Origin of the sequence: Shewanella sp. CG12_big_fil_rev_8_21_14_0_65_47_15, assembly GCF_002783505.1 — a bacterium.
GTDB lineage: Bacteria > Pseudomonadota > Gammaproteobacteria > Enterobacterales > Shewanellaceae > Shewanella.
Window position 1 is genome coordinate 43,051 of sequence record NZ_PFGL01000071.1, and the last position, 49,498, is coordinate 92,548.

General features: G+C 47.2%; 44 protein-coding genes. 34 read left to right on the forward strand and 10 right to left on the reverse strand.

Annotated elements, in window-relative coordinates:
* Nucleotides 1-182: 182 nt before the first annotated feature.
* Nucleotides 183-1,265 carry an outer membrane-stress sensor serine endopeptidase DegS gene (gene degS / locus COW15_RS20325; protein ID WP_293635510.1) on the reverse strand — a complete coding sequence of 361 codons (1,083 nt, stop codon included), beginning with the start codon at nt 1,263-1,265 and terminating at the stop codon, nt 183-185.
* A gap of 126 nt (nt 1,266-1,391) precedes the next feature.
* The gene (gene degQ / locus COW15_RS20330) at nt 1,392-2,744 is read right to left on the reverse strand and encodes a Do family serine endopeptidase DegQ (protein ID WP_293635512.1); all 1,353 of its coding nucleotides are present in this window, start codon (nt 2,742-2,744) and stop codon (nt 1,392-1,394) included.
* Between the two features lie 409 nt (nt 2,745-3,153).
* On the opposite strand from degQ, the gene zapE reads away from it, so the two are divergent.
* The 8 genes from zapE to rlmB all read left to right on the forward strand — a co-directional run bounded on the left by zapE (nt 3,154) and on the right by rlmB (nt 11,007).
* Nucleotides 3,154-4,266 (forward strand): cell division protein ZapE, encoded by a 1,113-nt coding sequence (gene zapE, locus COW15_RS20335; RefSeq protein WP_293635514.1) that lies wholly within the window; start codon nt 3,154-3,156, stop codon nt 4,264-4,266.
* Between the two features lie 289 nt (nt 4,267-4,555).
* Complete coding sequence (gene rplM, locus COW15_RS20340) at nt 4,556-4,984, forward strand: 50S ribosomal protein L13 (RefSeq protein ID WP_007650458.1); 429 nt, start codon at nt 4,556-4,558, stop codon at nt 4,982-4,984.
* Nucleotides 4,985-4,998: 14 nt separating this feature from the next.
* A complete protein-coding gene (rpsI, locus tag COW15_RS20345) occupies nt 4,999-5,391 on the forward strand; it encodes a 30S ribosomal protein S9 (RefSeq protein WP_006083052.1) in 393 nt (130 codons plus the stop codon).
* A 98-nt stretch (nt 5,392-5,489) separates the two neighbouring features.
* Nucleotides 5,490-5,678: a DUF2065 domain-containing protein gene (locus tag COW15_RS20350; protein WP_293635539.1), complete on the forward strand. Its 189-nt coding sequence runs from the start codon at nt 5,490-5,492 to the stop codon at nt 5,676-5,678.
* A gap of 66 nt (nt 5,679-5,744) precedes the next feature.
* Nucleotides 5,745-7,040: an adenylosuccinate synthase gene (locus COW15_RS20355; RefSeq protein ID WP_293635541.1), complete on the forward strand. Its 1,296-nt coding sequence runs from the start codon at nt 5,745-5,747 to the stop codon at nt 7,038-7,040.
* Nucleotides 7,041-7,164: 124 nt separating this feature from the next.
* Nucleotides 7,165-7,821 (forward strand): flagellar protein MotX, encoded by a 657-nt coding sequence (motX, locus tag COW15_RS20360; RefSeq protein WP_293635543.1) that lies wholly within the window; start codon nt 7,165-7,167, stop codon nt 7,819-7,821.
* A gap of 39 nt (nt 7,822-7,860) precedes the next feature.
* On the forward strand, nt 7,861-10,266 hold the full coding sequence (gene rnr, locus COW15_RS20365) for a ribonuclease R (protein WP_293635545.1): 2,406 nt from the start codon (nt 7,861-7,863) through the stop codon (nt 10,264-10,266).
* On the forward strand, nt 10,267-11,007 hold the full coding sequence (rlmB, locus tag COW15_RS20370) for a 23S rRNA (guanosine(2251)-2'-O)-methyltransferase RlmB (protein ID WP_293635547.1): 741 nt from the start codon (nt 10,267-10,269) through the stop codon (nt 11,005-11,007).
* 99 nt (nt 11,008-11,106) lie between these two features.
* Here the strand turns inward: rlmB and COW15_RS20375 are convergent, their stop codons facing one another.
* Both COW15_RS20375 and COW15_RS20380 read right to left on the reverse strand, forming a co-directional pair.
* Complete coding sequence (locus tag COW15_RS20375; RefSeq protein WP_293635549.1) at nt 11,107-12,564, reverse strand: MFS transporter; 1,458 nt, start codon at nt 12,562-12,564, stop codon at nt 11,107-11,109.
* A 180-nt stretch (nt 12,565-12,744) separates the two neighbouring features.
* Nucleotides 12,745-13,488, reverse strand: a complete 744-nt coding sequence (locus tag COW15_RS20380) for a DUF481 domain-containing protein (RefSeq protein WP_293635551.1) — start codon at nt 13,486-13,488, stop codon at nt 12,745-12,747.
* 213 nt (nt 13,489-13,701) lie between these two features.
* Here COW15_RS20380 and rpsF point away from each other — a divergent pair, with 213 nt between their 5' ends.
* The 4 genes from rpsF to rplI are packed head-to-tail and all read left to right on the forward strand — an operon-like array spanning nt 13,702 to nt 15,139.
* A complete protein-coding gene (gene rpsF, locus COW15_RS20385; protein WP_011790676.1) occupies nt 13,702-14,097 on the forward strand; it encodes a 30S ribosomal protein S6 in 396 nt (131 codons plus the stop codon).
* 8 nt (nt 14,098-14,105) lie between these two features.
* The gene (gene priB / locus COW15_RS20390) at nt 14,106-14,411 is read left to right on the forward strand and encodes a primosomal replication protein N (RefSeq protein WP_198781113.1); all 306 of its coding nucleotides are present in this window, start codon (nt 14,106-14,108) and stop codon (nt 14,409-14,411) included.
* A gap of 11 nt (nt 14,412-14,422) precedes the next feature.
* Entirely contained in the window at nt 14,423-14,650 is a 228-nt protein-coding gene (gene rpsR / locus COW15_RS20395) for a 30S ribosomal protein S18 (RefSeq protein WP_006083042.1), read from the forward strand.
* Nucleotides 14,651-14,686: 36 nt separating this feature from the next.
* Nucleotides 14,687-15,139: a 50S ribosomal protein L9 gene (rplI, locus tag COW15_RS20400; RefSeq protein WP_253988957.1), complete on the forward strand. Its 453-nt coding sequence runs from the start codon at nt 14,687-14,689 to the stop codon at nt 15,137-15,139.
* A gap of 221 nt (nt 15,140-15,360) precedes the next feature.
* Here rplI and COW15_RS20405 read toward each other — a convergent pair whose 3' ends face one another.
* The gene (locus COW15_RS20405; protein WP_293635566.1) at nt 15,361-17,559 is read right to left on the reverse strand and encodes a S46 family peptidase; all 2,199 of its coding nucleotides are present in this window, start codon (nt 17,557-17,559) and stop codon (nt 15,361-15,363) included.
* Between the two features lie 125 nt (nt 17,560-17,684).
* Here COW15_RS20405 and dnaB point away from each other — a divergent pair, with 125 nt between their 5' ends.
* Together dnaB and alr are read left to right on the forward strand one after the other, a co-directional pair.
* On the forward strand, nt 17,685-19,091 hold the full coding sequence (gene dnaB, locus COW15_RS20410) for a replicative DNA helicase (protein WP_007650417.1): 1,407 nt from the start codon (nt 17,685-17,687) through the stop codon (nt 19,089-19,091).
* Nucleotides 19,092-19,190: 99 nt separating this feature from the next.
* Nucleotides 19,191-20,267: an alanine racemase gene (alr, locus tag COW15_RS20415; RefSeq protein ID WP_293635568.1), complete on the forward strand. Its 1,077-nt coding sequence runs from the start codon at nt 19,191-19,193 to the stop codon at nt 20,265-20,267.
* Nucleotides 20,268-20,526: 259 nt separating this feature from the next.
* On the opposite strand, the gene COW15_RS20420 is transcribed toward alr, so the two are convergent.
* A complete protein-coding gene (locus tag COW15_RS20420) occupies nt 20,527-20,991 on the reverse strand; it encodes a chemotaxis protein CheX (protein WP_293635570.1) in 465 nt (154 codons plus the stop codon).
* A 635-nt stretch (nt 20,992-21,626) separates the two neighbouring features.
* Here COW15_RS20420 and dusA point away from each other — a divergent pair.
* The 3 genes from dusA to COW15_RS20435 all read left to right on the forward strand — a co-directional run bounded on the left by dusA (nt 21,627) and on the right by COW15_RS20435 (nt 23,485).
* Nucleotides 21,627-22,634, forward strand: a complete 1,008-nt coding sequence (gene dusA, locus COW15_RS20425; RefSeq protein WP_293635572.1) for a tRNA dihydrouridine(20/20a) synthase DusA — start codon at nt 21,627-21,629, stop codon at nt 22,632-22,634.
* 207 nt (nt 22,635-22,841) lie between these two features.
* Nucleotides 22,842-23,132, forward strand: coding sequence for a hypothetical protein (locus tag COW15_RS20430; protein ID WP_293635574.1), 291 nt, complete (start codon nt 22,842-22,844; stop codon nt 23,130-23,132).
* 152 nt (nt 23,133-23,284) lie between these two features.
* Entirely contained in the window at nt 23,285-23,485 is a 201-nt protein-coding gene (locus tag COW15_RS20435; RefSeq protein WP_293635576.1) for a PspC domain-containing protein, read from the forward strand.
* A gap of 117 nt (nt 23,486-23,602) precedes the next feature.
* Here the strand turns inward: COW15_RS20435 and COW15_RS20440 are convergent, their stop codons facing one another.
* Nucleotides 23,603-24,340, reverse strand: coding sequence for an enoyl-CoA hydratase (locus COW15_RS20440; RefSeq protein WP_007650366.1), 738 nt, complete (start codon nt 24,338-24,340; stop codon nt 23,603-23,605).
* A 34-nt stretch (nt 24,341-24,374) separates the two neighbouring features.
* On the opposite strand from COW15_RS20440, the gene COW15_RS20445 reads away from it, so the two are divergent.
* The 3 genes from COW15_RS20445 to COW15_RS20455 are packed head-to-tail and all read left to right on the forward strand — an operon-like array spanning nt 24,375 to nt 26,577.
* A complete protein-coding gene (locus tag COW15_RS20445) occupies nt 24,375-24,857 on the forward strand; it encodes a copper chaperone PCu(A)C (RefSeq protein ID WP_293635579.1) in 483 nt (160 codons plus the stop codon).
* A gap of 11 nt (nt 24,858-24,868) precedes the next feature.
* On the forward strand, nt 24,869-25,837 hold the full coding sequence (locus COW15_RS20450; RefSeq protein ID WP_293635581.1) for a DUF2333 family protein: 969 nt from the start codon (nt 24,869-24,871) through the stop codon (nt 25,835-25,837).
* Nucleotides 25,838-25,839: 2 nt separating this feature from the next.
* On the forward strand, nt 25,840-26,577 hold the full coding sequence (locus COW15_RS20455) for a TIGR04219 family outer membrane beta-barrel protein (protein ID WP_293635583.1): 738 nt from the start codon (nt 25,840-25,842) through the stop codon (nt 26,575-26,577).
* A 68-nt stretch (nt 26,578-26,645) separates the two neighbouring features.
* On the opposite strand, the gene tolC is transcribed toward COW15_RS20455, so the two are convergent.
* Entirely contained in the window at nt 26,646-27,953 is a 1,308-nt protein-coding gene (tolC, locus tag COW15_RS20460; protein ID WP_293635585.1) for an outer membrane channel protein TolC, read from the reverse strand.
* 243 nt (nt 27,954-28,196) lie between these two features.
* Between tolC and nudF the strand changes: the two genes are divergently transcribed.
* From nudF to COW15_RS20525, 13 genes are all read left to right on the forward strand, one after another.
* Nucleotides 28,197-28,799: an ADP-ribose diphosphatase gene (gene nudF, locus COW15_RS20465; protein ID WP_293635587.1), complete on the forward strand. Its 603-nt coding sequence runs from the start codon at nt 28,197-28,199 to the stop codon at nt 28,797-28,799.
* 13 nt (nt 28,800-28,812) lie between these two features.
* Complete coding sequence (locus COW15_RS20470) at nt 28,813-29,253, forward strand: DUF1249 domain-containing protein (RefSeq protein WP_293635589.1); 441 nt, start codon at nt 28,813-28,815, stop codon at nt 29,251-29,253.
* Nucleotides 29,254-29,268: 15 nt separating this feature from the next.
* Nucleotides 29,269-30,108 (forward strand): 3',5'-cyclic-AMP phosphodiesterase, encoded by an 840-nt coding sequence (gene cpdA, locus COW15_RS20475; RefSeq protein ID WP_293635591.1) that lies wholly within the window; start codon nt 29,269-29,271, stop codon nt 30,106-30,108.
* Between the two features lie 26 nt (nt 30,109-30,134).
* The gene (locus tag COW15_RS20480; protein WP_293635593.1) at nt 30,135-30,710 is read left to right on the forward strand and encodes a YqiA/YcfP family alpha/beta fold hydrolase; all 576 of its coding nucleotides are present in this window, start codon (nt 30,135-30,137) and stop codon (nt 30,708-30,710) included.
* A 56-nt stretch (nt 30,711-30,766) separates the two neighbouring features.
* Complete coding sequence (gene parE, locus COW15_RS20485; RefSeq protein WP_293635595.1) at nt 30,767-32,653, forward strand: DNA topoisomerase IV subunit B; 1,887 nt, start codon at nt 30,767-30,769, stop codon at nt 32,651-32,653.
* Nucleotides 32,654-32,705: 52 nt separating this feature from the next.
* Nucleotides 32,706-33,881 carry a PQQ-dependent sugar dehydrogenase gene (locus tag COW15_RS20490; RefSeq protein ID WP_293635597.1) on the forward strand — a complete coding sequence of 392 codons (1,176 nt, stop codon included), beginning with the start codon at nt 32,706-32,708 and terminating at the stop codon, nt 33,879-33,881.
* Complete coding sequence (gene parC / locus COW15_RS20495; RefSeq protein WP_293635599.1) at nt 33,874-36,150, forward strand: DNA topoisomerase IV subunit A; 2,277 nt, start codon at nt 33,874-33,876, stop codon at nt 36,148-36,150. Before COW15_RS20490 ends, parC begins: the two co-directional genes overlap by 8 nt.
* A gap of 433 nt (nt 36,151-36,583) precedes the next feature.
* Entirely contained in the window at nt 36,584-40,273 is a 3,690-nt protein-coding gene (locus COW15_RS20500; protein WP_293635601.1) for an ATP-binding protein, read from the forward strand.
* Between the two features lie 8 nt (nt 40,274-40,281).
* The gene (locus COW15_RS20505; RefSeq protein ID WP_293635623.1) at nt 40,282-40,935 is read left to right on the forward strand and encodes a hypothetical protein; all 654 of its coding nucleotides are present in this window, start codon (nt 40,282-40,284) and stop codon (nt 40,933-40,935) included.
* Nucleotides 40,936-40,983: 48 nt separating this feature from the next.
* Nucleotides 40,984-42,204 (forward strand): phosphoenolpyruvate carboxylase, encoded by a 1,221-nt coding sequence (locus COW15_RS20510; protein WP_293635603.1) that lies wholly within the window; start codon nt 40,984-40,986, stop codon nt 42,202-42,204.
* Nucleotides 42,192-43,064, forward strand: coding sequence for a Wadjet anti-phage system protein JetD domain-containing protein (locus COW15_RS20515; RefSeq protein WP_293635605.1), 873 nt, complete (start codon nt 42,192-42,194; stop codon nt 43,062-43,064). Before COW15_RS20510 ends, COW15_RS20515 begins: the two co-directional genes overlap by 13 nt.
* Nucleotides 43,065-43,466: 402 nt before the next feature.
* Nucleotides 43,467-44,711 (forward strand): dicarboxylate/amino acid:cation symporter, encoded by a 1,245-nt coding sequence (locus tag COW15_RS20520; RefSeq protein ID WP_293635607.1) that lies wholly within the window; start codon nt 43,467-43,469, stop codon nt 44,709-44,711.
* 306 nt (nt 44,712-45,017) lie between these two features.
* Nucleotides 45,018-46,724 carry a methyl-accepting chemotaxis protein gene (locus COW15_RS20525; RefSeq protein ID WP_293635609.1) on the forward strand — a complete coding sequence of 569 codons (1,707 nt, stop codon included), beginning with the start codon at nt 45,018-45,020 and terminating at the stop codon, nt 46,722-46,724.
* Between the two features lie 121 nt (nt 46,725-46,845).
* Here COW15_RS20525 and COW15_RS20530 read toward each other — a convergent pair whose 3' ends face one another.
* Nucleotides 46,846-47,313, reverse strand: a complete 468-nt coding sequence (locus COW15_RS20530; RefSeq protein WP_293635611.1) for a hypothetical protein — start codon at nt 47,311-47,313, stop codon at nt 46,846-46,848.
* Nucleotides 47,314-47,711: 398 nt separating this feature from the next.
* Nucleotides 47,712-48,200 (reverse strand): TIGR00645 family protein, encoded by a 489-nt coding sequence (locus COW15_RS20535; RefSeq protein WP_293635613.1) that lies wholly within the window; start codon nt 48,198-48,200, stop codon nt 47,712-47,714.
* Nucleotides 48,201-48,596: 396 nt separating this feature from the next.
* On the opposite strand from COW15_RS20535, the gene COW15_RS20540 reads away from it, so the two are divergent.
* Entirely contained in the window at nt 48,597-49,166 is a 570-nt protein-coding gene (locus tag COW15_RS20540) for a hypothetical protein (protein WP_293635615.1), read from the forward strand.
* Nucleotides 49,167-49,498: the final 332 nt, after the last annotated feature.

Here is a 49,498-nt window from a genome sequence, read left to right on the forward strand (position 1 = left end):
TGACAATTCATGCTGCAAACTGACAACAAAGTTATCTTGCTTTGGGGCAAAAGTAAGCTAGAAATTACAGTGCTATTTTAGCTCTGCCATTTGAGGGATGAGGTAATAGGTGATTTTAGGATGACTCAGAATGAGGTTTTATACATGCCTCATTCTGAGGTTAACAAGGTCAGTTACTGAGCTTAATTATCAACCACAACCTTTTCATCAATAATGACCGGTAACTCTTGCGGTTTACCTTGGCGGATGACCGTCATCATCACCTTTTTACCTGGGGTGGTTTCTGCGATGCGGTCCATCAGCATCTCTACGCCGGGAACATCTTCGCCATCATATTTAATAATCACATCCCTTGGCATTAACTGGGCCCGTGCCGCAGGGCCGTTAGGGTCGACTCCTGTGACTAATACCCCCCGCAAATCGGGCAGATTTAGAATTTGTGCTACTACAGGGTTAATCGGCTCGCCGGAAATCCCTAATGCTCCGCGGATCACGCGGCCGTTCTTAATCAACTTGCCCATAATGCTGTGGGCTAATTTAATCGGGATAGCGAAGTTTATGCCGTGGCCACCGCCTTCTTCACCTATTTGGAATGCCGCGGTGTTAATCCCAATCAGACTACCGTTGGTGTCGATTAAGGCGCCACCGGAATTGCCCGCGTTAATCGCGGCATCGGTTTGCAGGAAGTCTAAATAACCCGAACTTAAACCGTTACGGCCGGTGGCGCTAATAATGCCTTGGGTAATGGTTTGGCCTAAATTGTAGGGGTTGCCAATGGCGAGCACCACGTCACCGACTTGGGGGGGGCTATCTAGATTAACGGGGACAATCGGTAAGTTATCGCCTTCGATTTTAAGGACAGAGAGATCGGTTTCAGGATCGAAACCCACCACTTCCGAGGTAAATTTACGGCCATCCTGCAGGGCGACCACAATTTCATCGGCTTTTTTAATTACATGATAATTCGTGAGAATATAGCCCTCTTTACTCATTATCACCCCAGAGCCTAGGCCTTGGAGTGAGCCTGAATTGAGTGGGCGACTCTGATCTATGCTGAGGCTGTAAATATTGACTACGGCAGGGGCTGCGCGGCGCACGGCCTTGGCAAAGGATAGCTCGACTGTGTTATTCGCTCGGGGCTGAAGCAGACTATTACCGAGGTGTTGGTCATCGAAATAACGGGTGACCAATAAGAACATTGCCGCCATGATAAGACCGAAAAGGGTGGCTTTACCTAGATATAACAGAGTGTCTTTTATTGTCATGGCAGGATAAATATTGAAAAAGGTGAGTTAGATTAACATGGTTAACCGCGCGAAGCATAGGGAACCTAGGTTCCCTATGCAGATCAGTGTCTGAAAAATTGCTGAAATTTCAGACGCGAGCGTCGATTAGCGTAACACTAAGTACAGCATGCTCTTATCGCGGAGGATCTTCAGTGCTACTGCACCTTCTTGATCTTTAAGTTGTGCTTTGAGCGACTTGAGATCCTTCACCGCAGAACGGTTAATTCCCACAATCACATCGCCTTTTTGCAAGCCACTCATGGCTGCGGGTGAACCTTGCGCCACTTCGGTAATTTCAATGCCCTTAGCTGAGTTTTCTAGGGAAGCTCCCTGCAGCATGGGGTGAACTGCGCCAGCGGCAGCCTCTGTGGTTTGACTGGCTTCGCCTAAGGTCACTTTAACCGTTTTAGAGTCGCCATCGCGGATCAGTCCTAGCTCAACTTTAGCACCAGCGCCCATAGTGGCGACTTTAGCGCGTAGCTCTTGGAATGACTTAATCGCACGGCCATCGACACTGACAATAATATCGCCCGCCTTAATGCCGGCTTTTTCCGCGGCGCTGCCAGCGGTGACTTCATTGACAAAGCCACCGTGCTGGGTATCTAAACCAAAACCTTGTGCGAGTTGGCTATCCAGATCGCGTCCCGAAATCCCCAGTACACCGCGGCGTACTTCACCGTGTTCGGCAATCTGTGCAACCAAGTTTTTCACCATATTGGCGGGGATCGCAAAGCCAATACCGACGTTACCGCCGCCCGGTGCGACGATTGCGGTGTTAATCCCAATCAATTCACCGTTTAAGTTAACCAGCGCGCCACCGGAATTACCGCTGTTTATCGCGGCATCGGTTTGAATAAAGTTTTCCAGCATTTCTATGCCTAAGCCACTTCGACCTAAGGCACTGACGATACCGGATGTGACTGTTTGCCCTAAACCGAAGGGATTACCAATGGCAACGGCAAAGTCGCCGACACGCAAGTCATCGGAGTTAGAAGATTTAATGGCAACAAGATTTTTGGCCTCAATTTGCAGTAATGCGATATCAGACTCTGAATCCGTACCAATGAGTTTGGCTTTGACTTCACGGCCATCGTGCAGTCCGACTTGAATATCATCGGCACCATCAATCACGTGATTGTTGGTGACTATATAGCCTTTATCCGCATCAATGATGACCCCTGAGCCTAAGCCTCTAAAAGGGCGTTCCTGCACTTGCTCCTGCGGTGCATTGGGGCCAAAGAAGTAACGGAAAACATCAGGTACTCTTTGCTTAGAAACATGAGTTCCCGTCACTGCTACTGATACTACTGCGGGTGTCGTACGCTCAAGCATAGGCGCAAGACTTGGAATGGATTGTCCCTCAACCGTCTGTGGAATGGCGGCCTGTGAGATGGCAGGCATCATAGTCAAGGTAGCGGCTAACATTGCGGCTGAAAGTACAGATAGTTTTGTTTTCATCTATTCATAACTCCAAATAAGGGATCAAGGATCTGGATGTAATGCGTCGTTATAGTGTGCGCACCAGATCAAATCTGTATCGGTACCGGCTATTTGCCTAGGTAACCATTCGGACACGCACCTATTTGAAAAAGTTCATCAATATTAACAAAGGTTAATTTCTTTGTGGCGATTTTATCGGCTCTTCCTTGAATGTAACAGAAGTGAAAACTATGGGCGCTGAGCGTATTTTTCAACACTAGGAAGTCAATATAGCGCCATTGAATATAGGCCATTGTAATTTAGGGGGCAGATTTAAAGGGAGGATTAATTTACCTTGTTTGCCCAATGCGGCATTAATATATCCTGTGCCACATTTGCCGTGCTAATATCGTCACAGTTTTAATAAAGGTTATAAGAGAATTAAACAGTGCCTCAGTTAAGCCCTTGGCTGCATTATCAAAGAGATCTTACCCGAGATGGTTTTTCCCATGATCCGGCCCAAGAAATTGCCGTTAAGGCGTTGCAACGAGTCTATGAGGATTTAACCGCCGCAGAGGAACCCAGTTCGCTCATCACTAAGTTGTTTACGGCAATAGGATTAACATCGGCGCCTGCTGCGACTAAAGGCCTGTATCTCTGGGGCGGAGTGGGGCGCGGTAAAACCTATCTGATGGATACCTTCTATGATGCACTGCCTGGCGATAAAAAACTGCGGGCCCACTTTCATCGCTTTATGCACCAGTTACACTTAGATTTAGATGGCCTCAAAGGCACAAGGGATCCCTTATTCGTCATCGCTAAACAGATGGCGGCCAAGTACAGAGTGATTTGTTTCGATGAGTTTTTTGTCTCCGATATTACCGATGCGATGTTACTTGGCACTCTTTTCCAAGCGCTATTTAAAGAGGGAGTCGTGTTAGTCGCCACATCGAATATCATTCCCGATGAACTATATAAAAACGGCTTACAGCGCGTCCGTTTCTTACCGGCAATCGCTTTAATCAATCAGCATTGTGAAGTGTTAAATGTGGACTCAGGCATTGACTATCGACTGCGAACGTTAGAGCAGGCGGAGATTTATCATTATCCCTTGGATGCGCAGGCCGATACTAACCTGTTGCATTACTTCCAACAATTGGCGCCTGAGGCTGAAGTGTCGGTCGAAGCCATTGAAATTGAAGGGCGTGAAATCCAAATTCGCCAACAAGCACAGGGCGTGTTACTCGCAGATTTTAGAGCCCTGTGCGATGGGCCGCGTAGCCAACGGGATTATATGGAGTTAGCACGGATTTATCATACTGTGCTCGTAAGCGGTATAGAGCAAATGGGCGCTTTTCTCACTGGCGATGATATTGCTAGGCGTTTTCTTGCTATGGTGGATGAGTTTTACGAGCGCAATGTCAAACTGATTGTATCGGCCCAAGTGCCGCTAGAAGATATTTACGCCGATGGATTGCTGAGTTTTGAATTTAGACGTTGCCGTTCACGTCTTATTGAAATGCAATCCCACGATTATTTAAAAACAGAGCACCTACCTTAACCTTGTGTGGTATGTGTTTTCTACAATTTCCTCCTCGAATTGCCAGTGGCTTGTTAATCCGTTGGATGACGGGCCAGATTGAGCGAAATTTTATAATTTTTGGCAAAAAATCAGGTGATTTTTAACTCAGCTTTGTCTATACTCCGCCACCTGCCCACGTTACTCCGCCAATTGGGCGGAAGTTGTAAGCCGGATTAAGTGCTCGAAGGGGTACCGAAAGGCAATTTTGTGTTGTTTGCAAATGCAAACAACATGTGAGACAGAAAATTAACTTTGGGTTTTTGTAATAATGAAGACTTTTACTGCTACACCAGAAACTGTAACTCGTGACTGGTTCGTCGTTGATGCAGACGGCAAAACTTTAGGTCGTATCGCTACTGAAATTGCTACCCGTTTACGCGGAAAGCACAAGCCAGAATACACTCCTCATGTTGACACTGGTGATTACATCATCGTTATCAACGCTGAGAAAGTTACTGTTACTGGTAACAAAGCGAAAGGCAAAACGTACTACTCGCATTCAGGCTTCCCTGGTGGCATTAAGCAAATCAGCTTTGAAAAGCTGCAAGCGCATAAGCCAGAAATGATCATCGAGAAGGCAGTTAAGGGTATGTTACCAAAAGGTCCTCTGGGCCGTGCCATGTTCCGTAAACTGAAAGTTTACGCTGGCGCAGAACATAACCACGCTGCACAACAACCTCAAGTTCTTGATATCTAAACGGGATTAAGCAAATGGCTGCAACTCAGTACTACGGCACTGGCCGTCGCAAAACCTCTACAGCTCGCGTATTCGCTAAAGCTGGTAGTGGCAACATCGTTGTAAATCAACGTCCTTTGGATCAGTATTTTGGTCGTGAAACTGCTCGTATGGTTGTTCGTCAGCCATTAGAGTTAGTTGAAATGACTGACAAGCTGGACATCTATGTAACTGTTAAAGGCGGTGGTATCACTGGCCAAGCAGGCGCAATCCGTCACGGTATTACCCGTGCTCTGATGCAATTAGATGAAGCTCTGCGTCCATCGTTACGTTCTGCTGGTTTCGTTACCCGTGACGCTCGTAAAGTTGAGCGTAAGAAAGTGGGTCTACGTAAAGCACGTCGTAAGCCACAATTCTCTAAGCGTTAATACGTTTGTGGAATATCAAAAAACCCAGCTTATGCTGGGTTTTTTATTGGCTAAAATTGGCTATCATCTGGGAATAAGCTTGAACTTGAGAGGGGAAGATGACATTTCAATTATTTATGCTGGCGATTGCATTAGTGTTGATCCTAGAAGGCGTAGGCCCACTGTTATTTCCTAATAAATGGCGTCGTTATCTGAATGAACTTTCTAACCAAGATCAGCAAGTTTTACGCAGAATAGGCGGCGCTTTAGTCACGGCGGGAGCTGTCATTTTGATCATTTTTTCATAAATGCCTTACCACTTGCCGTTTAAAATCTGTTAGAATTCTTTTTTAACCACAACCTTGCAGCAAACAATGGGCAAAAACGTAGTTGTTCTCGGCACCCAATGGGGTGACGAAGGCAAAGGTAAGATTGTCGACCTTCTAACAGAACAGGCAAAATATGTAGTTCGCTATCAAGGTGGCCACAATGCGGGTCACACTTTAGTTATCAATGGCGATAAAACCGTACTCCATCTGATCCCATCGGGTATTCTACGCAATAATGTGAAATGCATTATTGGTAACGGTGTGGTGCTTGCCCCCGATGCCCTGATGAAAGAAATCAACATGCTTAAAGATCGTGGCATTCCCGTTGAGGAACGTCTGCTGATTTCTGAAGCATGTCCGCTGATCCTACCTTTCCACTGCGCCCTAGATATCGCCCGTGAAAAAGCCCGCGGTAATAAAGCGATTGGTACTACTGGCCGTGGTATCGGACCTGCGTATGAAGATAAGATCTCCCGCCGCGGTCTACGTGTAGGCGATCTATTCAATGCAGAACTGTTTGCTGAAAAGCTGAAAGAAGTGATGAAATATCATAACTTTATGCTGACAGAGTATTATCAGGTTGAAGCCGTAGATTATGAGCAAACGCTAGCAGATGCATTGGCTATGGCCGATTATCTGAAGAGCATGTGTGTTGACGTGACTGAACTCTTGGATACCGCCCGTAAAGCCGGTGAGCCAATACTGTTCGAAGGCGCGCAAGGTACATTACTCGACATCGACCACGGAACATACCCATTTGTAACCTCTTCAAATACTACTGCCGGTGGTGTTGCGACGGGCAGCGGTTTTGGTCCACGTCACTTAGACTATGTCCTAGGTATTATGAAGGCTTACACCACTCGTGTGGGCGCCGGTCCTTTCCCGACTGAACTCTTATGTGAAGTGGGTGATCATTTAGGCACTAAAGGCCATGAGTTTGGTGCGACGACGGGTCGTAAGCGCCGTCCAGGTTGGTTGGATGCCGTGGCAATGCGTCGCGCGGTGCAAATCAACAGTGTGAGTGGCTTCTGCTTGACTAAGTTAGATGTACTCGATGGTCTGAAAGAAGTGAAGATTTGTGTAGGTTATCAACACTCTGATGGCACTATTGCAAAAGTCACTCCACTTGCTGCAGAAGGTTATGAGCAGGTTACGCCTGTTTATGAAACTATGCCGGGTTGGAGCGAGTCGACTTTTGGTGCGACGTCGATTGATCAGTTGCCACAGGCTGCGATCAATTACATCAAGCGTATTGAAGAGTTGTTAGAAACGCCTATCGACATTATCTCTACGGGTCCTGATCGTAACGAGACGATGATTTTAGTGAGTCCGTTCAATTAAGACTTAAAAGGCCGTGTTTCACGGCCTTTTTCTCCGCTGCTTTATGCCTTTCTCTGTTCGTTCCTGTGGTTAGATGTTTAGCTCAAGAAATCAGCTCAAGCTCAAGAAATAGGTTATACTGCCGATGCAAGTATTCACCCTATTGTCATTGAGAGTCGTTATGCTACGTACAACATTAGTTGCACTACTGCCCTTAGTATCTTCCATGTGTTTTGCAGAAACACAGGCTGTGGATATTTACAGTCAAGCTCAGTTGCTTGAGTTGATCAATAGCAATCAATACTTAGCTAAAGTGAAGCGTGATGACTGCCAGCTAGTCCAAGACATAGAAGCGCGTGCCGAAGTCTTGAAACAGCCGCTATATCAGTTCCTATGGGGCGAAATGCTCAATCATGGGGCCTGCGTGAAGGCTAATCCCGAGAAGGGCATGAACTTGCTACGGGACTCGGCCGAGCAAGGTAGCCCTGAGGCTATGGTAAAACTTGCCGAGTATTACCAGAGTGGTAAATTTGTTATTCGTAATAAAGACCGTGCAGTTAACTATTTACTGCCGGCTGCAGCGGGTGGCAGCTTACCCGCTCGTATGATGTTAGTGCGTTTATTCGGTGAAGGTTATGGTAGTCCCCGGGATTATGAGATGGCCTACCACTGGTTATATAACGATGTTTTTGCGGATGAGGCGACTAAGAATAAAGCCTTGTCTTTACTGCAGGTGTTAGCAGCTAAAATGCCCCCTAGTGCAGTGGCGCGGGCCCAGCAAGCTCAGTTGCGAACCCATTAGGATGTCTCTGAAAGCAGGGACACATTATTTGGATATTGAATGATTAAAGACCCTCATTTTGAGCGTGAACAGGATAAGTACGAAAACCCTATCCCAAGCCGTGAGTATATTATCGATTACTTACGTTCTCAGAAATCACCTGTCACCCGTGACAGCATCGCCGCGGCGTTAAACATCCACGAGGAAGATCAGCTTGAAGCCCTGCGTCGCCGCTTACGGGCGATGGAGCGCGATGGCGAACTCGTGTTCACCCGTGGGCAGAGCTATGGCTTACCCGAGAAGATGGATCTTATTTCCGGCACAGTCCTTGGGCATAGAGAAGGTTTCGGCTTTTTCAAACCCGACGAAGGAGGTGATGATTTATTTATCTCTAACCGCGATATGCTGATGTATTTCCACGGCGATAAAGTGCTGGCGCAAAAGGCGGGCATGGACCGCAAGGGCCGCCGTGAAGCTCGTATCGTGCGACTTATTCAGCCACGCAGCGCCGCAATTGTCGGCCGTTACCATGTTGATAGCGGCATGGCCTTTGTGATTGCCGATGATAAGCGCATTACCCAAGAGATTTTAGTCGCCAATGAAGACCGCAATGGCGCCCGCCAAGGCGATGTGGTGGTGCTGGAGTTAACCCGCCGCCCTGGGCGTTTTGTTAAAGCCGCGGGTAAAATCACCGAAGTGCTCGGTAAGCAAATGGCGCCGGGGATGGAAATTGAAATCGCCCTGCGCAACTATGATTTACCCCATACTTGGTCCGCCGCGATCGAGAAGAAACTGCGCCGTATCCCCGATGAAGTCACTGAAGCCGATAAAGTCGGTCGTGTGGATTTACGCCATCTGCCATTAGTGACTATCGACGGAGAAGATGCCCGCGATTTTGACGATGCCGTGTATGCGGAGAAAAAAGCCGGTGGTGGCTGGCGTTTATGGGTCGCGATTGCGGATGTGAGCTACTATGTGCGTACCGATTCGGCCTTAGATACCGAAGCGCGTGCCCGTGGCAACTCAGTGTATTTCCCATCGCAAGTGATCCCTATGCTGCCGGAGAAAATCTCCAACGGCCTATGTTCGCTTAATCCTCAGGTCGACCGTTTATGTATGGTCGCCGAGATGACAGTGTCTGCTAAAGGCAAATTGTCGGGTTATAAGTTTTATCCGGCGGTGATGTACTCCCATGCCCGTTTCACTTATACCCAAGTGGCAGCCATGTTAGAAGGTGGGCCGATTGCGCCTGAACATGAAGCCCTGTTCCCGCACTTGCAGTGTTTACAATCATTGTATCTCACGCTCGATGAGCAAAGGGCCGAGCGTGGTGCGATTGCCTTTGAGACCATGGAAACGCAGTTCATTTTCAATGAGCAGCGCAAGATTGATAAAATCGTGCCGCGTGGTCGTAATCAAGCCCATAAAATCATTGAAGAATGTATGATTTTAGCTAACGTTTCAGCGGCCAAGTTTGTTAAGAAACACAAAGGCGAAGTGCTGTACCGAGTGCACGACGCACCATCCGAACAAAAATTAGCGAACTTCAAAGAGTTCCTTGCTGAACGCGGTTTGACAATGACAGGGGGTCTCGAACCTACTCCGTCGGATTACCAGAACGTGATGTTGCAAATTGCCGATCGCCCCGATGCTGAACTTATCCAAGTGATGTTGTTGCGTTCTATGCGTCAGGCGATTTACACGCCGGATAACGAAGGTCACTTCGGTCTGGCTTTAGAAGAATATGCGCATTTTACCTCGCCTATTCGCCGCTACCCGGATTTAGTCTTACATCGTGTGATCCGTTATTTGCTGGCGAAGGAAAGGGGTGAAGCCACTGAGAAGTGGACGCAGGATGGTGGTTATCATTATCAGCTCGATGAACTCGATCAATTAGGTGAAGAGTGTTCGACTACAGAACGCCGTGCCGATGAAGCGACTCGCGATGTGAGCGATTGGCTCAAGTGTGAGTTTATGCAAGATCACGTCGGCGATACCTTCGAAGCGGTGATCGCCTCTGTGACCAATTTTGGCCTATTTGTGCGCTTAAATGAGTTATTTATCGATGGCTTAGTGCACATTTCCAGCCTAGGTAACGATTACTATCAGTTTGACCCTATGCGTCAGCGCCTTATCGGTGAGAATACGGGGCAGATCTATCAGGTTGGCGACCCTGTAACAGTCAAAGTCGCCGCGGTAAATCTGGATGATAGGCAAATCGATCTGATGATGATCGGTGATAACGCTAAGGGCGGCAAACGTAAAGCCACACCAAGCCGCGATAAGCCGTTGACGGCCCGTGAGCGGGTCAATCGTGAAGGCGCTAAGCTGGCTAAAGCTGGGACGGCTAAATCGAAAACCAGTTCGGCTAGAGCTAAGCCCAAGGCGAGTGTCAAAGCAAAGAAAGATGTAAAAAGTCCGGCGAAAAAGCCTAAGGCCGCCAAGCGGAGCACGAGAAAGAAATAAATGAAAAAACAAGATATTATTTTTGGGATCCACGCAGTTGAAGCCCTGTTAAAGCATAGCCCTGAGCGGATTATTGAGCTTTGGTTATTGCAGGGCCGTGAAGATGATCGTTTGACCCTGTTGGCTAATCAGGCAAAGGCCTTTGGCACGACGATCCAAGTGGCTTCCCGTAAAGCGTTAGACGATAAGTCTGAAAGCAGTCAACACCAAGGCATAGTGGCACGTGTAAAAGCGGCTAAGATACTGAGTGAGCATGATTTAGACGATTTATTGGCTAAAACAGAATTGCCCTTTTTACTGATTTTAGACGGTGTTACCGATCCCCATAATTTAGGTGCTTGCCTACGTAATGCGGACGCGGCGGGTGTACAAGGGATTATCGTCCCTAAGGATAACTCCGTTGGTTTAACCGCTACCGTGAGTAAAGTGGCCTGCGGTGCGGCCGAAACAGTGCCCTTATTCCAAGTGACTAATCTTGCGCGTACTATGCGTCATTTGCAGGAAAAAGGTATTTGGATAGTTGGCACGGCGGGCGAGGCGGATTGTGAGTTATATCAAGCCGATCTTAAGGGGCCGCTGGCGATTGCGATGGGCGCGGAAGATAAAGGGCTGCGCCGTTTAAGCCGCGAATCCTGTGATTCACTGATTTCCATCCCGATGGCGGGCAGTGTGTCTAGCTTGAACGTCTCAGTTGCGACGGGTATTTGCTTGTTTGAAGCCGTGCGTCAACGTCGCAGCTAATACATCGGCACTCGACATTTCCTCAGCGTGTAGTGATAACAGGCTGGCATAAAAAACGGGTTAACTTGATATCAAGTTAGCCCGTTTTTTATTGTCATTTTAAGCCAATGTTTTTTCTTGGATAGTTTGGCCGTTATCGGCATCATCCGTTTGTACTGACTCTGGCACTGACTCTGGCACTGACTCTGCTTGCTCAATATCGAAACAGAAGGCGAGCTGCTCTTCATCGTTGTCGTTTTCGATCATCTCGTCCTCCACGCCATCGGCACCTAAGTCAAATTCCGTTTCGTCTTCGTTGATTGTGGGGGTCATATGTTCTTGGATCGATTCAACATCTACCCTAGGATCGAGTGCCGCCGCCAGCGGTGAGGAGACTAAGTCTCCCGTTGCCATCATGTAGTCTTGAGTGACATTGGTTTCGGTTTTTTGCTGTGAATGGACGTAACGTAGCCGTAAGAACAGGACCAAGGTACAGGCAGACATAAAGCCATAGAGCATGCTGTTGCCAAGCCACTGCATCAGTGTCGAGGCGATAAGTGGACCGATACTGGCTCCTAGGCCGAAGGTGAGCAAAATGGTCGCCGATAATCCCACTCTATCGCCCTGTTCAACCCGAGAGTTGGCCAGTGCTGTGGCGAGCGGATAGAAGGTAAATCCTAAAATACCGAATAGAAATGTCATCACCAGTGAAATTACCGGGTGATAGGGAGTGAGGGCGATACTTAAGGCTAAGATCCCAAGGAGTACGCAGTTAATACGGATAAGGCGGCTGCGGGACATAATATCGGACAATTTTCCCATCGGCCATTGTGCCAATAGACCCGCGAGAATTGTTGCCGTCATATAGGTGGCGACTTTCTCCGGCGGTAAACCTAAGTTGCTCGCATAGGCTGGGGCGAGACCATAAAAGGAGCCCACGATCATGCTGCCTATGGCAATAGTTGTCAGTGCTTGTGGGGCCTTTTTCCAATAATGGGCAATTTTCAGCGGTGCAGGGACTAAGGGTGCAGGGTGAATGCGGCGTGTTAATGAAATGGGGACGATACACAGGGCAAAACAGATGGCGATAAGCAGTAATGGCTCTAAGCCAAGCTCGGGATAAATACTGATGGCACCTTGACCCAATATCAAACCGAAGTAGGAGACTATCATGTAGCTGGCAAACACTGTGCCGCGTTGGCTGCTTTCAGCCTGTTCATTGAGCCAGCTTTCGAGCACCATATATTGGCACATCATGCCCATACCGACGATAAGCCTTAATAGGAGCCAAACGGCTAACTCATCTACGAGTGCGTGGCCAAGCGCGGAGGCGGCGACAATCCCAGCACTGGCGACGAAGGCGCGGATATGACCCACTTGGGCAATAAGTCTATGACCGATCTTGGAACCTGCGACAAGACCGACATAGTAGGCCGACATCATGCTACCAATCCACAACTGCGGAACATGCATCACCGAGAGCCTAAGGCCTAAATAAGTGGTGAGCAAACCGCCTGCCAGTACAGTTAATAGGGTCGTGCTATAGAGAGAGGCGAAAGTGCGTAGCGGGTTTGCCATAAACGACTCCTTGTAAGATTACTCGGGGTGAGTATATCAGGAGTTAGTATTTATTCAGTGTTGCAAATTGTTGGTATTTATCGATTAAGTTATCGTTTTTATGTGTCGATCACTAAATTGTGTTGCAACGGGATTTGGCTGAGGGGGGGATTATTTCAGCCAAGCCGCTTTCTATAGGATTTATCTAAAGGTATAGAGCAAGTTGAATGTGGTGATAGTGTCGGTCTGTTGGCTACCTTCTGGTACGATTTCGGTATACTTGATGTTCATACCTATCTTAAATGCCCAGTCTTGAAACACCAGATTCTTATAGTTCATATCTAACGTGAGGGTGTTGTTATTCTCGCCCACCTCGGCGGTAAGATCGGCATTGAGACTGCTATATTCTTGCAGTTTTTGAGAAAACTTTGCTGCGGTACGTAGAATGACATCTTTTTCGGCATCAGGATTTGGGATAGTGACCGACTCGGCTGGCATGTTATATCGGTAACCTGGACCGATCTCGAGACTGAGTTTGGTCTTGTAGCTGTTGATGGCATTAAAACCGTAACCACTAGAAATAGTTGAGATTTGCGTGTAACTACCGAATTGATCCCAGGTAAAATCACCGCGTCCGAAGATATAACCCTTGGTGAGCTTATAGTTGCTCTGCAACTGCAGTTCATATTTTTCTGAGGTGGTCTGGCTTTTTTCGGACGCAAAATAAGCCTTGAGTGTGGCTTCTTGTTTGGTTTGCTTAGTATCGTAAATCAGTTGGGTTCGACCATTAAAACTGCTGGACTCGGTATTGCCCGTATTCAGTTGCAAGCCTGCTTCAACTTCCGCAGTAAAATCACTCGGCGGTTCCTGGTAATCGGGTGGAACGAGCGCAACTGCCGAAAAAGATAGGCAAAATAAACTAATTAGAGCGATAACTTTTAGCATTGTATTTTATTCTTGGTTGGCTGATTTTAGAGGTCCATATATAGGTGAGGCGCCATCATACCCGTATTGGCATTCGAGGCAAAGTTATTGCTTGAGTTTCGCGTCTGCTTTCTGTACTATCTCGCGCTCAAATCAGTCACTATTTTTCGTTCCTTGCCTCTATTTGGTTTGACTGAGCCAATAACGAGGCTACATAACCGTAAGGAGCAATAAATGCGTCATTACGAAATCGTATTTATGGTTCACCCAGATCAAAGTGAACAAGTACCAGGTATGATTGAGCGTTACACAGGTGTTATCACCGAAGCTAACGGCACAATCCACCGTTTAGAAGATTGGGGTCGTCGTCAACTGGCTTACCCAATCCAAGATCTGCATAAAGCTCACTACGTTCTGATGAACGTTGAAGCACCTGCAGAGACGATCGAAGAGCTAGAAACAGCTTTCCGTTTCAACGACGCAGTTCTGCGTAACATGGTAATGCGTACTAAAGTTGCCGTTACTGAAGCATCTCCAATGGCTAGAGCTAGAGATGAGCGCGATTCACGTCGTGGCCCAGCTGGCGAACGCTCATACGATGAAGCTCACGCTGAAGAAATCGGTGAGTAAGTTTATCTGTGACCACCAATAGCTTGGTGTTGTCCGGAACCATAACCCGTTCCAGACGCTTTAAAAGCCCAGCGGGGATTGCACATAGTGTGATTATGCTGGAACACAAGTCGCAGCGTTATGAAGCCGAAATGCTCCGCAACGTCTACGTACAAATACAAGTGATATTGAGTGGCCCGCGCTTTGAAAGCGTCGCAGACAATCTGAAAGCTGGTGTGGAAGTACAAGTGCAAGGCTTTATGACCCTTCAACAGGGGCGAAATGGTCAAAACCGCTTAGTCATCCATGCCGAAAATGTCGAATTGAAAACTTAGGAGACTGTCACATGGCACGTTATTTCCGTCGTCGCAAGTTCTGCCGTTTCACCGCTGAAGGTGTTGCAGAAATTGATTACAAAGATATCGTTACTTTAAAGAACTACATCACTGAAAGCGGCAAAATCGTTCCAAGCCGTATCACTGGTACTAGTGCTAAATATCAGCGCCAACTAGCTCGCGCTATCAAGCGTGCTCGTTATCTTTCTCTACTGCCATACACTGATTTACATCAGTAATTGCAGTATTCCTAATCGAATATAGAGGATTTGATAATGAACGTTATTTTACTAGATAAAGTTGCAAACTTAGGTGGCTTAGGCGATCAAGTTTCTGTTAAAGCGGGTTATGCTCGTAACTTCCTTTTACCTTACGGTAAAGCGGTAGTAGCAAACGCAGCAAATACTCAAGTATTTGAAGCTCGTCGCGCTGAATTAGAAGCTAAATTAGCTGCTGACTTAGCTGCTGCTAACCAACGTGCTGAGAAAATCGCTGCACTAGAAGCGGTTGTTATCGCTTCTAAAGCCGGTGATGAAGGCAAACTGTTTGGTTCAGTTGGCAACCGTGACATCGCTGATGCAGTGACTGCTGCTGGTGTTGAGCTGGCTAAATCAGAAGTTCGTTTACCATTAGGCGCTCTGCGTACTACTGGCGACTTCGAAGTTGAAGTTCAGTTACACACTGAAGTTAAAGCTGTTGTTAAAGTTTCTATCGTTGCAGAAGCTTAATTACAACTCGCTTTAAGCATAAAAAAACACCGCCTCGGCGGTGTTTTTTTATGGCTGAAATTCAGTTTGGGCCATGATATTGGCTTGATAGGGAATAAGTAATATCGACACTCATTTAATCTTCAAGCGCATTTGATTCTAAAATATGAGCCCAAATAAAAACCGCTCACTGCGCAACAGTGAGCGGTTTTTGTCTAGGGTTACTGATTTAGCTCAGAGGATTAATTCCTCACTAAATCCAACTCTTGGATAAGGTTATCCGCATGGTCGACTTCGTCCATCATCCACAAAATGTAGCGGATATCCACGTGTACGGCGCGGGTGATGGTCGGATTGAAGAACCAATCCTTAGTAATGGCTTCATAGGTGGAGTCGAAATTAAGGCCGACTAACTCCCCTTTACCGTTAAAGACGGGGGAGCCCGAGTTACCGCCTGTGGTATCGACGCTGGATAAAAAGTTAACTGGCACTGAGTTAAATTCTTCAGGCTTATCTAAGCAAGAGAACAGACGGCAGATCCAGCTGCGGGGATCTTGATAGACAGATTTCACTAGATGATCGCCAACCCGCTGTTCACTAATCGCATCGAGGAGTTTTTTCGGGGCATTGTAGGGCTCAACGCCCGTGTGCTTGGCTACTATGCCATCGAGGCGAGTAAAGGGTTGTTTATAGAGCGCATCGCGGGATTGATAACCATCGACCATACCGTAGCTGATCCGCAGCGTACCGTTGGCGTCAGGGTAGACTGGCCAGTTGTTGGCTTTATAGTATTCGATCACGGCCGCCATATAGTCTGGACGAGCAGTTGATAACTTGCCGTCTAAGATTTTTTCCGCTTTTTCCTCAGCCATATTAGTGTCATACAACGCGACAGCGAGACAAATAAAAGGGTCGCTGCTGGTTTCGAATGCGTTGGCATCGGCGTCCATCCAGGCCAGACGTTGCGCTTGGTCGGTTAGCGTCGTCAGCGAATATAAGCCATCGAGTTTCGCCTCTAAACTCACGTTCATATCGTCGAGTTTAAGCATATTATCTAAGGCGGCGACGCGATTTGGTTGCGATAAATAGGCATTTAAGTCTTGTTGCCAAAGAGTTTTATCCACTTTGACATCGAAACTCGAATCGATGCGTTTAAGCCGCGAGCTAAACATGGCCAAATCGCGATCTTGGTAACCGATTTCACGTTCCGAATCGCTCTTTTGCTTTTCTTTAGCTAAGCGATAGAGGTTGTTTGCCGCGGTGAGCAAAGTGCTCGATTGGGCGTTGGTAAAGTAGTAATTGGTTTGGGTTTGCTGTTGCTGCTCGGCCAGTAAGACTTCGAGTTCGCTAATCAAATTTTGGTTAAGGGTAGGATTTTTCTTTAACCAGGCCAGAAAATCATCTTCACGGTGTTGTTTAATGCCGACGATATCCGTGGCTTTAAAACCGGCGAGCAGGCCGTTGAGTTTTTTCATCCGATTGGCCATCGATGCCATATTACCGGCGTATTTTATGGCGATATCCGCATCTTCCTGTCCCATGGCTTCGATAGTATCAATCTGTAATTGATAGCGTTTTGCCTGGGTTGGATAGAGCCAGTCGCTGGCAAATTTAAGTTCGCTGGTGAGATTGTAACGACTGGTAGTGCCAGGATAGCCCGCCACAAACACGCCATCACCGGCCTTTACGCCGTCGGCGTTCACTCTAAGGTAGCTCTTTGGCTGGTAAGGAATGTTATCGTCGCTATAGGCAGCGGGTTGACCATCTTTACCCACGTAAGCTCGTAAGAAGGCAAAATCACCCGAGTGGCGTGGATATTCATAGTTATCGATATCACCGCCGTAGGCGCCAACACTTTCTGGTGGCGCATACACTAAACGCACATCGCGGATCATTAATTGCTTGATTAAGTAGTATTCTAGGCCGTTATGGAAACTGCGGACATTACAACGGTAGTTGGCATCGACCTCACAGCTTTTGATCAAGGCTTTACTGTGGTTTTCAATATCTTCGTAGCGTTTTAGGGGATCTTGACTTAAGTCTTGAGTCACTTCGCTAGTCACATTGGTGACGGCTTCGGTGATGTATAAACGCTCATTGGGACCGGCTGTGGGTTCCTTGTCCATGGATGTCGCTAAAAAGCCTTGTTCTAGATAGTTATGCTCTTTCTTAGTGTTATATTGTATCGCCTTGTAGGCACAATGATGGTTTGTTACAACTAGCCCTTGGGGGGAGACAAAACTGGCGGTACAATAGCCCAGCCCTACAACGGCGTTCATGGGATAGCTTGTGAGATCGGCTAGTTTTTCAGCAGAAATATCGATTCCGCGTTCACTGAGTTTGTCTGCAATTGAAGGCATTTGATAAGGTTGCCATTGTCCTTCATCGGCATTCGCTATACCGGATGTCAAAACTAAGGCCGCAACCAATGCAATACGCATGTTCTTTCCTTATTGATTGTTAGAGTGTCCGTTGAAACAGGATAACAGGCGAGTGTAAACCACCTGTTTGCTTGACGCGGGTTTTATATCATATTTTGTTAAGTTGTTGGAAATCGGGAGCGTTAATGTCACAGCAAGGTGCTTTTAAGCCTAAAAGTAAGCCAAGAGATTTGCAGCTCGATGGACTCAAGCTGCCACCGCATTCTATTGAGGCTGAACAATCGGTATTAGGCGGCTTAATGTTAGACGCCGACGCTTGGGATAAAGTGGCTGAAACCGTTGTAAAAGAAGACTTTTACTCGCGCTCGCATCGAATGATCTTCGCGGCGATGCACCGTCTAGTGGAAACCAGTCAGCCCATCGATTTAATTACCGTATCCGAACAACTTGAGCTTGAAAATCAGCTTGAAGAGGCGGGCGGTTTTGCCTACTTAGGTGAAATTGCTAAGAATACTCCCAGTGCCGGCAATATTGTCTCCTACGCTGAAATTGTCCGCGAGCGGGCCGTTGTGCGGGAGATGATCCGCGTGGCCCATGAAATTGCCGATGCGGGCTACAATCCCGAAGGTCGAGACTCGAGTGCCTTGCTCGATCTGGCTGAAAGTAAAGTGTTTAAAATTGCCGAGCAGCGCACCAATGCCAATGAAGGTCCCGAGGGCATTAAAACCATCCTTGAAAAAACCGTCGATAAGATTGAGCAACTCTATAATAACCCACATAATGGGGTGACTGGGGTGTCGAGTGGTTTTAGCGATCTGGATAAAATGACCGCAGGCTTCCAATCCGGCGACTTGATTATCGTGGCGGCCCGTCCCTCTATGGGTAAAACGACCTTTGCGATGAACCTCTGCGAACAGGCGGCGATGAATGAAGACAAGCCAGTGCTTATTTTCAGTCTTGAGATGCCCTCGGAACAGATTATGATGCGTATGCTCGCCTCCTTGGGGCGCGTCGATCAGACTAAAATCCGTACTGGTCAGCTCGATGATGAGGATTGGGCGCGGGTGTCATCGACCATGGGCATCATGCTCGAGCAGGGCAAAATGTATATTGATGATGGCTCGGGACTCACCCCGACCGAAGTGCGAAGCCGTGCACGCCGCATCGCCCGTGAATACGGTGGCCTATCGATGATCATGGTCGACTACCTGCAATTGATGCAAGTGCCCGCCTTATCCGATAACCGTACCCTTGAAATTGCCGAAATTTCTCGCTCGCTTAAGGCCTTAGCCAAAGAGCTTGAAATCCCCGTTATCGCCCTGTCACAGCTTAACCGATCCCTCGAACAGCGAGCCGATAAACGCCCGGTGAACTCGGACTTGCGTGAATCGGGATCTATCGAGCAGGATGCGGATCTCATCATGTTTATTTACCGCGATGAAGTGTATAACAACGATTCTCCAGACAAGGGCACGGCCGAAATCATTATCGGTAAGCAGCGTAACGGCCCCATTGGGCGGGTGCGCTTAACTTTCCAAGGTCAGTATTCTCGCTTCGATAATTATGCTGGTCCGCAGTTTGAAGAAGATTAAGTGTGTGGCGATAGAAGATAAGCGAAGCTTATGTATTCTTGTTATTTCTCTGGCTTTTTATTTTCTGACTTTTCTCTTGATAAATAGACAAGGTAAATTTTGAAACCTTTTCCCCGTGCAGAAATTAGCAGTAGTGCACTGCAAAATAACTTGGCCGTGTTGCGACAACAGGCAAGTACAAGCCAAGTGATGGCTGTTGTTAAGGCCAATGGTTATGGCCATGGATTGTTGAATGTCGCTAACTGTTTAGTCAGTGCCGATGGTTTTGGTTTGGCCCGTTTAGAAGAAGCCTTGGAATTGCGTGCAGGTGGCGTAAAGGCGCGCCTGCTGTTGCTCGAGGGTTTTTTTCGTAGCACAGATTTACCCTTACTGGTTGCCCACGATATAGATACTGTGGTTCACCATGAGTCGCAAATTGAAATGTTAGAGCGGGCCAAGCTTAGCAAACCCGTCACAGTCTGGCTTAAAGTCGATTCTGGCATGCATAGATTAGGGGTGACGCCTGAGCAATTCTCGGCAGTTTATGCTCGCTTGGTCGCATGCGCTAATGTGGCTAAACCCATTCACCTGATGACTCATTTTGCCTGTGCCGATGAACCTGAAAACCTGTACACAGAGGTACAAATGGCGGCCTTTAACGCCTTAATCACAGGTTTACCGGGTTTTAGGACCCTTGCTAATTCGGCGGGAGCACTTTATTGGCCTAAAAGCCAAGGTGATTGGATTAGACCCGGTATTGCACTCTATGGTGTGTCACCCGTTGCGGGCGATTGTGGTGCAAATCATGGGCTTATCCCCGCGATGAATTTAGTTTCTCGTCTTATTGCCGTGCGTGATCATAAAGCGGATCAACCCGTAGGCTATGGCTGTTATTGGACGGCCAAGCAAGATACCCGTTTAGGGGTTGTCGCTATTGGTTATGGCGATGGCTATCCCCGTAATGCGCCCGAAGGGACACCCGTGTGGATCAATGGTCGTCGAGTACCTATTGTTGGCCGAGTGTCTATGGATATGTTGACCGTCGATTTAGGTCAGGATGCCCAGGATAGAGTCGGCGACGATGTTTTACTCTGGGGGCAAGCACTTCCTGTAGAGGAAGTTGCCGAACATATTGGCACTATTGCCTACGAATTAGTGACTAAGCTCACCCCAAGGGTGGCGGTGTGTTTAGCCTAGTTATTTCTTCCGAATAGTATTGCTATAGAAAGCGCTAAGTATTGCTGAGGGGCGCTAAGTATTAGGCGAGCATAGCTGGGTACGCTGCGGGTTATGTGCTTATGCTCGAGGAGCAGGGATGCTGACAGGCTTTTGTATTAATGCATTTGGCGAGCTGGTGCCTGTGTGCAATACCCTGTGATAAAGCAGATTGGGTAACGATTGAGATAAAGGTGCAGAATGGCCTAAGTAAAGCGGCGATAAAATCTCATGTTGAAAATTAGCTTTCAAAACAAATTTCGATAAAGGCTGTGCCGTACGGACTCGTGAATGGCATGATAATTTTAGTGCCGTTAGCCTTATGGGAAATAGTATGTCCCTTTCCCGATACCACCATAGGGGTTGCCATCTCAAACTCGTAGCCTTTTTGCCCTAAAAGGTTTTTAGCACCACCTGTAACCATATTGGTTATTTCTCCAACAAGATCTGTCACTTCCTCATTTATCTTACCTGGGTTTTCTCCCAACATATTTTGCATAATTTGCAGAACGAGTTTTTGCTCAAACGTAATCGACAGCGAACCCTTAGTTTGTGGCCCCACCATACCGATTAAACCGGAAACATCACCTTTGGCTAAGTTATCGGTTTTCACTTGGGGTTTACCTGGCGTCAAATCCATACTCGCCATAGTTGAAATGACATTGAGTAGAGATTGCAGGAAAGGATTAATAAAATTGACGTTCATGCCTAAGTTTATCCTCTTTTGAGCCTAAGCCACCTACTAATGGTACGTTTAAGGCTAGTAGAAAAATTGCTTAACCACAGCAATCTTGATCACACTCTATCAGCTTAGATGAGACAAATAGAAATGTGAGCCTAATTTAACGATTTTCTTATCATTTATCAGATGTTTTAGGCCCCTAGAAATGTAAAAACAGTCTACAGATTGGTATAGCTAGCTTCATTCATAGTGACGCATGTGTGTCTATGCTGCAAAGTTTTTTGGCTTTTTGTGTGTTTTCAATCAGCAATAAACCTCGCTGTGGACTGATATGGCTTAGTTTTCTGCTCTTTGCTCACCTTAATTTGCTGTCAATCTGAGAGTCGCCCAAGCGGTGAATAAGCGTTCCGAGCCATCTAAGTAGCACATGATTTGCAACTAGGGTTAACCTCCCCAACACGGCTAATTTAGGGTATACTGCCAGCGAGCCTTGTGGGGCATTTAAAACAGCAAACGTTAGCTCGTTTGCTGTTTTTCCGTTTTTAAGTTCGGAGTTAGCCCTTAAGTTAAGACGAATTTAGTGTCTTAAGTTTGGGGGGCCTCACCCGTAGATACGGGGTCATTGTTGATGGATTTCCATAACCAGAGTTGATAGTAACGTGTTGAAAAATAGTAATATTGATAGTAATAGGCTCGAACGCACCTTTTCCATAGCGCCCATGCTCGATTGGACTGACCGCCATTACCGTTATTTCGCCCGTTTAATGTCGGCCAATACCTTGTTATATACCGAGATGGTGACGACGGGGGCTATATTGCATGGTCGTGGTGATTACTTAGCCTATAACCAAGAAGAACATCCTCTGGCATTGCAATTAGGGGGCTCGAATCCTTCGGAACTAGCTCGCTGCGCTAAACTTGCGGCCGAGCGGGGTTATGATGAAGTTAACCTCAATGTGGGATGTCCTTCGGATCGAGTACAGAATGGCCGCTTTGGTGCCTGTTTGATGGCCGAACCCGAATTAGTGGCACAATGCGTGGATGCCATGAAGCAAGTGGTTGATATTCCTGTCACAGTAAAAACCCGTATCGGGATTGATGCACAAGATAGCTATGAATTTCTGACTCACTTTATCGATAAGGTACAGGCAAAGGGATGCAGCGATTTTATCATTCACGCGCGCAAGGCTTGGCTTTCGGGGTTAAGTCCGAAGGAAAACCGTGAGATCCCGCCGCTCGACTATGGGCGTGTCTATCAACTCAAGCGCGATTACCCCTTATTGAACATCAGCATCAATGGCGGCGTGACAACACTTGTGCAGGCAAAAGAACACTTAACACATCTCGATGGGGTGATGATGGGGCGCGAGGCGTATCAGAATCCTTATATTCTCGCCGAGGTGGATCAGGTGCTCTGCGGTAGTCAAAGTGAGGTGATCAGCCGTGAAGCCATTATTGAGGCCATGTTGCCTTATATTGAAGCCCATCTTCAATCCGGTGGACGGCTCAATCACATTACTCGCCATATGATAGGGTTATTCCAGGGGTTACCCGGTGCACGCGCTTGGCGCCGTTATTTGAGCGAAAATGCCCATAAAAACGGTGCGGGTGTTGAAGTGATTAGACAGGCTTATCAGAGCATCCAAACCGAAATGATTGCTCAATAATTATGCGATTTAAAAAGTGGTGAGATTCACTAATGCTTGTAGTATTTTTCACCACTTCACTATTCTCTAAAACCTTGCCTAAATAGATTTATCCCATAAAAATACGATAATTTGTTTAAAATCATGTTGTTGAATGATTTTGAATAAGTTGGCATGCCCTTTGTATTAGTCTCTTTGTCAAGTTAATCAATCGAAAGGGATGACATCATGTTTACTTTAAATCTTAAAAAATCAGTTCAAGTGAGTATGTTAATCGGTGCGTTAGCGGGTAGCGTTGCAGTACATGCCGAAGCCGCGCCAGTAGCGGATGTGATGGGGGCAATCGAGCAAACGCTGAGCACCCAGGCACAAGAACTGCTTGTCAGCACTAAACGTGAGTTAGTGTTATCGCTACAAACTCAGCTTGCTGAAAGTATCTATGACTTCAATAGTCAGCTTAGCCTCAGTGCCGACAATAAAGATGAATCGGCCACAAGCGACGAATATAGCGCTAAGTAATAGGAGCTGCCTATGTGGTTTGTAGCCCCATTAATGACTTTGCTACTGCTACCAGTGATTAGCCTTGCGTTGTTCTCAGGAATTATCTGCTGGTTTCAGTGGCATTGTTTCAGCGACAAATGAGTGAGTATCTTGCTATGTGGGAAACTAAAATGAAACGAGCTAAAGTGCGGATGGAAAACCCAGAACGGTTAGTCTGTGGCGTTGCAGCTGGAATGGCATGGAAATTTGGTTGGTCCTGTTTTTGGACTCGCGCAGTATGGGCCGGAGCCATTGTATTTATGCCTGGTGTGAGTTTATTGATTTACTTTGTATTGGCACTATTAGTGGACCAATGGAAGAGACCGATATAAATCCAAGCGGATCAATGCCGGCTAAAGATTATTGTGCCCGAACAATTCGGGATGCTATCAACAGAGGGCACTCTGGCCCCCATGCCAATAGCAAGTGCTTGACGATTTAAGTGAAGATTATTTTTTAAGAAAAGCCTTAAATCTAGCTTTCGCTTCATCACTCTTCAACCTAACACTAAATTGCTCTAACTCTTGATGCATCTGATGCTGAACTCGGTTTTTATGTGGTCGCATCAATTGACGGGTAGTTTGCAGGGCTTGTGGTGGTTGGTTCGCCAGTTTTTTAGCTTGGGCAAGGGCATGACTCAATAATTCTTCTTGGGCGATGATATCGTTAATCATATTGAGTCTGTGGGCCGTATTGGCATCGAAGCTTTCGCCGAGCAGCAGTAGTTCAGCCGCCTTTTGATAACCAACGAGTTCAGGTAGAAGCAAACTTGCCCCCGCCTCAGGTACCAGTGCTAAGTTGACAAAGGGGAGTTGAAACTTTGCCGTGTTATCGGCATACACTAAATCGCAGTGCAGCAGTACCGTAGTACCAATACCAACCGCAGCCCCTGAAACGGCGGCAACCAGCGGTTTTTTGAGTTCTAATAGACAAAATAAAAAACGTACCGCGGGATGATTCGGACCTAAGTCACTATTTTTTAAAAATTCTGCAATATCATTGCCAGAGGTAAAGCAATTATCTTGACCGTGGAGCATAAAGGCACGAATGTCGTTGTCTGCCTCACCTTCGATCAGGTATTCTGTCAGTTGTTTATACATATCAAGATCAAGTGCATTGCGTTTATCGGGGCGATTAAAGCTGATAATTCGCACGCCCTGATCATCCCGAACCTGTATATGACTCATGGGTTGTTTTCCTTTACGACGACATTGGGTAGACATGGAGTTTAAGACATTGAAACCAATATTCAAACAGATGTTTAATTGTCTCGCATTATCCTGTGCATCATTTTCTGTGTTGGCGAGTGTGGTTATGACCGAAGGTCATGTCCGAGCGATGCCAGATACTGTACCAAATACTGCAGCCTACTTTACGCTCGAAAACCACACCGAGAAAGCCGTCCGCCTGACAGCTGTGTCGACGAATGTGGCAAAGGAAGCGCAACTGCACACCATTATTGAAGAACAAGGTATGGTCAAAATGCGCCATGTCGAAGGTTTTGATATCCCATCCCATGGCAAGCTGACACTCTCACCATCGGGCGAGCACGTTATGCTATTGGGGTTAAAGGCCCCCCTCGTTTTGGATCAAAAAGTGGAACTGCAATTACAGTTTAACGATGGCGAACAAATGTCGATCACATTACCCGTGAGCAAACAAGCTGAAAATACTGCAGAGCAAGAGCATCATCACCATCATTAAGGAGTCGCTTGATGCAAATTACATGGAAAAAAGTTATCGGTGTCGGTTTATTTTTAGTCTTAATCGGTTATGGCGTGAGTGTGTGGTGGAGTATCGAACCCGATCCTATCAATCCTCAACAGCTTACGGCCACAGAGAAAAATGTAGTCGGTTATGCTACAACAACCTCATTGATTTTGACGGTTGAAACCCTGCTGGATAAGCAAGGTGGTTGGCTATCCAATGATGTGATGCCCCCTTCTATTTTTATGGATAACATGCCCGCCTTTGAATACGGTGCACTCGAGCAAGCGCGCGATCTGGCGCTGATCATGCGCAAAGAGTTTAGTCGCTCCCAATCCCAATCGGCGGCCGATAAAGATTTAGGTGAAGCGCAAGCTAAGCTCAATATCGACCATACAAGTTGGCTAGTGCCGAGCGCCGAAAGCGAATACCGCGATGCAATAAAGTTACTCAAGCTGTACCGTGCCCGCATGATGGACCCTAATAACCAAGACGCACAGTTTTATGCCCGTGCCGACAATCTCAATGAATGGTTAAAAGAGGTGCAAAAGCGTTTAGGCAGTATGTCTCAGCGTTTATCGGCTAGCGTTGGTCAAGAACGTCTTAATACCGATTTGGCCGGTGATAACGCTGCCCGCCAATCGACCCCCAATTTAGCGAGCCATCAGGTCAAGACTAGCTGGTGGAAGATCGATGATGTTTTCTATGAAAGCCGAGGCGCTTCTTGGGCATTGCTGAATTTTATGCGTGCCGTGGAAGTCGATTTTGCCGACGTTTTGAAAAAGAAAAATGCTGAAGTGAGCCTAAGACAAATCATTCGTGAGTTAGAGGCGACTCAGCAAACTGTCTGGAGCCCTGTTGTGTTAAATGGCAGTGGTTTTGGTCTAGTCGCTAATCATTCATTGGTTATGGCTAACTATGTATCCCGTGCAAATGCCGCGGTGATTGACTTAACGAACTTGCTATCTCAAGGTTAATGATGAAAAAAACATTCCTCGCCAGTGCGGTATTAGGATTTTTTATGGCCACCTCGGCTCAAGCGGCCACTGTGGTTGGGTTTAAAATTGGTGGTGACTATTGGGATGCCGATACTAGCGGTACTTTTGCCGATGATGGCCAACCGCAGCAAACTTTTGACTACAGTTCATCGGCCCAAGGCAGTTATTGGCTCGCGGTTGAACATCCGTTACCTTTTATTCCGAATGTTAAAATTCGTGAAAACAGCCTAGATCAGAAAGGCAGTCTGAGTAATGCAGACTTCAGCTTCAATGGCCATGATTTTAAAGGTAATGTGACGAGTTATACCGATCTCAGCAATACCGATTTTGTGCTTTATTATGAGCTGCTGGACAACGACATAGTGTCATTCGATCTCGGCGCAGCCTATAAGCTGATGCATAGTTCACTGCGCGTACAAGACGCGGGCCATCCAGAAGAGATAGATGTCGATAGCGGTATTGTGATGGGTTATGCCAGTACGCATGTGGGTATGCCAGGCTTAGGCCTATTTGGCTTTGCGGATTTAATGCTCGGTGTTAATGAGTCGAACGTACACGATTACTCTGTTGGCCTAGGCTGGGAGTTTGATGGTGTTGCGGTCGATACTCGTATACGTGTGGGTTACCGCGAATTTTTATTCGATGTGAATAACTTCTCAGGGATCAGTGCCGACACTAAGTTTGATGGTTACTTTGCGGGCGTAGAAATTGATTTCTAAGCGCTAACACGAATGAGTCAGCCATAAAAAAACCGCCTGTTGGCGGTTTTTTTATGTTGCGATTACGCTTACTCGGCTCTTAGGCCATTGTTGATGGCGATAACGTCATCTTCATTCAATGTACCCGCCGCCTGTTTCAGGGCGACAATCGAGTAGATATAGCTATAACGGGCATCGGATAATTTACGCTTTGAGTCGTACAAATCACGGGTACGGTTCAATACGTCAACGATAGTACGAGTACCGACTTCGAAGCCCGCTTGAGTCGCTTTTAACGCACTTTCAGATGAAATCACAGACTGCTCATAGGCTCGAATTGAGCTGATAGATGCACCTACGTTGTTGTAGTTATTGCGAATATTTTTCACAACACCACGGTAGGTCTGCTCTAGTTTTTCACTGGCTTCAACGAATTGATATTGCGCTTCATTGACTTGTGAAGTCACTTTAAAGCCTTCAAAGATAGGAATGCTTAAGTTAACGCCAACGTTGACATTGTCAAAATCTGGCTCGTTAATGCTACCTGTTTTTTGCTCAAGGCCCTTGTTGTAACCCGCATTTAAGCTCAGCGATGGCATATGGCCCGCTTTATAGAGACTGATAGTCTCTTGAGCTATATCTTTGCCAATACGTTGAGTCATAAGATCGACACTGTTTGTTTCAGCAATCTTTAACCATTCGCTTGAAGACGTTGGTGCGGGTGTCACGGCAGAGAAACGGTTGGTATCGAGTACGTTCAATGTCTTGTGATCGATACCCGTGATTTCACGCAGGGCTTCATAGCTATTGGCCAGTGTATTTTCAGCTAAAATCTCAGTGGCTGAGGCTAAGTCATACTGAGCCTGGGCCTCATGTACGTCGGTAATTGCGGTTAAACCAACGGCGAAACGTTGTTTGGTTTGCTCGAGTTGACGTTCAATTGCTCGTTTTTCCGCGCCCTGGAACTCGTAGTTATCCTTAGCAGTTAATACATCGAAGTACGCTCGAGTGACTCTAGAGATAAGCGTTTGTAAAGCAGATGCATAGCTTGAATCGGCTTGAGAGGCGGCTTTTTCAGCAAGGCTTAAACCCACCCAAGCACTGTGATCATAGATCACTTGGTTAAGTTTAATGCTACCCATTAAACCGCTAGTGTCATTCTTAGGGTCATTCCACGCCTTGTCATAGCCGACATTGGCGCTAATGGTTGGCAACAGCGGTGCACGGTTTTGTTCAATTTTCTCGAACAGAGCATCACGCTGAGCTTGGGCTTGCAACACGAGCGGATCGTTAGTCAGTGCCTGTTGATAAATTTGCAGTAAATCATCTGCTTGTACCGCTTGAGTCGAAGCGGCGAGAGTCAATGCTGCGCATAAAGAACGGATCTTAAATTTCATTTGCTGTCCTTATTAGACAAAATCTCCCAAAGGAGAAATATTTTAACTTCGTTTAGACTAAGTAATGCCTTTACCAAGGCGGTTTGCGCTTCCCGACGCTTCCCGATACAGCTAAAACTTAATGACGTAGAGTCTAAAAACTCCGACACTTTCAAGTCAAATGCGAAGTGTAACAGATTTTATTTTAAAAATGTGTCAAATTGCCTTGATAATAGACGCAAATTCAACTTTTAAGGATAGAGTATGACCCCCCCTGTTTTTTCGCAAATGGATATTGAAGTTCTCGAAAAAAAATCATTGTATCAAGGCTTTTTTGCGTTAGAACAGTTCACGTTTAAGCATAAACTCTTTGCTGGCGGTTGGAGCCAGCCCATTATCCGTGAAGTGTTCGAACGGGGCCATGCTGTGGTAGTGTTACCCTATGACATTAAGCGCGATCAGATAGTATTGATTGAGCAAGTGCGCTTTCCTGCATTAGCAACCTCTAAATCTCCTTGGCTTATGGAGTTAGTCGCAGGTATGATTGCGCCCGAAGAATCACCGCTCGATGTCGCTCACCGTGAATTGTTAGAAGAAACTGGCCTAGTTGCTAGCAATATGCACTTTATTAACAGTTACTTGGCGAGTCCTGGTGGCAGTACCGAGCGTTTTTATTTCTATTGGGCCGAGGTGGATTCCAGCAACGCCCGTGGATTGCATGGACTGGCTGAAGAACATGAAGATATTCGATTGCATGTTTTAGACCGTGAGCACGCCTATAATAGTGTGATTGCGGGGGAAATAGACAATGCATCGACCGTCATTGGATTGCAGTGGTTGCAATTAAACTATCAGCAACTGGTTTAAGTTGGAAAAACATTTGGCTACTTCGACTTCGCATCAAAAACCACGTTACCAACCGAACGTCAGTGACTTTCTAGCACTGTGCGGTCGTAATTATGGTTATATGCTGAAGTGGTTACCACTCGATATTGCCGTTAATCAATCATGGCAGCTTGAAGGTGAGTTCGGTATATTAGTGGTGCGTATTTTAGAAAATACCAAATATACTCAATTGGTTGAGATATCTCGCCCCCTCGAAATTCTAGAGTTTGTTAATACTCCCAAGGTGTTAGTGAGAATTTATCACGATGCTAAATTAGCAGAAGTGTTAACTGGTCAACAGATTTACCAATTACGCCCAGTGTATGATTACCCCAATTTACGCATGTATCATAGTGATGAAAAGTACCAGGTAAATGCATTCCTGGAAGAGTTATTGAAGATTGGATGCCAACAACGTTTGGTGTGCCAGTCTTAGAATTGGGTATTCAATGTGCTGAAAGAGGCTGTCTCTTACTCCATAGCTGAAGAAGAAAGTGTGCGTATCGTGCAAGTCACGGATCCGCACCTTTTTGCCGATCCTGAGGCCCAGCTTTTAGGAGTCAACACAGGCAAAAGTTTTGCCGCTGTGCTTAATACGATTAGGGCTGTCGACTATCCTGCACATTTGATGTTAGCAACCGGTGATTTAAGCCAAGATTACTCGGCCGAATCATACCGCCAGTTTGTTACTGCAGTGACGCCCCTCAATTTACCCTGTCATTATCTCCCTGGAAATCATGATGATCCTCGGATCATGTTTCTGCATATGCAGGGGGAGCAGATCTTCGGTCAGCAGCGCATTTTGGCGGGTAAATGGCAGATTTTGATGTTGGACTCAACTGTGCGGGGAAAGCCCGGCGGTAGTATGGCCGAGAGTCAGTTCGAGCTGATTGAGCATGCCATCGCTGCCCATCCTGAATACCATACCTTGCTAGTGATGCACCATAACCCTATTTTGGTGAACTGCACTTGGCTAGATCAACATTGTATGGATAACGGTGTCGAGTTTTTAGCGCGTGTGTCCCGGTATCCACAGGTAAAAGGCTTACTCTGGGGGCATGTACACCAGAGAATCGACACCCATTACGATGGGCCCCATGGCGCACTGAAACTCATGGCAACACCTTCAACCTGCATTCAATTTAAGCCTCTATCACCTTATTTTGCCTTAGACGGACTGCAACCCGGTTATCGTTTGCTGGAGTTGAAGGCCGATGGTAGCATCAGCACCAATGTGTATCGCGTACCGGGTAACCATTTTTCCCCCGACAAAGATTCCAGCGGTTATTAACGCGAGTGACCGCAGCTTGAGGAACTATGCTGCTCTATATTCATGGATTCAACAGTTCACCTTTTTCCGATAAAGCGGTGATGACTGCGCAATATATGGCGCAGCATCATCCGTCGCTAGTCTTTCACCAGCCCCAATTACCGAATACCCCTAAGGCAGCAATGTCGCTGTTACTGGAATATGTGATGGCGGCGCGACAGGCAAATGAGCCCCTCACTTATATTGGCTCATCCTTGGGGGGATATTTCGCCAGTTATTTGGCCGAGCACTACGGTGGCCGAGCTGTGCTGGTAAATCCTGCGGTGAGGCCCTTCGAGTTATTCGACGAATTTATGGGACCCCAGTTTAACCCGTACACTGGGGAGCATTATCAGGTTTTGCCTGAACATAAGCTGGAAGTGGCTGAATTTAATACCGCCGTTATCCGCAATCCGGATCGTTTTTTGGTACTATTGCAAACGGGCGATGAAGTGCTGGACTACCGTGATGCCCTGAATAAATATCATCATTGCCAATTACGGATTGAGGCTGGTGGTGATCACAGTTTTGTGGGTTATGGGCAGCATTTGCAAACTGTAAGCCATTTTTTACACTTACCTTGACAAATAGTCATCCAGAGCCGCAACATGGCCGGATATAACAACTTATAGCGTACACTATGACGAATCAATACACCTCTGACGCCATTGAAGTTCTTAATGGACTCGATCCTGTTAAACGCCGTCCAGGTATGTATACCGATACCTCCAGACCTAACCATTTAGGCCAAGAGGTCATAGATAACAGTGTCGATGAAGCTTTAGCGGGCCACGCCACTAAAATTGAAGTTGTTCTGCATACAGATAACTCCCTCGAAGTGACCGACGATGGTCGTGGTATGCCTGTGGACATCCACCCAGAAGAAGGTATTCCCGGGGTAGAGTTGATCCTGACCAAATTGCACGCCGGGGGGAAATTTTCCAATAAAAACTACCAGTTCTCCGGTGGTTTGCACGGCGTGGGGATTTCCGTCGTCAATGCGTTATCTCGCCGGGTCGAAGTCACGGTAAGGCGAGATGGCCAAGTCTATGATATTGCTTTTGAAAATGGCTTTAAGGTTGAAGATCTTAAAGTCACTGGTACCTGCGGTCGGCGCAATACCGGGACTAGCGTGCATTTTTGGCCCGATGCGAGTTATTTTGATTCGGCCAACTTCTCTAACTCAAAGCTGATTTATTTGCTGCGTGCTAAGGCCGTACTTTGCCCTGGTTTACGGATCAAATTTACCAATAAGCATACTAATGAAGTGCATGAATGGTTTTATGAAAGCGGTTTAACTGACTACCTTAAAACCGCTGTCGGCGATAACCTGATGTTGCCCGAAGAACCCTTCGTGGGCAGTTTTAAGGGGCAAATAGAGGCGGCGGATTGGGCCATCACTTGGTTGCCTGAAGGTGGCGAGTCGATCAACGAGAGTTATGTCAACCTCATTCCCACGCCACTTGGTGGTACCCATGTGAATGGTTTTCGCCAAGGCTTGCTCGAATCCATGCGTGAATTCTGTGAGTTTCGAAATTTGATCCCCCGCGGGATTAAATTATCCCCGGAGGATATTTGGGACAGGGCGGCTTTTATCCTGTCGGTAAAGATGCAGGATCCGCAATTTGCAGGACAAACTAAAGAGAAACTCTCCAGCCGCCAGTGCTCGGCTTTTGTCTCTGGCATAGTACGCGATGCCTTTTCTCTGTGGTTAAACTCAAATACCGAACTGGCCGAATCCTTGGCCGAAATGTGTATTAACAATGCCCAGCGCCGTCTAAAAGCCGCGAAAAAAGTGGCACGTAAAAAGGTGACTTCTGGCCCTGCATTGCCGGGGAAACTCACCGATTGCAGCGGCCAAGATCCCATGCGCGGTGAGTTATTCCTGGTGGAAGGGGATTCTGCGGGGGGCAGTGCTAAACAGGCGCGGGACCGTGAATTCCAAGCCATTATGCCGCTGCGGGGGAAGATCCTGAATACGTGGGAAGTGGATGCATCACAAGTGCTCGCCTCTCAAGAAGTCCATGATATTTCGGTCGCTATTGGTTGCGACCCCGATAGCAGTGATATTTCGGAGTTAAGATACGGCAAAATTTGTATTCTCGCCGATGCCGACTCCGATGGATTGCACATTGCTACTTTGTTGTGCGCCTTGTTTTTAAAGCATTATCGTGTATTGGTCGAGCAGGGCCATGTGTACATTGCCATGCCACCACTGTTTCGTATCGATATTGGTAAGGACGTCTATTACGCCTTAGATGAAGCAGAAAAAGAAGGTGTGCTCGACCGTATTAGTGCGGAAAATAAGAAAGGTAAAGTCCAAGTGACACGTTTTAAGGGCTTGGGTGAGATGAATCCTCTCCAATTACGTGAAACGACTATGGACCCTAACACCCGTCGTTTAGTACAGTTGACGATTGATGATGTTGAAGAAACGGATTCGTTGATGGATATGTTGCTTGCGAAGAAACGTTCTCCTGATCGTAAATCTTGGCTCGAGGATAAGGGCGACATGGCGTTACTTTAGTGTTGTGCAATATTGCCGATAACAATAAAACATAGGCATAAAGAAAATAACAATGTTGTATATTAAAACTAATAATTATAATTGCTTAAAGGTATTCTCCGCCTATCTATCCCTGCTGGCATGTATGGCTTTTGGACCCAGCCAGAACGCCATAGCGGGGTCGCAGTCGATCATGATTACCGTCTCTAAGGGATTTGGTTTATCCCTGTACGCTTCGGATGTCGGCGATGCAAAACAGCTCGCCATGGGCTCGAATGGAACTCTATTTGTGGGCTCCCATAAAAGCGGAACAGTGCATGCGCTCGTCGACAGTAATCAAGATGGCCGTGTAGATAAGCGTTATGTTATTGCTAAAGGGCTTGAATCCCCCAATGCGCTGGCATTCCATAATGGCGATCTGTTCGTTGCCAGTGAAAATAAAATTTTGCGTTTCACAGACATAGAACAACGCTTACGCCGTCCGAGTCGTCCGAAGGAAATCTACAGCGATCTGCCCGAATTGGACAAAAAAAGTGCCCGTGCCATGCATTTTGGCCCCGATGGTAGGCTATATGTCTCCATCGGAGCCCCCTGTAACGTCTGTGAGGCGGCCGCACCCTATAGCAGTATTATTGCGATCAATGTCGATACCAGTGCGAGCGAACAGATAGCCTCTGGAGTGCGGGATGCGACGGGGTTTGATTGGTCGCCCGTAGACGGTAAGTTATGGTTTGCCGATCAGGGCCGAGATTGGATGGGGGATAATTTACCCCCCGATGAAATCAACCGTGTCGATGTCGTGGGGAGTCACTATGGCTTCCCTTACCTACATGCAACATCCGTTGTTGAACCCGCCTACGAAAAACCGAAAAACCTAAAGGTGACCGTGCCAGTGTATGAGTTGCCCGCCCATGTTGCACCGACTGGATTGGCGTTTTATCGCGGGGATAAATTCCCCGAAATTTATCATAATCAATTGTTTGTCGCAGAGAATGGTTCTTGGAATCGTTCGAGCAAAGTGGGTTATCAAGTGGTGATGCTTAAGCTTGAAAATCAGCAGGTGGTGGGACGTGAAACCGTGGTGAGTTTCCTCGATGGTGAATTCCCCGTCGCTCGCCCCTATGCCTTGTTATCGGCCGATGATGGTGCCATGTACATCTCAGATGATTTAAAAGGTAACGTGTATCGCTTGTTCTTTAAAAATGGCGATAGTACTGAAGAGACACAGGAACTAGAAGAAAATGACTGACGCAATCAAGTTAAGCCTAGATGGGGTAGAGCAAATGCCACTGCGGCGCTTTACCGAAGAGGCTTATCTGAACTATTCCATGTACGTCATCATGGACCGAGCCCTGCCACATATTGGTGATGGGCTTAAACCTGTACAGCGCCGTATTATCTATGCCATGAGTGAGTTAGGTTTATCGGCCCAATCTAAGCATAAGAAATCTGCCCGTACCGTCGGCGATGTATTAGGTAAATACCATCCCCACGGTGATAGCGCCTGTTATGAAGCTATGGTGCTGATGGCGCAGCCATTTTCCTACCGTTATCCCTTGGTTGATGGCCAAGGTAACTGGGGTGCGCCCGATGATCCTAAATCCTTCGCGGCGATGCGATACACAGAGGCGCGGCTATCTAAGTTCTCCGAAGTGTTATTATCCGAGCTTGGCCAAGGTACGGTCGAGTGGGGCGCGAACTTCGATGGCACCTTAAAGGAGCCAAAGGTCTTACCCGCCCGTTTACCGCATATTCTGCTCAATGGCATTACCGGCATTGCTGTGGGTATGGCGACGGATATTCCGCCGCACAACGTCAGGGAATTAGTCTCTGCCTGCGTGGCCTTGCTCGATGATCCTAAGCTCGAACTCGAGCAATTGATGAGCTATGTGCCTGGGCCAGATTATCCCACCGAAGCCGAGATCATTACCCCGTCTGCCGATATTGCAAAAGTGTATGAAACGGGCCGCGGCTCGTTAAAGGCGCGTGCCGTTTACACTGTGGAGGCAGGGGAGATCATCATTACCGCGCTGCCACATCAGGCCAGCAGCGGTAAGATCCTAGAGCAAATCGCGGCCCAAATGCAGGCCAAGAAATTGCCTATGGTGGCCGATCTGCGGGATGAATCAGACCATGAAAGTCCCGTGCGTCTAGTGGTGGTGCCCCGTTCCAATCGTGTCGATTGCGATCAATTGATGGCGCACTTGTTTGCCACGACCGACTTAGAAAAAAGCTTTAGGGTAAACTTAAACGTACTTGGTCTAGACGGCCGACCAAGGGTAAAAGGCTTAAAAACCTTATTAACCGAGTGGTTAGAGTTCCGTGTCGATACAGTAAGGCGCCGTCTCGAATACCGTTTAGATAAAGTGCTTTCACGCCTGCATATCCTTGAAGCCCTGATGATCGCCTTCCTCAATATTGATGAAGTGATTGAAATCATTCGTTTCCACGATGAGCCTAAAGCCGAGTTAATGGCCCGTTTTTCCTTAACGGATAAACAAGCCGAAGCGATCCTCGAATTAAAGTTACGCCATTTAGCCAAGTTAGAAGAATTTAAGATCAAGGCCGAGCAGGATGAGCTTGAAGCTGAGCGCGAAAAGTTAGAGCAATTGCTGGGTTCTGAGCGTCGCTTAAAAAGCTTGATTAAGAAAGAATTGCTCCAAGATGCACAGACCTATGGCGATGAACGTCGTTCACCCATAGTACAACGCCATGAATCCCGTGCATTAACAGAGCAAGAGTTAACGCCGAGTGAGTCAGTGACTGTCGTGCTGTCTGAAAAGGGCTGGGTGCGTTGTGCCAAGGGCCATGATATCGATCCTTTGTCCTTATCCTATAAGGCTGGCGATCAATATCTCTGTAGTGCCATGGGCCGCAGTAATCAGGCCGCCGTGTTTATCGACTCCTCGGGGCGGGCCTTTGCGACCGATAGCCACAGCCTACCCTCGGCGCGCAGTCAAGGTGAGCCCATCACCACCCGCTTTAATATGGCGCCGGGTGAGACCATGCAGCATGTCATTATGGGGGAAGAGGAGCAATGCTTCCTGTTAGCGACGGATGCGGGTTATGGGTTTATTTGCACTTATAACGATATGGTGTCGCGCAACAAGGCGGGTAAAGCGCTGCTCAGTTTACCAACCAATGCTAAGTCGTTGCCGCCTAAGTTGATTGATCGAAATCGTGAGATGTCTATCCTAGCGATCACCAACGAAGGGCGGATGTTACTGTTCTCCCTTGAAGCCTTGCCGCAACTCTCAAAGGGCAAAGGCAATAAGATTATTGGGATCCCAACGGAACGTGCTAAGAGTCGTGACGAGCTGATGACGCATCTGCAGCTAGTGCCCAGTGACACGCCTGTGACGCTTTGGGCCGGAAAGCGTAAGCTCACCCTGAAACCGAGCGATCTAGAGCATTACCGTGGTGAGCGTGGCCGCCGTGGTGCTAAGCTGCCACGGGGATTACAACGGGTCGATAGCGTGGAATTAGGTGATGGCGGCGAAGTGTTGCCAAGCCTGTAACCTTTTGCCAAGTTGATATAAAGAAATGAGTTTAACAAAAGCCACTGAGATCTTCCTTCAGTGGCTTTTTGCTATGGTCAAGTAGAGTGATAAGGCCTAATCAATCCGCTAAAATTTACCTTTTACTGCGCTAATTGCCGCTTTGTTAGCCGCCTATTTGGGCTAAGTTGTCGTATCATTGGCCGTCTGATTTAAGCCTAGCTATAGGGTTAGCTCAGGGCTGAGATGTGAGCCATGGCATTAGTGCAGCGCCACTTAATTGCCAATACACCGCGATTGCCTTATTTTAGGGGCACTATTTTTAGGCCATGATTTTAACAGCACTTTTTTACCGTGCTTGTTAAGGTCTGTGGCCCTCTTGGATTGTTTTGCTTTGTCCTGTAGAAGGCTTCTGCAGCTTAGATAAGACGCTCCCGTTTGCATAAGGAATGAAATGGCAAGCTTGATTCGTATTGTGCTGATTGATACGCACCTTCCGGGCGTGGTGGAACTCGCCCTCAATGGCCATACCAACATTTGTGGTACTAACGCCTCGGGTAAAACGACATTACAACGTCTAGTCCCTGTTTTTTATGGTGAATACCCAAGCCGCGTGGTGCCTTCGACCCGCGACAGTTTCGAGCGTTGGTATTTGCCACACGATTCAAGCTACATCATTTACGAATATCAAAAGGCCGATGGCTTACTGTACCAAGCCGTGCTGGCTTCGGCGGGCGATGGCAAGGGTGTTAACTATCGCTTTATCGCCAAAGGTTTTGAGCTAAGCGATTATATTAAATCGCAAAACGGCGACACTATTCTGTGCCATACCATGGCGGAATTAGGCCGTGATTTAAAACGTGCTGGTATAGCTACTACTAACTTGCTCAACACCCGCGAATATCGAGCCATTATTCAAAACGATCGCACCCTATTAAGCACGGGCAGTAACCGCAGCGAGCTACGCGGCTATGCGCGCCAATTTGCCCTGTGTGAGGGCGAGCATTCCCTGCGCCACATCGAAAAGCTCGCCAAAGCGGTGCACTCCAAAGAAGGCAAGATGGAGACGGTCAAATCTATGATCGCCGCCATTTTAGAGGAAGACGGGGTTAATCCGCCCAGCTCACGCTTAAATCCGCAGCGCGTTGAGGCGTGGATCCGTGAGAGCCAACTTATCCAAGGGTTTGAAGTCATTCGCCCTGAGTTTGAAAAACTCGAGCAAGAATTTAACCAACTGCTTAGTGCTGAACTGCGCCTATCGAGCTTGTCCCGTGGTTATCGCAACGATGAAACCTTAGAAGCCGATCGCCAAGATATTCAGCAAACCTTATCTAAAGAGCTGAATTTAAAGCTCAGATTGCTTGACGATGAATGGAAAGAACAGCGCGATGAGCTCAACCTCGATTTATCGGCCGCCAAAGGCGATGTGGCCAAGTGCGAGTATGAACTCGATGCCATTGAAGATCAGCACAGCGCTTTTTTAGATGCCAACATAGAAGAGGCCAAGGCCTCCCTCGAGATGCTGCCGAACTGGCGCACCGATGTTGAAAACTTAAGTGAACGCCATAAGCTGCAAACCGAGAAGCACCAAGATATTGAGGCGGCCTACAATGCCCGTCGCAGTAAGATTGGCGAGCAGTTAAACCGCGAGCTAGAAGGTTTGCATAGCGATCAAGATAAGCAGCGCGAAGCCCGCGATAAGCAACGTGAAGTCGCGCGCACCGACATCGACGCCCTAGAGTTGCAATGGCGCAACCAAATGGATGCGGGCAAGGCTAGCTTTAGCGAGCAGGAATACCAATTTAAACTCACTGCCGCCGAGCTTAAATTACGTGTCGATGGCGTGACTTACACCGAAGAAGAAAAGCTGAGTCTAGCGATTTTCGACGAACGTATTCACCGCGCAGATGAAGAGCAAGAAAGCTGCAATGCTAAGGTCGAGCGCTTAAGCAGCGATGAGCGTAAGCTCAGAGCCAAACGCGACCAAGCCAACGAAGCCTTACGTATCGCCACCTTAAGGGTGAACGAGCGTCAAACTGCGCTGGATGAACTGCACCATATGCTGTTCCCGCAATCCCACACCCTATTGGAATTCTTGCGTAAAGAGGCCCAAGGTTGGGAGCAAAGTTTAGGGAAAGTGATCGCGCCTGAACTGCTGCATCGCACCGATTTACATCCAAGCCTTTTACACCAAAATCAAGTCAGTGAATCGAGCGAAGCTTTCTTTGGGGTGCATTTAGATCTTAAAGCGATCGATGTGCCTGAATATGCCGCCTCCGAACAAGAGCTGCGTATTCGCTTAAGCAAAGCCGAAGAAGCCCACACTAGTGCGGAGGAAATGCAGGCCGAGGCCGAATCTCAGTTAGTGGCCATTAATGGCGAGCTGGATAATCTCAGCCGTGAACTGACCTTTGCCCGCACGGCGTACAAAAATAGCCGTGACGATCTGCGTCGCCTATTCGATGAAAAACGCAGTGAGCAAGAGAAAATCAACAAAGCATTGAGTGAGCGTAAAGCCCATGCGGGACAAAGACTGACTCAACTCGATGGCGAGCTAAAACAGCTTAAACATCAGCACGAACTCTGGCTCGAAGAGCAAAAAGAGCAAGCGCTCGAAGCGCGCATGGAAAAACAAGCCTATTGGCAGGAAGTGATCGGCGCGCTCGACAATCAATTGGGGCAAATTAAAGCGACCATTGAAGGCCGCCGTGAAAGTGCTAAAATCGAGCAGAAAGCCTGCGAGACCTGGTACAAAAACGAGCTTAAATCCCGCGGTGTGGATGAGGACAATATCCTCAAACTCAAGCAACAGATCCGCGAGTTAGAAACCAAAATTAGCCGCGCCGAGCAGCGTCGCAGCGACGTACTGCGTTTCGACGATTGGTATCAACACACTTGGCTTGTGCGTAAACCTAAACTGCAAACTCAGCTTAGCGATGTGAAGCGCGCGGTATCGGAAATCGATCAACAGCTTAAAGCGAAAACTCAAGATGTTAAGACTCGCCGTCAACAACTCGAAACCGAGCGTAAAGCGTCCGATGCGGCGCAGGTTGAAGCCTCTGAAAACTTAACTAAGTTACGCGCAGTAATGCGTAAACTCGCCGAGCTTAAGTTACCGAATAATAACGAAGAAGCCCAAGGCAGCCTAGGCGAGCGTCTGCGCCAAGGTGAGGATTTGCTGCTAAAACGCGATTATCTGATGGGCTCGGTGAAGCAATATGTGGAACACTTCGACTCAGTGATCGCCAGCAAGTCAGGTTCTGGCCTTGCCGAAATCTGGGAGCAAGCCCGCGAAGAATCGAGCTTTATCAACGACAAAGGCATTCGTCTGCTGGATTACCGTAAGTTAGTGCCACAGCTTGAGCAATTGCTGAACGTAATAGTGCCGCAATCGATTACCGCGCTGCGTGAGCAAGGGCGGATTTTTGGTGTCGACTTAACCGCCTTCTACGATGTGTTAGCCGATATTGACCGTCGCATCGCCTCCCAAAGTGCGCGCATTACCCGCGAAGTGGGTGAAGAGTTATTCCTCGATGGCGTGTCTGAATCGGCGGTACGAATTCGTTCTCGCATCAGTGAGTTAGAGTTCTGGCCTGAGCTTGAACAATTCGTCAAAGCCTTTAAACATTGGAAAGCCGATGGCTTTAATGGCTTACCCGATGAGGATTACACCAACAGTATGCGCCGCGCCCTTGACATTATCGGCCGCGCCGCGTTAACGGGGGGCATCTCTAAGTTGCTGGAAATCGAGCTGCGCCTTAAAGAAGGTAACAGCGACTTGATTATCCGTACCGACAGACAGCTTAACGAATCCTCAAGCCACGGTATGGCGTATCTGATTTTGTGTAAGTTCTTGCTGGCATTCACGCGTTTGCTGCGTGGCCGCGCCGATGTGACCATTCACTGGCCAATTGATGAACTGGGCACTTTGCACCATACCAACGTGAAGAAGATTTTCGACGCCTGCGAAAACAACAATATTTGTGTGCTGGGCGCCTTTCCGAACCCAGAGTCCGAGGTGCTGAACTTGTTCGCCAACCGTTACATTATCAACAAACAAACCAAGAAGTTGCAGGTAGTAAAACCTAAGGTAAACCCGATTGCCGATATGTTGAGTAAACGCCTGAGCAAGGAGGCCATCTAATGAGCGCCATGAACGAATCGAACCAAACCGTATTAGTTGGCACTGGCGCGTTAATTGAGCTGTTACTCAAGGGCGAGTTTATTTGCCGCACCACCAATGAAGAAGGCTGGCGTGCCCTTAAAAATAACAGCACCCGCGAGCGGGTCGAGGCCTATCTCAATCAAATCAACCGTACCGTGGCGTCTGCCGCCGAAGGTGATGTGTTCTTCTGCGGTTATTTGCAGCTCGGCGATGCCGAACGTAAAGTGATTTCATCGCAGTTTAAAGATATCTGTCAGGCATTGATCCCGCTGGTGGAATGGTTGGTATTAGTGCAAGAAGCCAGTGGCCAAGATGCGCCGCTGAGCGAAGGCGCGCCCGTGCGTTTAACTGAGCTGCAAAGCCGTATCGAAGACACGCCGGCGTTCCGTGAACAGTTAGCCAAACTCAGCCAATATCGTTTATTTGGCTCGACCAGTACCAACAGCGATGCGCAAATCAAGTTAGTCTTCAAACGCTTAGTCGAACTCGGCTATTTAGTGCGCCCCAATGTGGAGAAGCAAATCTATATCGCCACGGGCAAGCTGGATTATCTGTATGAAGTCATTCGTTTTATCGACGAAACCGAAGGCCTAAGCCTAGAAGCGCAGGCGGAAACGGCGACTCAGCGGGACTTAATCTAATGTTGGCACGATTAAACCTAGGTAAAAGCTGCGACCAAGGAGGCCGTGATGAGCAGTAACTTACATCAGGCGGGGGTTAAGCTGCTTAAGCAGTTAGGTCGCCATGCTGACATCATTATGGACGCCTATTTGGCGGGTTCTCTTAACGAGGATGCCCACGATCCAAGCGTGGTTGAAAAGCTTAAACAGGCCGGTATTTTGTGGCGGCCAGAGCCAGATCAGGAGCTGCGGCTTAAACGCTCCGTGCGTGCCTTACTCGAAGAAGGCTTAAGCGACGAGCGCAATCGCCAAATCGACTCTAACGTTGGCTCGGCTTTAGCAACCATTAAAACCTTGGCCGACCATTACAAAGAGGCGCGTCATAGCTCAGATTACAGCGCCGCCGAGGCCTATTTATCGGATTTGAGCGAGCATGTGTATAGTTTCGCCGATAGTCTGCGTTATTCGATCCGTGTGCTCTGGGGCCGGATCAACAACGAGTTCGGTTATGTGGGTACGATCAACGCTAAGATCCGCGAAAACGAATTAGCCCAAAGCCAAGTGTCTGAATTGCTTAATGGCTTAGAGATGTTCCAGTTTAGTGAGCTTGGCGAAATCGCCGGCGATATCCGTGAACTGCGCAAACTCTTAGTGACGACTCTGCAGGAAACCATGAGCGACTGCGCCCAGGAACTGAGCGTAGTGCAGGGGCGTTTACTCGAACTCTTAGGTCGCTTTAGGCAAATCCGTGGCCGTACCCGTTTGCTTAAGGGCTGGTTGCTCTACACAGACTTGCATCCGGATTATCGCCCTGCGGACCATGTGTCCCACAAGGAAATACCGAGCCTTTTCAATCGCGCCGAAGTCTTGCTCGCACCTGCCGCGGTAGACGTGCACAACGCCAGTCAAGAGTTGGAGTTAATGGGCATAGTCGCGCATATCAAGGCTATCAGTCGTCATCCCGTGATTGAAGCGGTACGTGAGCGAGATGCGTCTGTGTCACTCACCCAAAGTGAAGACTTTGATGTGCCCGATAATCCACTTAAACAGGCGGTGGATACCTATTTTGTCGATGTAATTGAGTCTGGCCTGCGCCAATCTGCGCTGGAATATCTGGTGGATAAGGCATTGCCTTGGGAAGCTGAGAGCTGGATTTATCAAGTGATTGGCGGCTACGAAGGTCTGCCAGATGAACATAAAGCCTACTTTGAGCTTGAGCCATTAGGTGAGCCACATCCTATCTATAGCGGTAACTTTATCATTCGCGATGTTGAGTTATGGCTCGCCTAGGCCAGCAACAATTACAACTATTGGAGAAGGCTTTTATTAAGCGTTCTCCCAAGGTTAAGCTCACGGCTAACTGGCGCGCGATTTACCGCGAGTTAGAAGTGGGCGAGTTAGACGAGTCTGAAAAGCATTTGTGCTTCGCGCCCAAAGACTTTGATCTGTTAAGGCAAGGCGTGTTGGCGCTAATGGGACTCGATCTCAGGGATCTGGATTTCAATGTCGATCGCATGGCGATGTCCGCCAAAAGTCATAATGAAAAGCTCGCTAAGATCCGTCCCGAAGCCGAGTATGTGTTACTCAAGTTTCTGGGCTTTCAATCGCCACCTGTTGCAATCTCCGCTTTATCCTCGCTGCGCTTGCCATTGGAGGCTGCACAGGCACTCTGCCATGAACTCAATGTCGCAGCCATCTTAGTGGTTGAAAACTTAGATGTGTTTGACGTTATCCATCAAGCGCGTTTGCCTGAGGATTTAACGAACCTCATGGTCATTTACCGCGGCAGCGGTCATCATTCACCGATTGGTGTGCGGCATTTTTTGCAAGCTATGGCAGGCGAGCTGCCGATTATCGCTTTTACCGACTTAGATCCCGCAGGGCTACAAATCGCACACACTCTTACAGGCGTGACCCATAGTGTTGTGCCGCAACTTGCGCTAACGGCTGCTGCCGAGTTGTTGGCTATGGGGCAAATTAATTCAATTGATGATTTCGATAAGCAAGCGAAACAGACCAAATATCTTCAGCATGCCGATTTAAAGCGTTGGCAAGAATTAGCTTTTTGGTTAACTCAACACAGTATTAGCATCAAGCAGCAACACCTGCTAGCTCACGGGCTTGAACTAGTGTTAATGCCATATATTTAGCAATCATGCATGCTATCTCTCTGTGCTATTGCAATTATCTAGTTTTAAATTCTGTTATAATTTGAATTTTAGTCATTAAGACTGAGGTTGAGTTTGTAATTGTTTTTAATATGTTTACATTGTGATTTATTGGTTTTCATTCTGTTTAAATATACGGTTTTAAATAAGTTTGTAGCCTGCTTATTGATTGAGCATAGTTATTTTTTGTTATGTAAAATCAACTAAATATCAAATTTCCGTGATGCGGTTAGCTTAATTTAAGATGAAAAAGTGAAATTTATTCATTGAATTAACGGCTAGCATGTTTCACTATCCCCTGCCTAAGCCAAAAATGGATTGGCAATTGTGCTCATCATGGAAGATGAATAACAAAAAAACTACATTTCTGGGGAAACCACAAGCATGATGAAATCACTTTCGACGCGGATCTTTATAGGTCTGTTTGCGGGTCTTATTTTCGGCACAATAGTGCAGTACTTCTTAAACGATATCGGCTTTTTCTCGGGCAATTTAGTCGAGCTTGCCGGCGGCGCTGGCACTATGTTCGTCAATATGATCATGATGCTAGTCGTGCCATTAGTATTTGTGAGTATTGTTTGTGGCGTCTGTGAGCTGCAAGATCTCAAAAGCTTTGGCCGTTTAGGCGGTAAGACCTTCGGTTTCTATATCATCAATACTTTTGTCGCGATCGCGACGGCATTATTAGTCGTGCTGTTACTCGACCCTGGTAAAGGTGTCGATATGAGCAGCACAGACGGCATGGCGATTACTGCGACTGAGCTGCCAAGTTTGATGGCATTAGTTGTCGACATAGTCCCGCGTAACCCTGTCGCGGCCTTTATGTCGGGCAATATGTTGCAAGTGATCTTTATGGCTTTAATGCTCGGTGGGGTGATCAAGTCACTCGGTGAGCATGTCGCTGGCGCTGTGCAAGGTTTTCAAACTGCGAATAAAATCATGATGAAACTGATTTCTGTAGTCATGAGCTTAGCGCCCTACGGTGTGTTTGCCTTGATGTTCAAGCTCGGCGCGACCTTAGATGCCAGCGTGTTTATGAGCGTCGTTGAGTACATGGTGCTGATCCTCGCGCTACTACTAGTGTGGATTTTTGTGGTTTACCCAATGGCGGTGGGCATATTTACCCCGATTTCGGCTAAAACCTTCCGCGAGAAGACCCAAGAGCAAGTGCTATTTTCACTGTCGACCGCAAGCTCGAATGCGACGATTCCTGTGACTATGCGTACCTTAACCGAAAAGTTAGGTGTGAATCGCGCGGTAGCAGGTTTTGGTGTGCCGCTTGGCGCGACGATGAACATGGGCGGCGTGGCGATTTATATCACTATCGCCATCTTCTTTGTCGCCAACGCCTTCGGTATGCCAATCACCTCTGAGCAATTGCCTTCACTATTATTTAGCATTTTCCTACTCTCTGTCGGCGCCGGCGGTGTCCCTGGCGGCGGCATGGTGATGATAGGCGTGTTAATCCATCAAATGGGTTTACCAATAGAAGCCTTCGCCATAGTAGCTGCGCTGGATCGCATTATCGACATGGTGCTGACCTCCTGTAACGTGGTAGGCGATACCGCGGTATTGACCATAGTAGATCAAACCGAGAAAGTGCATCAGCTTGAGTTAGCGAAGAGTTAACAACACTAAGTCATATGCTATAAAGCAAAAAGCCACTGATATCAGTGGCTTTTTTATTAAGCGAATTGGAAGCTGCATTGGTTCATTTATCTGCCTTTGACCATTATGACAGGGGTGAATGCTGTGATTGGAGTGAGCAAGTTAGATCTAAATACTGCCATTGTCCGGATCTAAAGAGTCGATTGCCCCAAACTGACCCACATACAGATGCAGATATGTTTTATCAAATTAAAAGTTGGCTAAATAAATACAACTTCAACCATACTGATTTATAAGCTTAAATTATTTGGAATATTAGGAGGCACCATGACTGGATTTTGGCAGACAGTGGGAGGCCGGTTACTCAGCATTCCGTTACTGGCATTGCTGGGTTTTGTGGTGCTGGGCATCATGGAGCTAAATGCACTTAACCAAAGTTTAATTAAGGGGAGGGAAGATCGTGTTGTGGCAATTATTGATAGTGGCCTGAGTATAGTAAAACATTATCAGACACTAGAGCAAAGCGGCGCGTTAAGCACTGAGCAGGCACAGCAGCAGGCCATGGCGACCATAAAGGCCGTTCGTTATGATGGTACCGAATATATTTGGATTAACGATACCAGTCGGCCTATCCCCAAAATGGTTATGCATCCAACCGTATCCACTTTGGATGGTACGGTGATGGACAAACCAAACTTTCATCATGCGACCCTAATGCGTAACCGTGATGGCAGCCAGCAACAGACCCTCAATAACGCCAACCTGTTTGTCAGTTTTGTTGATGTGATAGCCCGTTATGGGAATGGTTTTGTTGAATATCAATGGCCTAAACCCTTAAAGGGTGGGGGTGTCACGGAGGAGCGCTATACCAAGTTGTCCTATGTGGCAAAAGATGACAAATGGGGCTGGGTGCTAGGTTCTGGTATTTATATCGATGATGTTAAGGCGGCTTTCTGGGTGGTAGCGATGCAAGTTGGATTGGTTGTCGTGATCATTATGGCTTTGACAGTCGGTGTGTCCTTGTATATCCGTAGGTGGTTATTGCAGGCGTTAGGGGGCGAATTGGCGACAACAAAAGCACTAGTGCAGCAGGTTGCGGCGGGTGACTTCTCGGTTAACTTTGCCTTGAAATCGGGGGATAGCGACAGCTTGTTAGCGGCATTAAGCGGCCTCATCAGTCAGTTGCGCAATATTATTGGCCAGCAATCGGCAATGGCTGAGCAACTGGTCGAGCAATCTGAGGCACTTGATAATACCAGCCAACAGACACAGCATATTTTACAAAATGTGATGGATCAAACCGCTCAAGTGGCTACCGCGGTAAATGAAATGACCTCGACTTGCGAGGATATGGCCCGCAACGCGACTATGGCCGCTAAAGCGACTAGGGATGCCGACACTGAGGCCCAGAATGGCGTGACGTCCGTCGGCCAAACGATTACCGCAATTGATGCGCTTAAAGTGAAACTGGAGCAAGTCTCTGCTGTGATAGGGCAGTTGTCCAAACGTGGTGATGAAATAGGTGCGGTCACGGATGTGATAGGTGCTATTGCTGAACAGACCAATCTGTTGGCATTAAATGCTGCGATAGAAGCGGCGCGGGCCGGGGAAATGGGGCGTGGATTTGCCGTTGTGGCCGATGAAGTGCGCACCCTCGCCAGCCGCTCTCAGGCGTCGACTCAGGATATCAATAGGCGTATTCAAGGTATTCAGCAAGACTCTGTTAACGCGGTGCAATCTATGGAGCAAAGTCGAACCGAAACGGAGCAAACTATTGTCTGTTCACAGCGGGCCAGTGAGGCGCTAACCCGGATTAACAGTGCCGTGTCGAGTATTACCGATGTTAACGACCAACTGGCCAGTGCCACTGAACAGTTAGCCGTTGTGTCGGGTACTATTAATCAGAATATGGAGAATATTGCGCAGGCGGTAGAAAACACTAACGCCAAATCTTCAGAATTGTCGACTGCCAGCCATCAACTACGGGAAATGGCTAATGAGATGAAAAAGTCACTGAGTGGCTTTAGGTTATAAGTCAGATAAAAATAAATACTGATGAGGTAGCGGCTAAGAGTATGCAAGGTTCAATCTATGCTGATATTGAGAGGATGGCGGGAATGCTCCCGCCTTCTACTCAATATCAGCATAAGGCTAATTACTGAACACAATCTTGTTTTAATTTCACCACAGCATCGGTAAAACCTGCCGCGACTAAGTTTGAACTGGTGTATTTACTCGAACGAAACGAGATGACTTCGAGATGTAACTCGGTCGATTGGAGCTGGCTTAAACTTTCCCACAGATCTGGGGCCGTTTTATCGCCACTGGTAAAATTCATTAGTGTGGCAGTGCCCCGTAACTTAAGCCTATTTTGTTTGTCGCTACTAATAATCAACACACTGGGGTCGCCACTCAATGCAAAGGACTCTGTCATAGTCACGTTTAAAATTGGCTGAGTATGACCCACGGTGCAGGCTAACGTTAATTTCAGATTTTTGTCGATAAAATCGATACTATGACTCTTTGGAGAGGGCGTTGTATCTAATGCTGTGGCCAAATCTTCCTTGGCATGGGCATAGCTTAAATGGCCGCCAAGCATGAGGACCAGTAACTTTGTTTTCACTTTACAACCTTGTGATTTCAGCGAGTTAATACAAATTGTTGCCTTGATGACTATGCTGCCAAAATGTTGGTAGTTATAAACATTTTTGACGACTTTGAATAACCCTTTTAGATGGCGTAATCCCCCATAGGATAGGAAAATAGCCGCGTTTTGCAGCTTGACCTATGTATGTCGAGATTGCTCAATATTATCGCAAGTAACAATTTCAATTTAAACATAATGTTACAGTGCTTAGATGCATTTAATACCAAAGTGCGAGGGAGTAACGTGGGTTGTAAAAGAAAAAGCCACTGATATCAGTGGCTTGGATTTAGATATTTATGGCCTAGTACTCTAGCTACTCTGCCTAGAGATAATGTTCAAACAGGGTATGTACTTTGGCATGTTTATAAAGGTGCTTATTTGCGGGTAATTCTGTCCAGATATCCCATGGCAAAGGCTGACAATACAAAGGTGATGTGGATTAATAAGTACCACATGATTTTGTCATTGGCGATATTGTCCACATTCATAAATATTTTCAGCAGGTGGATGGACGAAATCGCCACGATAGAAGCGGCCACTTTGTTTTTCAGTGAACCCGAATCCAACTTGCCGAGCCAGCTGAGTTTTTCGCTGTCTTCGCCCACATCTAACTGTGAGACAAAATTCTCATAGCCGGAAAACATCACCATCACGATAAGACCGCCGACCAAAGTGATATCGATAAGTGATAACGTGACTAGGACTAAGTCCACTTCGCGCATCTCAAAAATGATCGGCAGAATATGGAAGATCTCTTGGAAGAATTTAATGCCTAAACCGATTAGGACTAGGCTTAGCCCCAAGTAAATGGGCGCCATAATCCAGCGCGATGCATACATTAGCCTTTCAAATATTTGTTCCATAATCCATTAAACCCTTTATCTAAAATGCGGTAAAAAATCGAGTCACTAATGACTAAAACAGTAACATAATGCACTTTATGCGCGCTATTACCCAATCACAAGGGCGTGAGTTATATGCTGCTATTGTGTTTTTTTGTAACCTCTGTGGTTATTTAAACCCTATCTTAGGTGTTAGTAGCGCCACATCGTTTAATTTGCACTGCCTTTGATATGTCTGATCGTCGCTTTTTTCAACCTAATACCAAGCAAATTCAGCCATTGATAATCATTTTTCTCGGTATTTTAGGGCTTTGATGAAGGAAGTGACATTTGTCATCCTAGATTGCTGACAACTCACACTGCCGTGATGGACATTTTACGCTGATACTTAAGTCATCTAAACAAGGAGGCTTAATCATGCAACATAAATCACTGGATCAACAACTTATCGAATACCGCCAACAACGTGCTTTAGCTATGCCTTTATCAGGCATGATTGTATGGACGCTATTGTTTATCTTGAGTTTTATTCTGCCAGCATCGCAAATGGTGATGGCAACATTTATCGGCACTGGTTCTATTATCTACCTTGCTATGGGTATTTCGCGGCTGACGGGCGAGAATATCTCGTTTAAGAAAAGCGCTGAGCGTAATTGGTTTGAGACTGTGTTTCTGGCAGGGGTGGGGATGAGTTTTTTAACCTTTAGCATCAGTATTCCCTTTTTTATGGAAAGCTATTTAGCACTTCCCTTCGCCCTTGCGGTGCAAACAGGTTTAATGTGGTTAGTCCACGGTGTTTTAGCGGCGCAAAAGGTGGCCATAGTACATGCGATTGTGCGCACTGTGGCTTGCGCGGCTGCTTTTATGTTGTGGCCTGAGTTGAGTTTTCAGCTTCAACCTTTGATTGTGGTGGTATGTTATGGGTTCTCTATTCCAGTGATGGAACGTCGTTGGAAGATTCAGCAAAATCTGTGTGTTGCAAGTTAGTTGGGCGTTTCAGTTTCCACTGGCGTGTAGAAGAGCAATACGGCCTAGCGGCCGAGGTAGGTCAAAGTCGTGGGGCTTTATCTCACACTTGTTTATGTAGATGTATAGTTATTGCGGCCTTCGGCCGGGGTGAATCAAAGTCGTGGGTCTTCCACCCACACCCGACCAAGGAGGACTGCTCGTCCTATCCTCCTTGGATGCTCCAAGACGCCCCTAACGGAGTTGAAAACCCCTTGTGCTCATTGCCAAATTTGCTATCGCTTCCGAAGGATGCGTCCCTGCACCTGCGAAAGCTAGCTCGCCATCCATGGCGAGACTCACGCAATTTGTCT

Coding starts and splice junctions, on each gene's coding strand:
- COW15_RS20540 (WP_293635615.1), top strand. CDS start 48,597: ATGCAACATAAATCACTGGATCAACAACTTATCGAATACCGCCAACAA.
- COW15_RS20525 (WP_293635609.1), top strand. CDS start 45,018: ATGACTGGATTTTGGCAGACAGTGGGAGGCCGGTTACTCAGCATTCCG.
- COW15_RS20500 (WP_293635601.1), top strand. CDS start 36,584: ATGGCAAGCTTGATTCGTATTGTGCTGATTGATACGCACCTTCCGGGC.
- COW15_RS20535 (WP_293635613.1), bottom strand. CDS start 48,200: ATGGAACAAATATTTGAAAGGCTAATGTATGCATCGCGCTGGATTATG.
- COW15_RS20430 (WP_293635574.1), top strand. CDS start 22,842: ATGTTTACTTTAAATCTTAAAAAATCAGTTCAAGTGAGTATGTTAATC.
- rnr (WP_293635545.1), top strand. CDS start 7,861: ATGATTAAAGACCCTCATTTTGAGCGTGAACAGGATAAGTACGAAAAC.
- motX (WP_293635543.1), top strand. CDS start 7,165: ATGCAAGTATTCACCCTATTGTCATTGAGAGTCGTTATGCTACGTACA.
- rpsI (WP_006083052.1), top strand. CDS start 4,999: ATGGCTGCAACTCAGTACTACGGCACTGGCCGTCGCAAAACCTCTACA.
- parE (WP_293635595.1), top strand. CDS start 30,767: ATGACGAATCAATACACCTCTGACGCCATTGAAGTTCTTAATGGACTC.
- dnaB (WP_007650417.1), top strand. CDS start 17,685: ATGTCACAGCAAGGTGCTTTTAAGCCTAAAAGTAAGCCAAGAGATTTG.
- rpsR (WP_006083042.1), top strand. CDS start 14,423: ATGGCACGTTATTTCCGTCGTCGCAAGTTCTGCCGTTTCACCGCTGAA.
- COW15_RS20355 (WP_293635541.1), top strand. CDS start 5,745: ATGGGCAAAAACGTAGTTGTTCTCGGCACCCAATGGGGTGACGAAGGC.
- COW15_RS20455 (WP_293635583.1), top strand. CDS start 25,840: ATGAAAAAAACATTCCTCGCCAGTGCGGTATTAGGATTTTTTATGGCC.
- COW15_RS20515 (WP_293635605.1), top strand. CDS start 42,192: ATGGCTCGCCTAGGCCAGCAACAATTACAACTATTGGAGAAGGCTTTT.
- rlmB (WP_293635547.1), top strand. CDS start 10,267: ATGAAAAAACAAGATATTATTTTTGGGATCCACGCAGTTGAAGCCCTG.
- COW15_RS20490 (WP_293635597.1), top strand. CDS start 32,706: ATGTTGTATATTAAAACTAATAATTATAATTGCTTAAAGGTATTCTCC.
- COW15_RS20375 (WP_293635549.1), bottom strand. CDS start 12,564: ATGGCAAACCCGCTACGCACTTTCGCCTCTCTCTATAGCACGACCCTA.
- COW15_RS20480 (WP_293635593.1), top strand. CDS start 30,135: ATGCTGCTCTATATTCATGGATTCAACAGTTCACCTTTTTCCGATAAA.
- degQ (WP_293635512.1), bottom strand. CDS start 2,744: ATGAAAACAAAACTATCTGTACTTTCAGCCGCAATGTTAGCCGCTACC.
- parC (WP_293635599.1), top strand. CDS start 33,874: ATGACTGACGCAATCAAGTTAAGCCTAGATGGGGTAGAGCAAATGCCA.
- rplM (WP_007650458.1), top strand. CDS start 4,556: ATGAAGACTTTTACTGCTACACCAGAAACTGTAACTCGTGACTGGTTC.
- COW15_RS20435 (WP_293635576.1), top strand. CDS start 23,285: ATGAAACGAGCTAAAGTGCGGATGGAAAACCCAGAACGGTTAGTCTGT.
- COW15_RS20445 (WP_293635579.1), top strand. CDS start 24,375: ATGGAGTTTAAGACATTGAAACCAATATTCAAACAGATGTTTAATTGT.
- COW15_RS20520 (WP_293635607.1), top strand. CDS start 43,467: ATGATGAAATCACTTTCGACGCGGATCTTTATAGGTCTGTTTGCGGGT.
- COW15_RS20350 (WP_293635539.1), top strand. CDS start 5,490: ATGACATTTCAATTATTTATGCTGGCGATTGCATTAGTGTTGATCCTA.
- COW15_RS20505 (WP_293635623.1), top strand. CDS start 40,282: ATGAACGAATCGAACCAAACCGTATTAGTTGGCACTGGCGCGTTAATT.
- rplI (WP_253988957.1), top strand. CDS start 14,687: ATGAACGTTATTTTACTAGATAAAGTTGCAAACTTAGGTGGCTTAGGC.
- COW15_RS20450 (WP_293635581.1), top strand. CDS start 24,869: ATGCAAATTACATGGAAAAAAGTTATCGGTGTCGGTTTATTTTTAGTC.
- nudF (WP_293635587.1), top strand. CDS start 28,197: ATGACCCCCCCTGTTTTTTCGCAAATGGATATTGAAGTTCTCGAAAAA.
- rpsF (WP_011790676.1), top strand. CDS start 13,702: ATGCGTCATTACGAAATCGTATTTATGGTTCACCCAGATCAAAGTGAA.
- COW15_RS20510 (WP_293635603.1), top strand. CDS start 40,984: ATGAGCAGTAACTTACATCAGGCGGGGGTTAAGCTGCTTAAGCAGTTA.
- COW15_RS20405 (WP_293635566.1), bottom strand. CDS start 17,559: ATGCGTATTGCATTGGTTGCGGCCTTAGTTTTGACATCCGGTATAGCG.
- COW15_RS20440 (WP_007650366.1), bottom strand. CDS start 24,340: ATGAGTCATATACAGGTTCGGGATGATCAGGGCGTGCGAATTATCAGC.
- COW15_RS20380 (WP_293635551.1), bottom strand. CDS start 13,488: ATGCTAAAAGTTATCGCTCTAATTAGTTTATTTTGCCTATCTTTTTCG.
- COW15_RS20420 (WP_293635570.1), bottom strand. CDS start 20,991: ATGAACGTCAATTTTATTAATCCTTTCCTGCAATCTCTACTCAATGTC.
- degS (WP_293635510.1), bottom strand. CDS start 1,265: ATGACAATAAAAGACACTCTGTTATATCTAGGTAAAGCCACCCTTTTC.
- tolC (WP_293635585.1), bottom strand. CDS start 27,953: ATGAAATTTAAGATCCGTTCTTTATGCGCAGCATTGACTCTCGCCGCT.